Source organism: Enterobacter cloacae complex sp. GF14B (assembly GCF_004136805.1).
In the GTDB taxonomy this organism is placed as follows: domain Bacteria; phylum Pseudomonadota; class Gammaproteobacteria; order Enterobacterales; family Enterobacteriaceae; genus Enterobacter; species Enterobacter hormaechei_C.
Genome location: NZ_QFRV01000018.1, coordinates 1 through 57,159, shown reverse-complemented (window position 1 = coordinate 57,159; position 57,159 = coordinate 1). Strand labels below are relative to the sequence as shown.

Here is a 57,159-nt window from a genome sequence, read left to right as displayed (position 1 = left end):
GCACGCAAAATTTTGCAGGATGACGGGCTGATGATCTCCGCGAATGTCGTGCAGTCTCCGGTCTTTTACGGCCACGCGCAGATGGTCGGGTTTGAAGCCCTGCGTCCGCTGGCGGCTGAAGAAGCCCGCGACGCGTTTGGCCGCGGAGAGGACATTGTCCTGTCCGAAGAGAGCGAATTCCCGACGCAGGTGGGCGACGCCACCGGCAGCGCGCATCTCTCTGTGGGCTGTGTGCGTAACGATTACGGTATGCCTGAGCAGGTGCAGTTCTGGTCTGTTGCCGACAACGTGCGTTTCGGCGGCGCGCTGATGGCGGTCAAAATCGCGGAAAAACTGGTGCAGGAGTATCTGTACTGATGTCAGATGTGGAACAAAAGCCGGTCCACAGAATTGCCCTCGGCATTGAATACGATGGCAGTAAATACTATGGCTGGCAGCGGCAGAATGAGGTGCGCAGCGTCCAGGAGAAGCTGGAGAAAGCGCTCTCTCAGGTAGCGAATGAACCGATAAGCGTCTTCTGCGCGGGCCGCACCGATGCCGGCGTTCACGGCACGGGGCAGGTGGTGCATTTTGACACCACCGCCGTGCGCAAAGACGCGGCCTGGACGCTGGGTGTAAATGCGAATTTGCCTGGTGACATTGCCGTGCGTTGGGTGAAAGCTGTGCCGGATGATTTTCACGCGCGTTTCAGCGCGACGGCGCGGTGCTACCGTTATGTCATCTATAACCAGCGCCTGCGCCCGGCGGTGTTAAGCCAGGGCGTGACGCATTTTTATGAACCGCTGGATGCAGAACGTATGCAGCGTGCGGCGCAGTGTCTGATTGGAGAGAATGATTTTACGTCGTTTCGTGCGGTGCAGTGTCAGTCCCGTACGCCGTGGCGTAACGTCATGCACATTAACGTCAGTCGGTATGGCGCGTATGTGGTGGTGGATATCAAAGCCAATGCCTTTGTACATCATATGGTGCGGAATATTGTGGGCAGCCTGATGGAAGTGGGCGCCGGACACCAGCCGGAGAGCTGGATTGCAGAACTGCTTGCAGCGAAGGACAGAACGCTTGCGGCAGCAACGGCGAAAGCGGAAGGGCTGTATCTGGTTTCGGTGGATTATCCGGACCGGTTCGACCTGCCAAAACCGCCAATGGGCCCGCTGTTTTTAGCGGACTAAACAAAGGTGCAATTAGGGCTTAGACAATATGGACGTAATACGTTTTCTGATTGATTTCATCCTGCATATTGATGTTCACCTGGCGGAGCTGGTCGCGCAGTACGGCGTCTGGGTTTACGCCATTCTGTTCCTCATTCTGTTCTGTGAAACCGGCCTTGTGGTTACGCCGTTCCTGCCTGGAGATTCACTGCTGTTCGTGGCGGGCGCGTTATCCGCACTGCCAACGAATGACCTGAATGTCCATCTGATGGTCGTCCTGATGATCATCGCCGCGATTGTTGGTGATGCGGTCAACTACACCATCGGGCGGGTGTTTGGCGAGCGGTTGTTCAGTAATCCGGACTCGAAGATTTTCCGCCGCAGTTATTTAGATAAGACCCATGCGTTCTATGAGCGCCATGGCGGTAAGACCATTATCCTTGCCCGTTTTGTGCCTATTGTGCGTACATTTGCACCGTTTGTGGCGGGAATGGGTCACATGTCCTATCGTCATTTTGCCATGTACAACGTGGTGGGCGCGCTGCTGTGGGTGCTGCTGTTCACCTATGCAGGCTACCTGTTTGGCGATCTGCCGGTGGTTCAGGAAAACCTTAAGTTACTGATTGTAGCGATTATTGTGCTTTCCGTACTGCCTGGCGTCATCGAAATTATCCGTCACAAACGCGCGGCGGCAAAGCAAGCGAAGTAAATGCACGCTGGCGGTTCGACCACTTTTTTATCCAAAGTTTCGGGCTGTTATGTTTTAATGTGCAACATTCATGGTCTGTTGGAGGCAAAAATGGCATTATTCGCCTCTTACAGCAAAACTGGCATACGACCAGGTTCAGGCAGAAAGGTTATCAATGAGCTGGATTGAACGAATTAAAAGCAACATTACCCCAACGCGTAAAGCGAGCATTCCTGAAGGGGTATGGACGAAGTGTGATAGCTGCGGCCAGGTTCTGTATCGCGCAGAGCTGGAACGCAATCTTGAGGTGTGTCCGAAGTGTGACCACCATATGCGTATGTCGGCGCGCAACCGCCTGCATAGCCTGCTGGACGAAGGTTCTCTGGTAGAACTGGGCAGCGAACTGGAGCCAAAAGATGTGCTCAAGTTCCGCGACTCCAAAAAATACAAAGATCGTCTGGCCTCTGCGCAGAAAGAGACCGGCGAGAAAGACGCGCTAATCGTCATGAAAGGCACCCTGCATGAAATGCCGGTGGTTGCCGCCGCGTTTGAGTTCTCCTTTATGGGCGGCTCAATGGGCTCCGTGGTCGGCGCGCGTTTCGTGCGTGCCGTTGAGCAGGCGCTGGAAGACAACTGCCCGCTGATCTGCTTCTCCGCCTCCGGTGGCGCACGTATGCAGGAAGCGCTGATGTCCCTGATGCAGATGGCGAAAACCTCTGCGGCGCTGGCGAAAATGCAGGAGCGCGGTCTGCCGTACATTTCGGTACTGACCGACCCAACCATGGGCGGCGTTTCTGCAAGCTTCGCCATGCTGGGCGACCTGAACATCGCGGAGCCAAAAGCGCTGATCGGCTTTGCCGGTCCTCGCGTTATCGAGCAGACCGTACGTGAGAAACTGCCGCCGGGCTTCCAGCGCAGTGAGTTCCTCATTGAGAAAGGCGCTATCGATATGATCGTCCGCCGTCCGGAAATGCGCCTGAAACTGGCCAGCATTCTGGCGAAGCTGATGAATCTGCCAGCGCCTAACCCGGACGAGCCGCGCGAAGGCGTGGTGGTACCGGATCAGGAACCCGAGGCCTGATAACTGAAAAGGGCAGGGCCGAATGGCGCTGCCCTTTTGCTTTCTAAACCGTTAATGACAACCGGGCATCATGGAAAATAAAAGCATTCCTCAAGCCACGTCGCCCCTGGCCGCGTGGCTTTCTTATCTGGAAAACCTGCACAGTAAAACTATCGACATGGGCCTTGAGCGCGTAAGCCAGGTTGCCGCGCGTCTTGACGTGCTGGAACCCGCGCCTTTCGTGTTTACCGTCGCCGGCACTAACGGTAAAGGCACCACCTGCCGCACGCTGGAATCTGTCCTGATGGCGGCGGGGTACAAAGTTGGCGTTTACAGCTCGCCGCATCTGGTGCGCTATACCGAGCGCGTGCGGGTGCAAAACACCGAGCTGGCGGAATCGGCCCATACGGCGTCGTTTGCCGCTATCGAAGCGGCGCGCGGCGAAACCTCATTAACCTATTTCGAATATGGCACCCTGTCGGCGCTGTGGCTGTTTAAGCAGGCGCAGCTGGACGTGGTGATCCTGGAAGTGGGGCTGGGCGGGCGTCTGGATGCCACCAATATGGTGGATGCGGATGTCGCCGTCGTCACCAGCATCGCGCTGGATCACACCGACTGGCTGGGCCCGGACCGCGAGAGCATTGGCCGTGAGAAGGCCGGTATTTTCCGGGCCAATAAGCCTGCCGTGGTAGGCGAACCGGACATGCCACATACCATCGCTGAGGTAGCGAAAGAGAAGGGCGCTCGTCTGCTGCGTCGCGGCGTGGACTGGCAGTATGAGGTGCAGGACAACGGCTGGCGCTTCAGCGATGCGCAGGGCGTGCTGGAGAGTCTGCCCCTGCCGCAGGTGCCACAGCCTAACGCGGCGACCGCGCTGGCGGCACTGCGCGCCAGCGGATTAGCGGTAAGCGAGCAGGCAATCCGCGATGGCATTCAGAACGCACTGTTACCAGGACGTTTTCAGATTGTGAGTGAGTCACCGCGTCTGATTCTGGATGTTGCACATAACCCGCATGCGGCGGCGTACCTCGCAGGACGTCTCAAATCGTTACCAAAAACCGGGCGCGTGCTGGCGGTTATCGGTATGCTTCATGATAAAGATATCGGCGGCACGCTGGCCTGCATGGAGAGTGTGGTCGATAGCTGGTATTGTGCTCCTCTGGAAGGGCCGCGCGGCGCGACTGCTGAGCAGTTGATGGAACATCTCGGCAAAGGCGAAATCTACAGCAGTGTGGTTTCGGCCTGGCGTGCCGCGATGGCGGAGGCTAAACCAGAAGATACCGTGCTGGTGTGTGGGTCATTCCACACGGTGGCACATGTCATGGAAGTGATGGACGCGGGGAGAACCGGTGGCGAGTAAGTTTCAGAACCGTTTAACAGGAACCATTGTGCTGGTCGCGCTCGGGGTGATTATTCTCCCGGGATTGCTCGACGGGCAGAAAAAGCATTACCAGGATGAATTTGCGGCCATTCCGCTGGTACCCAAACCGGGCGATCGCGACGAGCCCGATATGTTGCCAGCGGCAACGCAGGCGCTGCCTGCCCAGCCGCCAGAAGGCGCAGCGGAAGAGGTGCGCGCAGGTGATGCAGCCGCGCCGTCGCTCGATCCCTCGCGCCTGGCGACGAACAATAACATCGAGATTGATCCGGTGCCGGTAGAACAGCCTAAGCCTGTTGAGAAGCCGAAACCGGTGGAGAAGCCGCAGCCGAAACCGCAGCGGGATAAAGCGGCCGAGCAACTGGCAGCCGCTTCAGAAACGCCACCGCAGGCAAAACAGGACGCGGCCCCTACCGGCAAAGCCTATGTCGTTCAGCTCGGTGCGTTGAAAAATGCAGATAAGGTCAATGAGATCGTGAGTAAACTGCGCGGCGCGGGATACCGTGTTTATACTTCACCCACCACGCCGGTACAGGGTAAAATTACGCGTATCCTCGTGGGGCCGGATGCGTCGAAAGATAAGCTCAAAGGTTCGCTTGGCGAGCTGAAGCAAATCTCCGGCCTGAGCGGTGTGGTGATGAACTACAGCGCCAACTGATAGAAATTATCCCCTCACCCTGGCCCTCCCCCTAAAGGGGCGAGGGGTCGGTTTACTCCCTCTCCCTTGAGGGAGAGGGCCGAGGTGAGGGGGAGGCAGACGTTCACAGAAACGTCAAAGGTGCGGGGCGTTGAGCATTTTTTCAGCGCCTTTTTTATTTATGCGTGGGAAGGAAATCCCTACGCAAACGTTTTCTTTTTCTGTTAGAATTCGCCCCGAACTGGATGACAGGGCGTTTAATCGTGGGACACATATGGTCTGGATTGATTACGCCATCATTGCGGTGATTGGTTTTTCCTGTCTGGTTAGCCTGATCCGTGGCTTTGTTCGTGAAGCGTTATCGCTGGTAACCTGGGGTTGTGCTTTCTTTGTTGCCAGTCATTACTACACTTACCTGTCTGTCTGGTTCACGGGCTTTGAAGATGAACTGGTCCGAAACGGAATCGCCATCGCGGTGCTGTTTATCGCGACGCTGATTGTCGGCGCTATCGTCAATTACGTGATAGGTCAGCTGGTCGAGAAAACCGGTCTGTCAGGAACGGACAGGGTGCTCGGCATCTGTTTCGGCGCGTTGCGAGGCGTGCTCATTGTGGCCGCGATCCTGTTCTTCCTGGATACCTTTACCGGGTTCTCCAAAAGTGAAGACTGGCAAAAATCGCAGCTCATTCCGGAGTTCAGCTTCATCATCAGATGGTTCTTTGACTATCTGCAAAGCTCGTCGAGTTTCTTGCCCAGGGCATAAACCCTGAGATGTGGCTTAACGAGGAAAAGACGAATGTGCGGTATTGTCGGTATCGCCGGTTTCATGCCGGTAAACCAGTCGATTTATGACGCGTTAACGGTGCTTCAGCACCGTGGGCAGGATGCTGCGGGTATCATCACCATTGATGCAAACAACTGCTTCCGTTTACGCAAGGCGAACGGCCTGGTAAACGATGTATTTGAAGCCCGCCATATGCAGCGTCTGCAAGGTAATATGGGGATCGGTCACGTTCGTTATCCTACTGCTGGCAGTTCCAGCGCCTCTGAGGCTCAGCCTTTTTACGTTAACTCCCCGTATGGCATCACGCTTGCCCACAATGGCAATCTGACCAATGCCCACGAGCTGCGTAAAAAGCTGTTTGAAGAGAAACGTCGCCACATTAACACCACCTCTGATTCTGAAATCCTGCTCAATATCTTTGCCAGCGAGCTGGATAACTTCCGCCATTATCCGCTGGAAGCAGACAACATTTTTGCTGCCGTTGCCGCGACTAATCGCCAGATCCGTGGCGCGTATGCTTGCGTGGCGATGATCATCGGTCATGGCATGGTAGCCTTCCGCGATCCAAACGGCATTCGCCCGCTGGTGCTCGGCAAACGTGATCTCGGCGATGGCCGTTCCGAGTACATGGTTGCCTCCGAAAGCGTGGCGCTGGATACTCTGGGCTTCGAATTCCTGCGTGATGTCGCGCCAGGCGAAGCGGTCTACATCACTGAGAAGGGCCAGCTGTTTACCCGTCAGTGCGCCGACAATCCGGTGAGCAACCCGTGCCTGTTCGAATACGTTTACTTCGCGCGTCCGGACTCGTTCATCGACAAGATTTCCGTTTACAGCGCGCGCGTCAATATGGGGACGAAGCTGGGCGAGAAGATTGCCCGCGAGTGGGACGATCTCGACATCGACGTCGTCATCCCAATCCCTGAAACCTCCTGTGATATCGCGCTGGAGATTGCCCGTATTCTGGACAAGCCGTACCGTCAGGGCTTCGTGAAAAACCGCTACGTGGGCCGCACCTTTATCATGCCGGGCCAGCAGCTGCGTCGTAAGTCAGTACGTCGTAAGCTGAACGCTAACCGCGCCGAGTTCCGCGACAAGAACGTGCTGCTGGTGGACGACTCCATTGTGCGCGGCACGACGTCTGAGCAGATCATCGAGATGGCGCGTGAGGCCGGGGCGAAGAAAGTGTATCTTGCCTCCGCAGCGCCGGAAATTCGCTTCCCGAACGTGTATGGCATTGATATGCCAACCGCTAACGAGCTGATTGCTCACGGTCGTGAAGTAGACGAAATCCGGCAGATCATCGGTGCCGACGGTCTGATTTTCCAGGATCTGAACGATCTGATCGACGCGGTGCGCGCCGAGAACCCGGATATTCAGCAGTTCGAATGCTCGGTATTCAATGGGATCTACGTGACGAAAGACGTTGACCAGCAGTATCTCGACTATCTGGATTCTCTGCGTAACGACGATGCGAAAGCCGTCCAGCTGCAAAACGATCTCGAAAGCTTAGAGATGCACAACGAAGGTTGATGCGTATGCAGGTGAGGGCGCTCGCCCTCACTTGCAACTCCCAGTAAAATCCTGCACAGTCTGCCCTGAAATCAGCAAGGGCGAAAATCATGAAACGACTCATTGTAGGGATCAGCGGTGCCAGCGGCGCGATTTATGGCATCCGGCTGTTACAGGTGCTGCGTGACGTTGCAGGCGTAGAAACCCATCTGGTGATGAGCCAGGCGGCGCGTCAGACCCTCTCTCTTGAAACCGATCTCTCTCTGCGCGACGTTCAGGCCCTGTCTGACGTTGTCCACGATGCCCGCGATATCGCCGCCAGCATCTCTTCGGGCTCGTTTAAAACGGCCGGCATGGTTATTTTGCCCTGTTCGATTAAAACCCTTTCCGGCATTGTAAACAGCTATACCGACACGCTGGTGACGCGTGCAGCGGATGTGGTGCTGAAAGAGCGTCGTCCTCTGGTGCTCTGCGTGCGGGAAACGCCGCTGCACCTGGGACATCTGCGTTTAATGACGCAGGCAGCCGAACTGGGGGCCGTGATTATGCCGCCGGTCCCCGCGTTCTATCATCGTCCGCAAACGCTGGACGATGTCATCAACCAGACCGTTAACCGCGTGCTGGATCAGTTCGATATCGACCTGCCGGAAGATCTCTTTACCCGCTGGCAGGGGGCGTGAAGCTGTGCACAAACAAGGTGCATGGAAAGACAATTTGCCCTGTTTCAGGGCAAAACTGCAACCGCGATCATATCCTCGACATTTAATTCGCTTTTTCCTTTTTTCTCTTTCCGGTTCGTTCGGCAGACCTGCTATCTTTCACCATTAAGGCAGTATCGCAACGTTTTATTAACATATTTAACGTCGTAGTTTTATCCCGACGACAATGTGGCATAAGACCTGCAAGAGCAGCCTGCAACACAACACACAACATAAACCATAATAAAATCACGGTTCTTGAGGGTAAATGTATGAAGAAGACGGTTCTGGCTCTGTCTTTGCTCGTGGGCTTGAGTGCGGCAGCAAGTAGCTATGCAGCGCTTCCACAGACAGTTCGTATCGGTACAGACGCAACCTATGCGCCATTCTCCTCCAAGGATGCGAAAGGCGACTTCGTGGGGTTTGATATCGATCTGGGAAATGAGATGTGCAAACGCATGGAAGTGAAATGCACATGGGTGGGCAGTGACTTTGACGCGCTGATCCCGTCGCTGAAAGCCAAGAAAATTGATGCCATTATCTCTTCTCTCTCCATCACGGAAAAACGTCAGCAGGAGATCGCCTTCTCTGAGAAGCTCTACGCTGCCGACTCACGTCTGATTGCCGCGAAAGGCTCGCCAATCCAGCCGACCATCGACTCGCTGAAAGGCAAACATGTTGGCGTGCTTCAGGGCTCGACCCAGGAAGGTTACGCCAATGCTAACTGGCGCGAGAAGGGCGTCGATGTTGTGGCTTACCAGAACCAGGATCTGATCTACTCTGACCTGGCGGCAGGCCGTCTGGATGCGGCGTTTCAGGATGAAGTCGCCGCGAGCGAAGGCTTCCTGAAACAGCCTGCGGGTAAAGAGTACGCCTTTGCCGGCCCGTCGGTAAAAGACAAAAAATACTTTGGCGACGGTACCGGTATTGGCCTGCGTAAGGATGATACCGAGCTGAAAGCCGCCTTCGACAAAGCGTTTAATGAGCTGCGTAAAGACGGTACCTACGACAAACTGGCGAAGAAATACTTCGATTTCAACGTCTACGGTGATTAATGCCTGAAATAGATGCACTGAAGTGGTGCATCTCTGCGGGGTTATGTTCCAGCATGGTGCAACGCATGCACCATGCTGGATCGCTGTGTGCATAGTTAAGCATTTATAATGCAAAAATTCCCGTACAAAGGCATTAATCTTTGCCTGAATGAGGGGATTAATGGCACATTAACAACACCCCGTCGTCGTAAAAATCTCGTATTAAGACAGTTTGTTGAGGACAGATATGAAAAAACTGGTGTTGTCACTTTCTCTGGTACTGGCTTTTTCCAGCGCCACCGCGGCATTCGCAGCAATTCCGCAGAAAATTCGTATTGGAACTGACCCAACCTATGCACCTTTCGAATCGAAGAATGCGAAGGGAGAACTGGTCGGTTTTGACATCGATCTGGCTAACGAGCTGTGCAAACGCATTAAAGTGCAATGTACCTACGTTGAAAACCCGCTGGATGCGCTGATCCCGTCCCTGAAAGCGAAGAAAATTGACGTGATCATGTCCTCCCTGTCCATCACTGAAAAACGTCAGCAGGAGATTGCCTTCACGGACAAACTCTACGCGGCGGACTCACGTCTGGTGGTGGCGAAATCCTCTGACATTCAGCCAACCCTTGAATCTCTGAAAGGCAAACGCGTGGGCGTGTTGCAGGGTACTACGCAGGAAACCTACGGCAACGAGCACTGGGCGCCAAAGGGGATTGAAATTGTCTCTTACCAGGGTCAGGAAAACATCTACGCAGACCTGACGGCAGGCCGCATTGATGCAGCATTCCAGGATGAAGTGGCGGCAAGCGAAGGCTTCCTGAAACAGCCTGTGGGTAAAGATTACAAGTTCGGCGGTCCGTCCATTAAGGACGAAAAACTCTTTGGCGTTGGCACCGGTATGGGCCTGCGTAAAGAAGACAACGAACTGCGTGAAGCCCTGAACAAAGCGTTCGCCGAGATGCGCGCGGACGGCACCTATGACAAGCTGGCGAAAAAGTACTTCGATTTTAATGTTTACGGCGGCTAATCGCCCCGTCTGATAACGTGCGGCCCCTCCCGTTCCGGGAGGGGAAAAGACACGGTTCCACCACTCACGAGACGACAGGGCACGCGGTATGCTGTACGGATTTTCTGGCGTTATTTTACAGGGCGCGCTTGTCACCCTTGAGCTGGCTATCAGCTCCGTGGTGCTGGCGGTGCTGATAGGCCTGGCGGGCGCGGGGGCAAAATTATCCGCCAACAGACCGCTGGCGCTGATATTTGAAGGCTATACCACGCTGATTCGCGGCGTGCCTGACCTGGTGCTGATGCTGCTGATCTTTTACGGCCTGCAAATCGCACTTAACGGCGTGACGGATGCCATCGGCATGGAGCAGATCGATATCGACCCGATGGTGGCCGGTATTATTACCCTTGGTTTTATCTACGGTGCCTATTTCACTGAGACTTTCCGCGGCGCTTACATGGCCGTGCCGAAAGGGCATATTGAAGCGGCGACCGCCTACGGTTTTACCTCCTCACAAACGTTTCGCCGGATCATGTTCCCGGCCATGATGCGCTACGCGCTGCCGGGCATCGGGAACAACTGGCAGGTTATTCTCAAGGCAACGGCGCTGGTCTCCCTGCTGGGTCTGGAAGATGTGGTGAAGGCCACGCAGCTGGCAGGTAAAAGCACCTGGGAACCGTTCTATTTTGCGGTGGTTTGCGGCGTAATCTATCTGGTCTTTACGACCGTCTCCAATGGTGTGCTGCTTCTGCTCGAACGTCGCTACTCCGTGGGTGTGAAGAGGGCTGACCTGTGATTGAGATTATTCAGGAGTACTGGAAATCCCTGCTTTGGACAGATGGCTACCGCTTTACTGGCGTGGCGATCACGCTGTGGCTGCTGATCTCCTCGGTGGTAATGGGCGGCATTCTGGCGGTGTTTCTCGCCATTGGCCGCGTGTCGAACAATAAATTTATTCAGTTCCCTATCTGGCTGTTCACCTACGTGTTTCGCGGTACGCCGCTGTACGTACAGCTGCTGGTGTTCTATTCCGGGATGTACACGCTGGAGATCGTGAAAGGCACCGAGATGCTGAACGCGTTCTTCCGCAGCGGTCTGAACTGTACGGTGCTGGCACTGACCCTCAATACCTGCGCCTATACCACCGAGATCTTCGCCGGGGCCATCCGTTCTGTGCCGCACGGTGAGATCGAGGCGGCGCGCGCGTACGGCTTCTCGTCCGTGAAGCTCTACCGCTGTATTATTCTGCCTTCGGCGCTGCGTATTGCGCTGCCGGCGTACAGCAACGAAGTGATTTTAATGCTGCATTCGACGGCACTGGCGTTTACCGCCACGGTACCGGATCTGTTAAAGATTGCCCGCGATATTAACTCTGCCACCTACCAGCCGTTTACGGCGTTTGGCATTGCAGCAGTGCTCTATTTGATCATTTCTTACGTCCTGATCAGCCTGTTCCGTAAGGCTGAAAAACGCTGGTTGCAGCATATAAAACCGTCGACGCACTGAGAATTTATGATGGCTGAGAACAAATTAAACGTAATTGATTTGCACAAGCGCTACGGCGAACATGAAGTGCTGAAAGGGGTGTCGCTGGAGGCTAACGCGGGCGACGTGATCAGTATTATCGGCTCATCAGGTTCGGGTAAAAGTACCTTCCTGCGCTGCATCAACTTCCTCGAAAAGCCGAGCGAAGGGTCGATTGTGGTGAGCGGACAGAACATCAACATGGTCCGTGATAAAGACGGCCAGCTTAAAGTGGCGGATAAAAATCAGCTACGCCTGCTGCGTACGCGTCTGACAATGGTGTTTCAGCACTTCAATCTCTGGAGCCACATGACGGTGCTGGAGAACGTGATGGAAGCGCCGGTTCAGGTGCTCGGCTTAAGCAAGCAGGAAGCCCGCGAGCGTGCGGTCAAATACCTGGCGAAAGTGGGTATCGACGAGCGGCAGCAGATCAAATATCCGGTGCACCTGTCAGGGGGGCAGCAGCAGCGTGTTTCTATCGCCCGTGCGCTGGCGATGGAGCCGGAAGTGTTGCTGTTTGACGAACCGACTTCCGCGCTGGATCCTGAACTCGTTGGCGAAGTGCTGCGCATCATGCAGAAGCTGGCGGAAGAGGGCAAAACAATGGTGGTGGTGACGCACGAGATGGGCTTCGCCCGTAACGTTTCTAACCACGTTATCTTCCTGCATCAGGGCAAGATTGAAGAGCAGGGTCATCCGGACGAGGTGCTGGCGAACCCGCAAAGCCCGCGTTTGCAGCAGTTCCTGAAAGGCTCGTTGAAGTAGGTTTGGCCTTTCTCCCTCTCCCTGTGGGAGAGGGCCGGGGTGAGGGCATCAGGCCGCAGAGCCGCCCAATTGCCCGGTGGCGCTTCGATTACCGGGCCTACAAAAACCGTAGGCCGGGCAAACGCAGTGCCGCCCGGCATTCAACACTCGAGCCGATACACCCAGTCGTCATACCGTACGCCGTTAATCTCGTACGCCTTCTCCAGCACCTGCGTGCGCACAAAACCCGCTTTCTCAAGGACCCGCACCGACCCGACGTTATCCGCCAGCACGTACGCGTTTATCGCCTTCACGCCCGTCTGGTTAAATGCATACTCACACACCGCGCGCAGCGCTTCGCTGGCAATGCCTTTTCCCTGCGCGGCAGGCACAACCGTGTAGCCAATATCCGCCTCTTCACGGTTCGCCGCACTGATTTGCAGGCCGATATCCCCGAGCGGCTTCACGTCGTTATGCAGACGGATTACAAAGACATGCTCCGCCATCAGGCGTGCGGCAAATACGCGGCGCGTCTCTTTTTCCGGTGTAATAGCGGCCATATAGCGCATGATGGCGGGGTCTTCGCGCAGAGAGCGGAAGAATGCCCAGTCAGAAGGTTCGAAAGGGGTGAGGTTAAGCCGGGTTGTGGTGATGGTTGCCATAGTTACGCCATATCATCCAGACATGGCGTATAACTCTAACATATTCACTGCACCACATCCCCCAGCGCCTCTTCCAGGTCATACCAGCGGAACGTAAACCCGGCCGCTTCCAGCCGTTTTGGCAGCGCGCGCTGCCCGCCCAGTACCAGCACCGAAGACTCACCCATCAGCAGACGAATCGCCGTCGCAGGCACGCGCAGCACCGCCGGGCGATGCAGGGCATGACCCAGGGCATGAGCAAATTGCTCATTACGTACCGGATACGGAGAGACCATGTTAAACGGCCCACGCAGGTCGTTATCCAGCAGCCAGAGAATACCGTTGACCATATCGTCGATATGGATCCACGCCAGATACTGACGACCGTTTCCGATGGGCCCGCCAAGCCCCATTTTAAACGGCGGCAACATTTTACCGAGAATACCGCCTTTCGGAGCAAGCACCACGCCGGTGCGCAGCAGGCAGACGCGGGTGTTATCGCTCTGCGCCCCGCAGGCGATACGCTCCCATTGGGCGCAGAGTTTATGGGTAAACTCGTTGTGCGGCGGCTCTTCTTCGGTCACCACCACTTCACCAAGATCGCCATAGTAGCCTGTAGCAGAGCCTGAAATCAGCACCGAGGGCGGCGTCTCGCTGTTGCGAATCAGCTCAACCAGCCTTTCGGTCATATTCCAGCGACTGCTGCATAAACGCTGTTTTTGCTCTTCGGTCCAGCGTTTATCGGCGATTGGTTCGCCTGCAAGGTTGATGACGGCGTCAAAGCCGTTCAGATCCTGCCTTTCCGCCAGGCCTTTCCAGATCTCAACGCCGGTGCCCAGCACCTGGCGCGCTTTCTCCGGGCTGCGCGTGACCACGGTAATGTCGTGATGCAACGCCTGCAAACGTGGAATGAGATGGCGACCAATCAGGCCCGTACCGCCGGTGAGCAGGATCTTCATACAACCTCCAGGTTTACGCCTGGCGCTGCCAGCTTAACGTCATGGAGACGGAGTCGGCGTAGCGCAGGGCGTGAAGTTTATCGATCTCCACTTCAGCATAAGTGACCCAGTGGTGTTCGCGTGCGATGTCGAGCACATCCTGAGTTAATTTTTCCAGTAGCGCAAAACGGTTGTTCTCTACGTACTGGATGATGCTTTTGGTGATCGTGCGATAGTTCAACGCGTCATTGATGTCTTCGCTGGCGCGCGCCTTGTCTGCCGGGTAGTGGATCACCACATTCACCACGATATCCTGGCGATTCGCGATCTCCTCCTCTTTGATACCAATGAACGTGCGTAAGCGTAAGTTTTTTATACGAATAATAGCGTCATGCTGGGACATTGCAGGTCTTCTCCGTGTCAGTATTTTCACCTCATCATACATGAGGAGAACACCTGCACCCAACGGGGCGCAGGATCAAATCTGATGGATTTTTTGCATGGCGCGTTCGGTGGCCGGGCGGGTCCGGATGCGCTCAAACCAGTTGTTCACCGCCGGATAAGTGGCCAGGTCGATCCGGTGGCGTTCATGGGTATTGATCCACGGCCAGCAGGCGATATCTGCGATGCTGTAATGCTCACCTCCCAGCCACGGTGATTTTTCCAGCCGACGGTTCAGTACCCCGTACAGGCGCTGGGTTTCGACCTGATATCGCTCAATGGCGTAAGGGATCGTCTGCGGCGCATAGGCCGTAAAGTGGTGATTCTGCCCCAGCATCGGCCCGAGGCCGCTCGACTGCCAGAATAACCATTGCAGCGTGTGATGACGCTCGCGCAACTCACCGCTCAGGAGCTTGCCGGTTTTCTCTGCCAGATAGAGCAAAATCTCTCCGGACTCAAACAGGCTTAACGGTTTGCCGCCGTCAGAGGGCAGGTTATCAATGATGGCCGGAATTTTATTGTTGGGCGAGATGGCCAGAAAAACGGGGCGGAACTGGTCGCCTTTACTGATATCCACGCGAATGATCCGGTAGTCCACTTCGGCTTCTTCAAGAAAGAGTGTGATCTTATGGCCATTAGGGGTGGGGGCATAATAGAGATCTATCATTCTCAACTCCTGTCAGTGCGAATAGTGTTGCCATGAAAAATCAGTATAGGTGCTTGTTGTAAATCGTGAGTTTTCATCAAGTGACAGCGAGGCAAAGAGATTATATGTTGAGTGAAAACCGATCAGCCGAAGAGGATGTTATGAGCCAGCCTGTAATAACGTTGTGGTCCGATGCGAACTTTTTTTCTCCTTATGTCATGAGCGTTTATGTGGCGCTGGCAGAAAAGGGGCTTACTTTTACTCTGAAAACCGTTGACCTGGACAGCGGCGAACACCTGAAGCCTCAGTGGCAGGGCTACGCGCTCACTCGCCGAGTCCCTGTGCTGGAGATCGACGGTTTTGAGTTGAGTGAATCTTCGGCGATTGACGAGTACCTTGAGGACCGCTTTGCCCCGCCTGAATGGGAACGCATCTATCCTCACGATCTGCAAAAGCGCGCCCGTGCCCGCCAGATCCAGGCGTGGCTGCGTAGCGACCTGGTGCCGATTCGCACAGAACGCTCCACGGACGTGGTGTTCGCTGGCGTCAAAAAGCCCGCCCTCAGTGAGGAAGGCTTATCCAGCGCCCGGAAGCTGATTGAAACTGCGTCATCGCTGCTGGCGCAGGGTAACCCCAACCTGTTTGGCGAGTGGTGTATTGCCGACACCGATCTGGCGCTGATGCTCAATCGCCTGATCCTCAACGGGGATGACGTCCCACAACTGCTGGTGGATTACGCCACATTCCAGTGGCAACGCGCGTCGGTACAGCGCTATCTGGCACTCTCTGCTAAGCGCGCGGGCTGATAAGACGGGACGCTTGAGGTATGATAGGGGCAGTCTGTATTCCCGAGGAGTAACTGATGAAACTGATGTTTGCGTCGGATATTCATGGATCGCTGCCCGCCACCGAACGCGTGCTTTCTCTGTTCGCCCAAAGCGGGGCGCAATGGCTGGTGATCCTGGGCGATGTGTTAAATCACGGCCCACGCAATGCGTTGCCGGAAGGCTATGCTCCCGCGCAGGTGGCGGAAAAACTTAATCATTTTGCCTCGCGCATTATCGCCGTTCGCGGCAACTGTGACAGTGAAGTTGACCAGATGCTGCTGCATTTTCCCATTACCGCTCCCTGGCAACAGGTGTTGATGGAAAACAGCCGTTTGTTCCTGACCCACGGGCACCTGTTCGGCCCGGATAACCTGCCGTCACTCGCCGCTGGCGATGTCCTGGTTTATGGTCATACTCATATTCCGGTGGCGGAAAAGCGCGGGGCGTTTTATCACTTTAACCCCGGGTCTGTCAGCATTCCTAAAGGCGGCAACCCGGCAAGCTACGGCATGTATGAAGACGGGACATTAAGCGTTATCGCACTTAATGATCAGCAAGTTATTGCGCAGATAGCGATTAATCCGTAAGTTACACCACAACTGCAAACGCGCCGAAAGAGCGCTTAGACGAGAAGGTTTCCCGATGGTGGAGCAGAATCATTTGGCAAGTACTGAATGGGTTGACATTGTCAGCGAAGAAAATGAAGTGATCGCGCAGGCCAGCCGCGAACAAATGCGTGCGGAGCGTCTGCGTCACCGCGCGACGTACATCGTTGTTCATGACGGCATGGGCAAGATTCTGGTCCAGCGTCGCACCGACACCAAAGATTTTCTTCCTGGTATGCTGGATGCCACAGCGGGTGGCGTCGTGCAGGCCGATGAAGTGCTGCTGGATTCCGCGCGTCGTGAAGCGGAAGAAGAGTTAGGTATCGCTGGCGTGCCGTTTGCCGAGCACGGGCAGTTTTATTTCGAAGATGAGCATTGCCGCGTCTGGGGCGGGCTGTTTAGCTGCGTTTCCCACGGTCCGTTCGCCTTGCAGGAAGAGGAAGTGAGCGAAGTCAGCTGGATGACGCCGGAAGAGATCACCGCGCGTTGCGACGAATTCACTCCGGATTCCCTTAAAGCACTGGCGCTGTGGATGACCCGCAACGCCAAAAACGAATCCGCTAAACCGGAAAATAAGGCGGAAAAAGAGGAAGAGGCTGAGTAAGCCTTAACAGCTTTCCCGCAGACACAGGCTGGACGCGATGGGTTTATGGTCGCGCCAGTCTCCGTCATTAAGACGTTCCAGTAACGCTTTCCCGGCTTCAATCCCAATCTTGCGATGCGGTACTGCCATCGTCGTCAGCGGCGGCTGACAGACGCGGCTGACGTCGCTGTCGCCAAAACCTACGACCGCTAAATCGTCCGGCACCTTGATGCGCCGACGCTGGCACTCATATAGCGCGCCGCAGGCCAGTTCATCTGATACGCACACCAGCGCATCCAGCTCCGGCCACGCCAGCAGGAACTCTGGCAATTGTGCCGCGCCGGTGGAGAAGTTCGGCGGCATGGCGGCATTAATCACTCTGTTCGGCGCCAGGTGGTGGCGCAGCATCGCCTTGTACCAGCCCTGCAAATGCTGCTGAAAAATCCACTGTTCCTGGTTAGCGCACAGCAGGCCGATATTCTGGTAGCCGCGCTGAATCACCATCTCGGTAAGTTCATACATGGCGGCGACGTTATCAATCCCGATATTCATATCAATCGGATCGGCACGCATTGCACCCATTTCCATCACCGGGATAGAGGCGTTTTTTAGCCAGTGTCGCACGGTATCGGAGTGCTCGACGCTGAGCAGTATCGCCGCGGCGATGTTCGAGGCCAACAGCGTTTCAAGCAGTTTCTCTTCCTGTTCAAGACGATGCTGAGATTCCGCCAGCATGATCTGATATCCGGCTGGCTGGAGCACCTGCTGTAGCCCGGCGAACATCTCGGAACAGCCAGCTTCGGAAAGATTGGGTACAACCATCGCAATCGTCCATGACGATGCCGATGCCAGTGCGCTGGCGGCAAGATTGGGCATGTATCCCAGCTCCTGCACCGCGGCTTCAATTTTTTCACGCAGTTTATCGGAAACCTGTTCGGGCGTGCGGAGGGCACGGGAAACAGTCATCGTGCCTACGCCGGCAAGCTGCGCGACATCCGCGAGCGTTACTTTTCCGGTACTGCGCCGTTTTCGGGTTAAAGACATACATCTTCCTGCTGACAGGACGCGATTCAGTTTCATCCTTCATTTTACGTGACAGGCAGTATACGCCTTAAATCCCTTTTTTTGCTGTGATTTCGCACCATGATAGTAATTTGATAGCGCTATCACAGTTCTGCATGTTAGTTGTTGGTAGCGCTATCTTTGTGATCGCGATCGCAGTCATTAATTGATGGGTTGAATAGAGTTTGCCCATGTCTGGTCTTTAGCGGGAGTGAAAAATGCTCAAAAAATGGATATATGATACAACCATCATCCTACAGGATAGCGTTGAAAGCTGGCCCCAGGCGCTGGAACTGTGCGCGAAACCGCTGCTGGATTTGCAGGTCATTGCGCCGGAATATGTCACGGCTATCATCGAGCAGCATCACACGTTAGGTCCCTACTATGTGCTGGCTCCAGGGCTGGCAATGCCCCATGCGCGACCGGAAGAAGGGGCGAAAGGACTTGGCCTGTCATTATTAAAACTGAAACAGGGTGTCTCTTTTGGTGCCGGTGAGTTTGACCCCGTCGATGTGATTGTGATGCTGGCGGCGCCGGACAAGCATAGCCATATCGAAATGATCTCAGCCTTAGCGGAATTATTTTCCAGCGACGAAGATATGGCTGAATTACATCGGGCGAATACGCTGGAGGAGATAAAAACCATCATCGATCGCTTCTGATTTAATTATTTAATCCGATTCATCTCAACATTACGCGTCAGCGTGATGGGGCGTACTCTACTCAAAAAAGGGGATAACAATGAAAATCATGGCTATTTGCGGCTCCGGCCTGGGCAGCAGTTTTATGGTCGAAATGAATATTAAAAAGGTGCTCAAAAAACTGGAAATTGAGGCCGAGGTTGAACACTCCGATCTCTCCTCGGCTACGCCGGGCGCGGCGGACCTGTTTGTAATGGCGAAAGACATTGCCGCAAGCGCCAGCGTGCCGGAAAGCCAGCTGGTGGTGATCAACAATATCATCGATATTAACGAACTCGAAGCGCAGTTGCGCGCCTGGTTCGAAAGACAATAATCCTGATAAGGCGAGGTGGATATGTTTATCCTTGAAACGCTGAACTTCGTTGTTGATATTTTAAAAGTCCCTTCAGTGCTGGTCGGTTTAATTGCCCTGATTGGTCTTGTGGCGCAGAAAAAAGCCTTTTCGGATGTGGTAAAAGGCACAATTAAAACCATTCTCGGCTTTATTGTACTGGGCGGCGGCGCAACCGTGCTGGTGGGCTCATTAAATCCGCTCGGCGGTATGTTTGAGCACGCCTTTAATATTCAGGGCATTATTCCCAACAATGAAGCTATTGTGTCGATTGCCCTGGAAAAATATGGCGCTTCCACCGCGCTCATTATGGCCTTCGGGATGGTGGCGAATATTATTGTTGCGCGCTTTACCCGCCTGAAATACATCTTCCTCACCGGGCATCACACCTTCTACATGGCATGCATGATTGGCGTGATCCTGACGGTTGCAGGCTTCGAGGGGGTCGGGCTGGTCTTTACCGGCTCGTTGATCCTCGGCCTGATTATGGCCTTCTTCCCGGCGATTGCGCAGCGCTATATGAAGCGTATTACCGGCAACGATGAGATCGCCTTCGGTCATTTCGGCACGCTGGGCTACGTGCTGTCCGGCTGGATTGGCATCAAGGTCGGTAAAGGTTCGCGCTCCACCGAAGAGATGAACCTGCCGAAGAACCTTAGCTTCCTGCGTGACAGTTCAATCTCCATCTCCCTGACCATGATGATTATCTACCTGATCATGGCGGTGAGCGCCGGACGTGAGTACGTGGAGGCCACCTTCAGCGGCGGCCAGAACTACCTGGTGTACGCCATCATTATGGCCATCACCTTCGCGGCAGGCGTGTTCATCATCTTGCAGGGCGTGCGCCTGATTCTGGCGGAAATCGTCCCGGCCTTTACTGGCTTCTCGGAAAAACTGGTGCCCAATGCGCGGCCTGCGCTGGACTGTCCGGTAGTCTACCCGTATGCGCCAAACGCGGTGCTGATTGGCTTCCTGTTTAGTTTCGTCGGCGGGATTGTGGGCTTGTTCATCTGCGGTCAGTTTAGCTGGGTGCTGATCCTGCCGGGCGTCGTGCCGCATTTCTTCACCGGTGCAACGGCGGGCGTGTTTGGTAACGCCACCGGTGGACGCCGCGGGGCAATGATTGGCGCCTTTGCTAATGGCCTGCTGATCACCTTCCTCCCGGTCCTGCTGCTGCCTGTTCTGGGCGCAATTGGCTTTGCGAATACGACCTTCTCGGACGCTGATTTTGGTGCGGTCGGGATTGTGCTGGGCAACCTGGCGCGCTTCCTGTCGCCGTTTGCCATCACCGGACTGGTTGTTGTGTTGTTCGCGCTGCTGGTGGCCTACAACGTCTTCGCTAAAAACAAACCTGCCAGCGGTAACGCGCAGGAAAACCCCGGAGCCAAATCATGAATGAGAATGAAATAACCGAACTGGCGCGTCAGATTCGCCTTGAGACGCTGAAATCCCTTACGCAGCTGGGTTTTGGGCACTACGGCGGCAGCATGTCAGTCGTTGAAACGCTGGCGGTGCTGTACGGCGCGGTGATGAAAATTGACCCGGCCGATCCGGACTGGCCAGAGCGCGATTACTTTGTGCTGTCGAAAGGCCATGCGGGCCCGGCGCTGTACAGCACGCTGGCGATTAAGGGCTACTTCCCGATTGACGAGCTGAGCACGCTGAACCAGAACGGGACGCGTCTGCCAAGTCACCCGGATCGCCTGAAAACACGCGGCGTGGATGCCACCACCGGATCACTGGGGCAGGGGATCTCCATCGCTGGCGGCATGGCGCTGTCGCACAAGCTGGCAGGAAGGCCAAACCGGGTGTTCTGCATCGTCGGTGACGGGGAGCTGAACGAAGGACAGTGCTGGGAAGCCTTCCAGTTTATTGCTCACCATCGACTGAACAACCTGACGGTATTCGTGGACTGGAACAAACAGCAGCTCGACGGCGAGCTGGACGAAATCATCAGCGCCTTCGACCTGGAAGGCAAATTCCGCGCCTTTGGTTTTGACGTGGTAACGGTGAAAGGGGATGACATTCCGGCGCTGCTGGAGGTGACCGCGCCGATCGCTGCGGCCGATGCGCGTCCGCGGGTGGTGATCCTCGACAGCATCAAAGGGCAGGGGGTGCCATACCTGGAACAGCTCAGCAACTCGCATCACCTGCGATTAACTGAGGAGAGCAAAGCGGCGCTCAACGAGACGATTCGCCAACTGGAGGCTTCACATGATTAAGGTTGCACCGACAGGACAGAAAGATGCCGTTGAGATGCGTAAGGTCTACGCGGGTTTTGTGGCAAAACAGATTGAGGCCGGGAGCGAGATTATTGCGCTCGAAGCGGATCTGATGAGTTCGATGGCGATGGACGGCGTAGCGCGTGATTATCCACAGCACGTCATCAACTGCGGCATTATGGAGGCTAACGTGATTGGGACGGCCGCCGGGCTGTCGCTCACCGGACGTAAGCCGTTCGTCCATACCTTTACCGCCTTTGCCAGCCGTCGCTGCTTCGACCAGCTGTTTATGTCCCTGGACTACCAGCGCAATAACGTGAAGGTGATTGCCTCGGATGCGGGCGTGACGGCCTGCCACAACGGCGGGACGCATATGTCGTTCGAGGACATGGGCATCGTGCGCGGTCTGGCGCATTCAGTGGTGCTGGAGGTGACCGATGCGGTGATGTTCGAAGATGTGCTGCGTCAGCTTATCGACCTGGAAGGCTTCTACTGGGTGAGGACCATCCGTAAACAGGCCCCGAGCGTGTATGCCCCGGGGTCAACCTTCACCATCGGCAAGGGCAACGTGCTGCGCGAGGGAACCGATATTACCTTGATTGCTAACGGCATTATGGTGGCGGAAGCGCTGGAGGCGGCGCGCCAGCTGGAGCAGGAGGGGGTAAGCGCAGCGGTCATCGACATGTTTACCCTGAAGCCTATCGATCGGATGCTGGTGAAAAACTATGCCGAGAAAACCGGGCGTATTGTGACCTGCGAAAACCACAGCATTCACAACGGGCTGGGGTCGGCGGTGGCGGAAGTGCTGGTGGAAACCTGTCCGGTGCCCCTGCGTCGGGTGGGGGTGAAGGAACGATATGGTCAGGTGGGCACGCAGGACTTCTTGCAAAAGGAGTATGGCCTGACGGCACATGACATTGTGTCGGCGGCGCGGGAGCTGTTGTAATAAAAAAAGGCGACCGTGTGGTCGCCTTTTTGTTGCCCGGTGGCGCTGGCGCTTACCGGGCCTACGGTCCTGTAGGCCGGATAAGCGAAGCGCCATCCGGCAAAACATTACTGCTGCTGCGAAGACTGGATCGCCGTCAGCGCGATGGTGTAGACGATATCGTCAACCAGCGCACCACGGGACAGGTCGTTCACAGGTTTGCGCATGCCTTGCAGCATTGGCCCGATGGAGATCAGGTCTGCTGAACGCTGTACCGCTTTATAGGTGGTGTTACCGGTGTTCAGATCCGGGAAGATGAACACGGTAGCACGACCTGCAACCGGCGAGTTTGGCGCTTTGGATTTCGCCACGTCAGCCATTACCGCGGCATCGTACTGGAGCGGGCCGTCGATCATCAGATCCGGACGTTTTTCCTGCGCAATGCGGGTCGCTTCACGGACTTTCTCTACGTCACTGCCTGCACCAGAGGTACCGGTGGAGTATGAGAGCATCGCGACGCGCGGTTCGATTCCGAAGGCAATCGCGGAGTCCGCAGACTGGATAGCGATTTCTGCCAGCTGCTCTGCGGTTGGATCCGGGTTGATCGCGCAGTCGCCGTAAACATAAACCTGTTCAGGCAGCAGCATGAAGAACACGGAGGAGACCAGAGAGCTGCCTGGTGCGGTTTTGATCAACTGCAACGGTGGACGGATGGTGTTCGCGGTGGTGTGAACCGCACCGGAAACCAGACCGTCAACTTCGTCCTGCTCCAGCATCAGCGTACCCAGCACGACGTTGTCTTCCAGCTGCTCGCGCGCAACGGCTTCGGTCATGCCCTTGTTCTTACGCAGTTCAACCAGGCGAGCAACGTAGCTTTCGCGAACCACTTCCGGGTCAACGATCTCAATGCCAGCGCCCAGCTCAACGCCCTGAGACGCCGCAACGCGGTTGATCTCATCCGGGTTACCCAGCAGCACACAGGTCGCGATACCGCGTTCTGCACAGATGGCTGCCGCTTTAACGGTACGTGGTTCGTCGCCTTCTGGCAGAACCACGCGTTTGCCCGCTTTACGCGCCAGCTCGGTCAGCTGGTAACGGAAGGCTGGAGGAGACAGACGACGGCTGCGCTCGGAGGTCGCCGTCAGGGATTCGATCCAGTCCGCATTGATGTAGCCCGCAACGTATTCCTGAACTTTCTCGATACGCTCGTGGTCATCAACCGGCACTTCGAGGTTGAAGCTTTGCAGGCTCAGGGAGGTCTGCCAGGTGTTGGTGTTCACCATGAAGACTGGCAGGCCAGTGGCGAACGCACGCTCGCACAGCTTGCTGATACGCGCGTCCATTTCATAGCCGCCGGTCAGCAGAATTGCACCGATTTCCACGCCGTTCATTGCAGCCAGGCACGCTGCAACCAGCACGTCTGGACGGTCAGCAGAGGTCACCAGCAGTGAACCTGCGCGGAAGTGTTCCAGCATGTGTGGAATGCTACGTGCGCAGAAGGTTACGGACTTCACGCGGCGGGTGTTGATATCGCCTTCGTTGATCACGGTGGCGTTCAGGTGACGCGCCATATCGATTGCACGGGTGGCAATCAGATCGAAGCTCCATGGCACCGCGCCCAGAACAGGCAGCGGGCTGGAATCCTGCAACTTAGCCGGGTCAACTTTGATGACTTTCGCTTTGGAGGAGTCGTCAAAAATTTCGGACAGGTCAGGACGCGTACGGCCCTGCTCATCTACTGGCGCGTTCAGCTTGTTAACAATCACGCCGGTGATGCTGGTGTTTTTCGCACCGCCGAAGCTGCTGCGCGTCAGTTCGATACGCTCTTTCAGCTGCTCTGGGGTATCCGTGCCCTGAGACATCACAAAAACGATCTCTGCGTTCAGGGTTTTCGCGATTTCAAAGTTCAGAGACTGGGCAAACTGGTGTTTACGGGTCGGGACCAGGCCTTCAACCAGCACCACTTCCGCATCCTGCGCGTTTGCGTGGTAGTTGGCAATGATCTCTTCCATCAGCACGTCTTTCTGGTTGCTGGAGAGCAGAGATTCAACGTGGCTCATCTTCAACGGTTCAGCCGCTGGCAGATTGGAGTTCTTGCGAACGATGGTGGTGGTCTGGTCTGGCGCATCGCCACCGGCACGTGGCTGGGCGATAGGCTTAAAGACGCTCAGACGAACGCCTTTGCGTTCCATAGCGCGGATCACGCCGAGGCTGACGCTGGTCAGGCCGACGCTGGTTCCGGTAGGGATCAGCATAATAGTACGGGACACGGTTTATCCTCTTTCGTTACCGCCGCGTTGGGCGGGTTACAAAACAGCACCGCCAGCATTGCTGGCGGTGTGGAATCAGGCAGTCAGGCGGTGTGCGTCTTGCGCGATGACCAGCTCTTCGTTAGTTGGAATAACGATAGCAGGGCGGGTGCCTTCTTTGTTGATGAAGCCAGACTTGCCGAAGCGGGCAGCCAGGTTACGCTCATGATCAACTTCGAAGCCCAGAACGCCCAGTTTGCCCAGGGACAGTTCACGTACCATTGCCGCGTTCTCACCGATACCACCGGTGAAGATAACAGCATCCAGACGGCCTTCCATCAGCGCGGTGTAAGAACCGATGTACTTCGCCAGGCGGTGGCAATAAACGTCCATTGCACGTTTAGCGTCAGCTTTTTCTGCGTAGTTGTCTTCAACGTAACGGCAGTCGCTGGTGACCTCGGTCAGGCCCAGCAGGCCAGACTCTTTGGTCAGCATTTTGTTGATGTCGTCAACGCTCATGCCCAGGGTGTCGTGCAGGTGGAAGATGATCGCCGGGTCGATATCACCGGAACGGGTACCCATCACCAGACCTTCCAGCGGGGTCAGACCCATAGAGGTGTCAACACACTTACCGTTGCGGATAGCGGAAACAGAACCACCGTTGCCCAGGTGGCAGGTGATAATGTTGACTTCTTCAACCGGCTTGTTCAGCACTTTTGCGGCTTCCTGAGTCACATAGAAGTGGCTGGTACCGTGAGCGCCGTAACGACGGACGCCGTGCTCTTTGTACAGGCTGTATGGCAGGGCATAGAGGTAAGACTCTTCCGGCATGGTCTGATGGAACGCAGTATCAAACACGGCCACGTTTTTGTCTTTCAGACTCGGGAAGGATTTCAGTGCTTCAGCGATACCGATCAGGTGAGCCGGGTTATGCAGCGGTGCGAAAGACGCAGAGTCTTTGATACCCTGAATCACGGAGTCGTCGATTACCACGGAACTGGTGTATTTTTCGCCGCCGTGGACGATACGGTGACCAATTGCGGTCAGCTGAGCAGACAGTTCTGGTTTTTGTGCCAGAATAGTGTTAACGATAAAGTTCAGCGCTTCACTGTGAGCGGCGCCTGCACCTAAAGCCGCTTCTTGTTTGCTGCCGTCCATCTTCCACTTAATACGTGCTTCAGGCAGATGGAAACATTCGGCCAAACCAGAGAGGTACTCGTCACCGTTGAGCGCATCGATGATGGCGAATTTCAGTGAGGAGCTACCGCAGTTCAGAACCAGTACTAACTTACTCGACATGGAAGTACCTATTATTGATACGTGGCTAAAAAAACGTCAGTGAGTCTAAAAGCGTAACGCATGCTGACCCAGACATTTATGATTAACATCATGCCAAACGAACATTCTGGCAGGATGAAAGAAATACCTATGATTTTAAGCCATTTTGAACATTTTTCAGACAATGGCATAATATGCGATAATTTGACGAGTTAACGCTTATCGTCTACGGCCCTATCAGGCTGGCACAGGATACCCGATACGGGGTAGCGATGACAAAATATTTTGAACGTTGTCATAGCCTGTTGTGGTTTTGCACGAAAATTTTAATTTTTATATGTGAAGTTGAGGTACAGCCATGTCGACACCCGAAATCCCGTCCGTGAACTTTTTTAGTCTGTTTCGTCGGGGACAGCATTACGCAAAGACATGGCCGATGGAAAAGCGCCTCGCGCCCATGTTTATTGAAAATCGCACTATTCGCGCCACGCGCTATGCGATTCGCTTTATGCCCCCGATTGCCGTTTTTACCCTGTGCTGGCAGATAGCGTTAGGTGGGCAGCTTGGCCCTGCCGTCGCGACGGCGCTCTTTGCGTTAAGCCTGCCGATGCAGGGGCTATGGTGGTTAGGTAAACGTTCCGTCACGCCACTTCCGCCTTCTATTTTACACTGGTTTTATGAAGTGCGTGGAAAACTGGAAGAGGCTGGCCAGGCGCTGGCACCGGTTGAGGGTAAGCCGGACTATCAGGCGCTGGCGGATACCCTCAAGCGTGCGTTTAAACAGCTTGATAAAACATTCCTCGATGACTTGTGATTGATCATCGAAACGACGACCAAAAGAAGGCACAGTAACAATCAGTTACCGTGTCTTTTTTTTACAGTGCAATGCGCTACAGGAGTCGAAAGATGGAAATGACCCATGCTCAACGTCTGATTTTGTCTAACCAGTACAAGATGATGACTATGCTTGATCCCGATAACGCTGCGCGCTACAGCCGCCTGCAAACCATTGTTGAACGTGGTTTTGGCTTGCAGATGCGCGAACTGGATCGCGAATTTGGCGAACTGAAAGAGGAAACCTGCCGTATCGTTATCGACATCATGGAGATGTACCATGCGCTGCATGTGTCCTGGACCAATCTGAAGGACCAGCAGACTATTGACGAGCGCCGCGTGACGTTCCTGGGCTTTGATGCTGCGACGGAAGCGCGCTATCTGAGCTATGTACGCTTTATGGTGAATACCGAAGGGCGCTACACCCATTTTGATGCGGGTACGCACGGCTTCAACGCCCAGACCCCGATGTGGGATAAGTATCAACGTATGCTGAGCGCGTGGCACGCCTGTCCGCGTCAGTACCATTTAAGCAGCAACGAAATTCAACAAATCATTAATGCCTGACGGAGGTTCGTGTGCAGTGTAAAGGTTTTCTGTTTGATCTGGACGGTACGCTGGTGGATTCGCTGCCGGTGGTGGAGCGCTCGTGGTGCCACTGGGCCGACCGGCACGGCATTGACCATCAGGACGTACTGAATTTCATCCATGGCAAACAGGCCATTACCTCATTGCGGCACTTCCTGGCGGGACGTTCTGAGGAAGAGATTCAGGCGGAGTTCCGCTATCTTGAGCAGATTGAAGCTACCGATACCGAGGGTATCACCGCGCTGCCCGGTGCGCGCGAACTGCTTGAGCACCTGAATGAAGCGCAGATCCCGTGGGCTATCGTCACCTCCGGCTCGGTTCCCGTCGCGCATGCACGCCATAAGGCGGCAGGTTTGCCGACGCCGGACGTCTTCATTACCGCTGAGCGCGTGAAGCGCGGCAAGCCTGAACCGGATGCGTTCCTGCTCGGCGCTGAACTGCTCGGCCTTGCGCCAGCAGAGTGCGTGGTGGTGGAAGACGCGGCGGCAGGCGTGCTGGCCGGGCTGAACGCCGGCAGCCACGTCATTGCCGTTAACGTCCCGGCGGGTTCCCCCCGGCTGGAGGAGGCGGATTTCGTGCTTAACACCCTGACCGCCATCGACGTCTCGAAGGCGTCAGACGGAGTTGTAACCGTCTCGCTAAAAATGTAATCCCATGATATAGCCCCGCATTACCGGGGCTTTTTTATGGCAGAATTGCTTCTCCTCCACTGACAAGGACATGTTGTGAACGGTGAACTGATTTGGGTCCTGAGCCTGCTGTTAATCGCCATCATTCTTTTTGCCACGGGCAAGGTGCGCATGGATGCCGTCGCCCTGTTTGTGATTGTCGCATTCGTTCTGAGCGGTACCCTTTCCCTGCCGGAAGCCTTTTCCGGGTTTAGCGATCCCAACGTTATTTTGATTGCCGCTCTGTTTATTATTGGCGACGGGCTGGTACGCACCGGCGTGGCGACGATGATGGGGTCGTGGCTGGTGAAAGTGGCGGGCAGCAGCGAAACCAAAATGCTGATTTACCTGATGCTGACGGTCGCCGGGCTGGGCGCGTTTATGAGCTCTACGGGCGTCGTGGCCATCTTTATTCCGGTCGTGCTGAGCGTCTGCATGAGGATGCAGATCTCCCCGTCGCGGCTGATGATGCCGTTGAGCTTCGCCGGGCTCATCAGCGGCATGATGACGCTGGTCGCGACGCCGCCGAACCTCGTCGTGAACAGCGAACTGATCCGTGAGGGGCTTGAGGGGTTTAGCTTTTTCAGCGTTACGCCGATCGGGCTGGTGGTACTGGTGATGGGCATTATCTATATGCTATTGACCCGTTTTGCGCTGAAAGGGGAGAAGCAGGATAAAGCCAAAGAGGGCTGGAAGCGGCGCTCTTTCCGCGATCTGATTAAAGAGTATCGTCTGACCGGGCGTGCCCGACGTCTGGCTATCCGCCCGGGGTCGCCTATGGTGGGGCAGCGGCTGGATGACCTTAAGCTACGCGAACGCTATGGCGCGAACGTCATCGGGGTTGAGCGCTGGCGTCGTTTTCGTCGGGTGATCGTTAACGTGAACGGGGTGTCAGAGTTTCGCGCGCGTGACGTCCTGCTGATTGATATGTCCACCGCGGACGTGGATCTGCGGGAGTTTTGTAGCGAGCAGCTGCTGGAGCCGATGGTCCTGCGCGGCGAGTATTTCTCTGACCAGGCGCTGGATGTGGGAATGGCCGAGGTGTCGCTGATCCCGGAATCGGAGTTATTGGGCAAAACCGTGCGTGAAATCGGCTTTCGTACCCGCTATGGCCTCAACGTGGTAGGCCTGAAGCGCGATGGCGTAGCCCTTGAAGGGGCGGTGGTGGATGAGCCGATCCTGCTGGGGGATATCTTCCTCGTGGTCGGCAACTGGAAACTGATTAGTCAGCTCGGGCAGAAAGGCCGCGATTTCGTGGTGCTAAATATGCCGATTGAAGAGAGCGATGCATCACCGGCGCACAGCCAGGCGCCCCATGCGATTTTTTGCCTGGTATTGATGGTTGCCCTGATGCTGACGGACGAGATCCCTAACCCGGTGGCGGCAATAATCGCCTGTCTGTTAATGGGCAAATTCCGCTGTATCGACGCCGAAAGCGCTTACAAAGCGATTCACTGGCCGAGCATCATTCTCATCGTCGGGATGATGCCCTTCGCCCTGGCGCTACAGAAAACCGGCGGGGTGGATTTGATCGTAAAAGGCTTAATGGACGCGGGCGGGGGATATGGTCCGTACCTGATGATGGTTTGCCTGTTCGTCATGTGCGCCACCATTGGTTTGTTCATCTCCAATACCGCAACGGCGGTGCTGATGGCGCCCATTGCGCTGGCGATGGCAAAATCGATGGGCGTTTCGCCGTATCCGTTTGCGATGATGGTTGCGATGGCGGCGTCCGCGGCATTTATGACGCCGGTCTCTTCCCCGGTCAATACGCTGGTGCTGGGGCCCGGGAATTATAGGTTCAGTGATTTCGTGAAGCTGGGTGTGCCGTTCACCGTGCTGGTAATGCTGGTATGCGTGGTGTTAATTCCGGTGTTATTCCCGTTTTAGCGTGAGTGCAGAAACGTAGGCCGGGTAAGGCGGAGCCGCCACCCGGCAAAAAACTACAGCGGCGAATCCTGGCTAATCTCATCCAGTGACAAATGGAAGCTCGGCACAAACACGCGCATAAAGTAGTCCATCTCTTCGCTGCGACGAGATTCCAGCGTTTTTTCCAGACGCGTTTTTGCCAGTAAAAATTCGTTATTCCCGGCGGACAGCTCTTCCAGACACTTCAGGTAGGCGCACAGCGCATCGGCCTGCTTAACCAGAGATTTCTCCTCTTCCGTATACTGATGCTCGTCGATGAGCGGCCCGAAGATATCGCGCAGCTCTTCAGGCACCATGTCGATCAGCTTCTGCTGGGCAATCTTCTCAATAGCTTTATATTCCTGGGCAATCTGCGAGTTGAAATATTTCACCGGCGTAGGCAGATCCCCGGTCAGCACTTCCGATGCATCGTGGTACATCGCCAGCAGGGCGATACGTTCGGCATTCACCTGCCCGTTGAATTTGCGGTTTTTAATCGCGGCCAGCGCGTGCGCGACCATGGCAACCTGTAAACTGTGCTCAGACACATTTTCAGTGCGCACGTTGCGCATCAGCGGCCAGCGGTTGATGAGTTTCAGGCGGGAGAGGTGGGCAAAGAAATGACTCTGACTCATAGGTTACCTTATGTCTTCACTGCGACAGACTTCATTGTGCGGGGAGGGGAGGGAAGATGCAAATTTGCGGATGTTGCAGGCCGGGTAAGCGCAGCGCTACCCGGCGGATAGTCAGCGCTACTGATGGTACCCGGAGAGGAAGCGCCCGAAGCGGCTGATGGCCATTTCGAGATCGTCTTCGCGCGGCAGGGTGACGATACGCACGTGATCCGGCCACGGCCAGTTAAACGCCGTACCCTGAACCAGCAGCACTTTTTCCTGCAACAGGAAGTCAAGCACCATTTTCTGGTCGTCGTGAATATTAAAGCGCTTCGCGTCGATTTTCGGGAACATGTACAGCGCGCCGTTAGGCTTCACGCAGGAGACGCCCGGAATATCATTAATCAATTCCCATGCACGGTTGCGCTGTTCATACAGGCGGCCGCCTGGAACGATAAACTCGCTGATGCTTTGATAGCCGCCGAGTGCTGTCTGGATCGCATGTTGCGCCGGTACGTTGGCGCACAGACGCATGGATGCCAGCATCTCCAGCCCTTCAATGTAGCCTTTCGCATGTTTTTTCGGACCGTTCAGTACCATCCAGCCCTGACGGAAACCGGCAACGCGGTAAGTTTTAGACAGTCCGTTAAAGGTGACCGTTAGCAGATCGGGTGCCAGCGCGGCGATAGAGTGGTGCTGCGCCGCGTCGTACAGGATCTTGTCGTAAATCTCGTCGGCAAAGATGATCAGGTTATGCTGGCGGGCGATCTCGACGATCTCCATCAGCAGCTCTTTTGAATAGACCGCGCCCGTCGGGTTATTCGGGTTAATGATCACGATACCCCGGGTGCGCGGGGTAATTTTGGCGCGAATATCATCCAGATCCGGGAACCAGTCAGAGGATTCGTCGCACAGGTAGTGCACCGCTTTACCGCTGGACAGGGACACCGCAGCCGTCCACAGCGGATAATCTGGGGCAGGAACCAGCATTTCATCGCCGCTGTTCAGGAGCGCCTGCATCGCCTGAACGATCAGTTCCGAGACACCGTTGCCAATGTAGATATCTTCAACGGTGACGTCGCGCATACCGCGAGCCTGATAGTGCTGCATGATGGCTTTACGGGCGGAGTAAAGCCCTTTTGAATCGCAGTAGCCTTGTGCAGTGGGCAGGTTACGGATCACATCCACCAGGATCTCATCCGGCGCTTCAAAACCAAATGGCGCGGGGTTGCCGATGTTGAGTTTCAGAACCTTATTGCCTTCCTCTTCAAGGCGTTTTGCCTCTTTGAGTACCGGGCCACGGATGTCGTAACAGACGTTGTCGAGCTTGCTGGATTTTTCGATAGGGGACATGAACCTTTAACCTTTTCGCTATTATTGCAACTTCCTGCCGTGGAAGTGTGCACGGAACAATGTACTCCCCCCGCGCTTCGTTTTGAAGGGCGCACAGAAGAAGATTTCGTTCCACCGGGGAATGTCGCTGTGATCGCTTACTCTAACGAGGGAGTGATTTTGTGCCTGAATTTATCGTAATAAAGGTTATTAATGGGTTTTTTATGCTAAAAATTGCATGTAACTATGAATTTTATTCTAGTGTAAATAAAAAGACGATTCGGGCTGATGCATTAGTCCCCCTGAGTGATCATTCGTAAAACCTGAATGCTGAGATACCGATTGCCATATTAGCAAAGCCAGGCTAAAAGTTACTCATGTGAAATTAATGTTAAGGGTTATTAATGAATGGCCTGAATCTAAATTAAACTTTATTTATTATTAACGACGAAAATGCAACTTTCGTTAATTTTAATAAAAAGAGTGTAGTTGCTTATCATTGGCGGTAACTCCTTAATATTGCAATAAGACTTATAAATATAGTGGATTTGGGTTAAGATGTGTTTCGGGAATGCAGCATAGCGATAGGCCTGTTACGTATATCGGCTTCTGCTTTTCTGTATTAATCGATTGTTATTGTTAAAGTTATCTCTGGCTGATTGGGTAAGTCACATCTTGCTACGCTGGCAACGCTGCGATATAGATGGCAGAAAACATGTCTTACTCTTTATGGTATTTACATCGACCTGCAAACAACGAAATATCCTGGACGCAAGAGAATAAAAATAACGTCATGAAACGTGATTTCTGACTGGTGATATACCGCAGTACAATAACTATCTGTCAGGCAGTCTGCCGGGCCGGGATGCGAGGGAAACTCTTCAGAAGGAATTGCTTAACTGTTACACACAGCTTCAACCCGGGCAGCTCCGCACGAGCAACCTGAAAGTGAAAAGATATGATAAATGCAAATCGTCCGATAATGAATCTCGACCTCGATCTGCTGAGAACGTTTGTTGCGGTCGCCGATCTCAACACTTTTGCAGCAGCTGCTGCCGCCGTTTGCCGTACCCAGTCCGCCGTGAGTCAGCAAATGCAGCGGCTGGAACAACTGGTTGGTAAAGAGCTTTTTGCGCGTCATGGACGTAATAAGCTTTTAACAGAACATGGTATTCAGCTTCTGGGTTATGCCAGAAAGATACTGCGCTTTAATGATGAAGCCTGTATGTCATTAATGTTTAGCAACCTTCAGGGAGTGTTAACATTAGGGGCGTCAGATGAATCAGCAGATACCATTTTACCCTTCCTTCTCAACCGAATTAGCTCGGTTTATCCGAAGCTTGCCCTGGACGTTAGCGTTAAACGCAATGCCTTCATGGTTGAGATGCTGACAGAAAACGAGGTTGACCTGGTGGTCACCACGCATCGACCTGGCCAGTTTGACAGCCTGACGCTGCGTACTTCTCCAACGCACTGGTACTGTGCCGCGGAGTATGTATTGCAGAAAGGTGAGCCGATACCCCTGGTCCTGCTGGATGATCCCAGTCCGTTCCGCGATATGGTGCTGGCAGCACTCAACGAAGCCAGTATTCCATGGCGCCTGGCGTACGTGGCGTCAACCTTGCCCGCAGTGCGAGCGGCGGTGAAGGCTGGGCTTGGCGTAACGGCCCGTCCGGTGGAAATGATGAGCCCCGATCTGCGTGTGCTGGGTCAATCCGAGGGACTCCCGTCGTTGCCGGATACGGAGTACCTGCTGTGCCATAACGCCGCCAGCAACAACGAGCTGGCAAAAGTGGTATTCGAGGCAATGGAAAACTACCACAATCCATGGCAGTACGCGGCTGTTACTCCCGAAGGAGGGGATGACTCCCTGATCGTGGAAGGGGATTTTGAGTGATCATTCCCTCAAAATTCTCGTAACAAAATGTAAGTGCAAAAAAGAGCCACTCGCATGATTTTTTCCTGCGAGTGGTTTTTTTTGCTATTCATAACCGCGGGCGGAGCAGGGATAAAGCAAATACCGCTTATTTATCAATGCAGAAAATGCTTTTGATTAAGTTGTAAACAAGACCTGTACTAACTTACCTCATACCCCACCGATGTTAAAAAAACAGGAAATATGTTGCTGTTTTTTTGATTGAATTAACAAAAGCGTGTCTCAGATCAAGAAAATACTCCCATTTGGGGGGAGGAATCGTTGGCAAATCCTGTCAAAATAGGAGGGTTATTTTTTTTACTTCCAAAACGGACACGATTCAACAAGATGCATTTGACGGAAAGTCATGTACCCACCAGGGTTAAAGGGCACCAAATGTTAATGAGAATCGCACGTTGTAATTTAATGTGAAGAAACCTTTGTTAAAGTTGACAAAAGGTTATAGAAAGGAGTAAAAAACCCCATCATTTTGCTGTCTATGTCTCATTTCTGACAGTTAGTGTAAGGTTATTTTGTTCCTCCCCATGAATCGATGTGATGCCCATCTGCCAGCAAGAGCAGTGTCGTCGGTATCACTTTTGATGAGTAAGCAATGAGTATGTCAACATCCACAGAAGTCATCGCTCATCACTGGGCATTCGCAATCTTTCTTATTGTAGCCATTGGCCTGTGCTGCCTGATGTTAGTCGGCGGCTGGTTCCTGGGCGGTCGCGCCCGCGCAAGGCACAAAAACACACCTTTCGAATCAGGTATTGATTCAGTAGGTACCGCTCGCTTACGCCTGTCTGCCAAGTTTTACCTGGTAGCCATGTTCTTCGTCATTTTTGACGTGGAAGCGCTTTACCTCTTCGCGTGGTCTACCTCCATTCGCGAAAGTGGTTGGGTGGGCTTTGTCGAGGCCGCAATTTTCATTTTAGTGTTACTGGCCGGTCTGGTTTATCTGGTGCGTATTGGCGCGCTGGACTGGACACCTGTGCGTTCACGCCGTGAACACATCAACCCGGAAAACAGTATCTCTAATCGTCAGCAGTAACAGCGAGGCAATAAGATGGATTATACGCTCACCCGCATAGATCCTAACGGTGAGAATGACCGTTACCCCCTGCAAAAACAGGAGATCGTAACCGACCCCCTGGAGCAAGAAGTCAACAAAAGCGTGTACATGGGCAAGCTCGAACATGCCATGCACGACATGGTCAACTGGGGTCGTAAGAACTCCATCTGGCCATACAACTTTGGCCTTTCTTGCTGCTACGTTGAAATGGTGACGTCATTCACTGCGGTGCATGACGTTGCGCGTTTTGGGGCCGAGGTACTGCGTGCTTCTCCGCGTCAGGCTGACCTGATGGTGGTGGCAGGGACCTGCTTTACCAAGATGGCACCGGTTATTCAGCGTCTTTATGACCAGATGCTGGAGCCAAAATGGGTTATCTCCATGGGCGCATGTGCAAACTCCGGCGGTATGTACGACATTTATTCCGTTGTGCAGGGCGTTGATAAGTTCATTCCGGTGGATGTGTACATCCCGGGTTGCCCGCCGCGTCCAGAGGCCTATATGCAGGCGCTGATGCTGCTCCAGGAGTCAATTGGTAAAGAACGACGCCCGCTTTCATGGGTTGTTGGCGATCAGGGTGTCTATCGCGCGAACATGCAGTCTGAGCGCGAGCGTAAACGTGGTGAACGTATTGCCGTCACCAACCTGCGTACGCCTGACGAAATTTAATTTGCGCCTGTGGGCCTGGAGAACACCTTCGCATATCACTACTCAAATAGCGCGAAGCCAGGCTTAACAGTCACCACGGACCATTTGCAATGGTGAACAATATGACCGACTTAACCGCGCAAGAAGCCGCCTGGCAGACTCGGGATCATCTCGATGACCCGGTCATTGGCGAACTGCGCAACCGTTTTGGGCCGGATGCCTTTACTGTTCAGGCCACCCGCACCGGGGTACCCGTTGTTTGGGTGAAGCGTGAGCAATTACTGGAAGTTGTCGATTTCCTCAAGAAATTGCCAAAACCTTACGTCATGCTGTTTGACTTACACGGCATGGACGAACGTCTGAGAACGCACCGCCAGGGTCTCCCTGCCGCGGATTTTTCCGTTTTCTACCACCTGATCTCAATAGACCGCAACACGGATATCATGCTCAAGGTGGCATTGTCTGAAAACGACATGCATCTGCCGACGATCACCAAACTTTTCCCGAACGCCAACTGGTACGAGCGTGAAACCTGGGAAATGTTCGGCATGACCTTCGACGGCCACCCGCATCTGACGCGCATCATGATGCCGCAGACCTGGACCGGCCACCCGCTGCGTAAAGACTACCCGGCACGCGCCACCGAATTCGACCCGTTTGAGCTAACCAAAGCCAAGCAGGATCTGGAGATGGAAGCGCTGACCTTCAAGCCGGAAGACTGGGGCATGAAGCGCGGCACCGAAAACGAGGACTTCATGTTCCTCAACCTCGGTCCAAACCACCCCTCTGCGCACGGTGCGTTCCGTATCATCCTTCAGCTTGACGGCGAAGAGATTGTCGACTGCGTCCCTGACATCGGCTACCACCATCGTGGTGCCGAGAAGATGGGCGAACGTCAGTCCTGGCACAGCTACATTCCGTATACCGACCGTATCGAATACCTCGGCGGCTGCGTGAACGAAATGCCATACGTGCTGGCCGTTGAGAAACTGGCAGGCATCACCGTCCCGGATCGCGTTAACGTGATTCGCGTAATGCTGTCTGAACTGTTCCGTATTAACAGCCACCTGCTGTACATCTCCACGTTCATTCAGGACGTCGGCGCGATGACGCCGGTCTTCTTCGCCTTTACCGACCGTCAGAAAATCTACGATCTGGTGGAAGCGATTACCGGTTTCCGTATGCACCCAGCCTGGTTCCGTATCGGTGGTGTGGCGCACGATCTGCCGCGCGGTTGGGACCGTCTGCTGCGTGAATTCCTCGACTGGATGCCGAAGCGTCTGGCGTCTTACGAGAAAGCCGCGCTGCGTAACTCCATCCTGAAAGGCCGTTCCCAGGGCGTTGCTGCCTACGGCGCGAAAGAAGCGCTGGAGTGGGGGACTACCGGTGCTGGCCTGCGTGCGACCGGGATTGATTTCGACGTGCGTAAAGCGCGTCCTTACTCTGGTTACGAGAACTTCGACTTTGAAGTCCCGGTTGGCGGCGGTGTTTCCGACTGCTACACCCGCGTGATGTTGAAAGTGGAAGAGCTGCGCCAGAGCCTGCGCATCCTTGAGCAGTGCCTCAACAACATGCCGGAAGGCCCGTTCAAGGCGGATCACCCGCTGACGACGCCGCCACCGAAAGAGCGCACGCTGCAACATATCGAGACCCTGATCACCCACTTCCTGCAAGTTTCCTGGGGACCGGTCATGCCGGCACAGGAATCCTTCCAGATGATTGAAGCGACCAAGGGTATCAACAGCTACTACCTCACCAGCGACGGCAGCACCATGAGCTACCGCACCCGCGTGCGTACGCCAAGCTTCGCGCACTTGCAGCAGATCCCGGCCGCCATTCGCGGCAGTCTGGTCTCCGACCTGATTGTGTATCTGGGTAGTATCGATTTTGTTATGTCAGATGTGGACCGCTAATTATGCACGAGAATCAACAACCACAAACCGAGGCTTTTGAGCTGAGTGAAGCAGAGCGTGCCGCCATTGAGCACGAGATGCACCACTACGAAGACCCGCGTGCGGCGTCCATTGAAGCGCTGAAAATCGTACAGAAACAGCGTGGTTGGGTGCCGGATGGGGCGATCTATGCGATCGCAGAAGTGCTGGGCATTCCGGCAAGTGACGTAGAAGGCGTAGCCACGTTCTACAGCCAGATCTTCCGTCAGCCGGTAGGCCGCCATGTGATCCGCTACTGTGACAGCGTGGTCTGCCACATCACCGGTTATCAGGGCATTCAGGCTGCGATTGAGAAGAAACTCAATATCAAGCCGGGCCAGACCACCTTCGACGGACGCTTTACTCTGCTGCCAACCTGCTGCCTGGGTAACTGCGACAAGGGGCCGACCATGATGATTGATGAGGACACTCACAGCCATCTGACGCCGGAAGCGATTCCTGACCTGCTGGAGCAGTACAAATGAAAACTGTAATTCGTACTGCTGAGACGCATCCGCTGACCTGGCGTCTGCGTGATGACAAACAGCCGGTATGGCTCGACGAATATCAGAGCAAAAACGGCTATGCCGGTGCGCGTAAAGCCCTTGGCGGCATGGCGCCGGACGACATCGTTAACGCGGTGAAAGAGTCTGGCCTGAAAGGCCGCGGTGGTGCGGGCTTCTCCACCGGTCTGAAGTGGAGCCTGATGCCGAAAGATGAATCCATGAACATCCGTTACCTGCTGTGTAACGCCGATGAAATGGAGCCGGGTACCTATAAAGACCGTCTGCTGATGGAACAGCTGCCGCACCTGCTGGTGGAAGGCATGCTGATCTCCGCGTTCGCGCTGAAAGCGTACCGTGGCTACATCTTCCTGCGCGGCGAATACATCGAAGCGGCGGAAAACCTGCGTCGCGCGATTGCCGAAGCCACCGAAGCGGGACTGCTGGGTAAAAACATCCTGGGCACCGGGTTTGACTTCGAGCTGTTCGTGCACACCGGTGCCGGGCGTTATATCTGCGGTGAAGAAACCGCGCTGATTAACTCCCTGGAAGGCCGCCGCGCGAACCCGCGCTCCAAGCCACCGTTCCCGGCAAGCTCCGGCGTGTGGGGTAAACCGACCTGCGTCAACAACGTCGAAACCCTGTGTAACGTCCCGGCGATCCTTGCGAACGGCGTGGAGTGGTATCAGAGCATCTCCTCAAGCAAAGATGCTGGTACCAAGCTGATGGGCTTCTCCGGTCGGGTGAAGAACCCTGGCGTCTGGGAGCTGCCGTTCGGCACCACCGCACGGGAAATTCTTGAAGACTACGCCGGCGGCATGCGCGATGGCCTGAAATTCAAAGCCTGGCAGCCGGGTGGGGCAGGGACGGACTTCCTGACCGAAGCCCACCTTGACCTGCCAATGGAGTTCGAAAGCATTGGTAAAGCAGGTAGCCGTCTGGGTACCGCGCTGGCGATGGCCGTCGACCACGAGATCGGCATGGTATCCCTGGTGCGTAACCTGGAAGAGTTCTTCGCCCGCGAGTCCTGCGGCTGGTGCACACCGTGCCGTGATGGTCTGCCGTGGAGCGTGAAGATCCTGCGTGCTATCGAACGTGGCGAAGGCCAGCCTGGCGATATCGAGACACTTGAGCAACTGTGTCGATTCTTAGGACCGGGTAAAACCTTCTGTGCCCACGCACCGGGCGCCGTCGAGCCGCTGCAAAGCGCGATTAAATATTTCCGCGACGAATTCGAAGCAGGCATCAAGCAGCCGTTCAGCAATACCCATTCGATCAATGGTATTCAGCCGAACCTGCTGAAAGCGCGCTGGTAAAAACAGAATTTTGATTAACGCTCGGTTTCGGCCGAGCCAACTGGAAGCATGCTAATGGCTACGATTCATGTAGACGGCAAAGAATACGAAGTCAACGGGGCGGACAACCTGCTGGAAGCTTGTCTGTCTCTTGGCCTCGATATTCCGTACTTTTGCTGGCATCCGGCGCTGGGCAGCGTCGGTGCTTGCCGCCAGTGTGCGGTGAAGCAATATCAAAACGCGGAAGACACGCGTGGTCGCCTGGTGATGTCCTGTATGACGCCAGCCGCCGAAGGCACCTTTATTTCGATTGATGACGAAGAAGCCAAACAGTTCCGTGAAAGCGTGGTGGAGTGGTTGATGACCAACCACCCGCACGACTGTCCGGTGTGTGAGGAGGGCGGTAACTGCCACCTTCAGGATATGACCGTCATGACCGGTCACAGCTTCCGTCGCTATCGCTTTACCAAACGTACCCACCGTAACCAGGATCTGGGGCCGTTCATCTCTCACGAAATGAACCGCTGCATCGCCTGCTACCGCTGCGTGCGTTACTACAAAGATTATGCAGACGGTCAGGATCTGGGCGTGTATGGCGCGCATGACAACGTCTACTTCGGTCGTCCGGAAGACGGTACGCTTGAAAGTGAATTCTCCGGTAACCTGGTAGAAATCTGTCCGACCGGCGTATTCACGGATAAAACCCACTCTGAACGTTACAACCGTAAATGGGACATGCAGTTTGCGCCAAGCATCTGCCAGCAGTGCTCCCTTGGCTGTAACACCAGCCCGGGTGAACGTTACGGCGAACTGCGTCGTATCGAAAACCGTTACAACGGTACCGTTAACCACTACTTCCTCTGCGACCGCGGTCGTTTCGGCTATGGCTATGTGAACCTGAAAGACCGTCCGCGTCAGCCGGTTCAGCGCCGTGGCGATGACGTCATTACCCTCAACGCTGAGCAGGCGATGCAGGGCGCGGCAGATATTCTGCGTCAGTCGAAGAAAGTGATCGGCATTGGCTCCCCGCGCGCCAGCATCGAAAGCAACTTCGCGCTGCGCGAGCTGGTTGGGGCGGAAAACTTCTACACCGGTATCGCCCAGGGCGAGCAGGAACGTCTCCAGCTGGTGCTGAAAGTGCTGCGTGAAGGCGGCATTCACACGCCTGCGCTGCGCGAAATCGAATCTTATGATGCGGTTCTGGTGCTGGGTGAAGATCTGACGCAGACTGGCGCACGCGCGGCCCTGGCGGTTCGTCAGGCGGTGAAAGGCAAAGCACGTGAAATGGCAGCGGCGCAGAAAGTGGCTGACTGGCAGATTGCGGCCATCCTCAACATCGGTCAGCGCGCGAAGCATCCTCTGTTTGTGACTAACGTCGACAACACCCGTCTGGACGATATCGCGGCGTGGACCTACTGCGCGCCGGTTGAAGATCAGGCGCGCCTCGGATTTGCCATTGCCCACGCGCTGGACAGCAACTCGCCGGCCGTTGAACTGGATCGCGACCTGCAAAACAAGGTCGACGTGATTGTTCAGGCGCTGGCGGGGGCGAAGAAACCGCTGATTATTTCCGGTACCAACGCCGGTAGCGCTGAAATCATTCAGGCCGCAGCGAACGTTGCCAAAGCCCTGAAGGGACGCGGCGCTGACGTTGGTGTGACCATGATTGCCCGTGCGGTGAACAGCATCGGTCTGGGTATGATTGGCGGCGGCTCGCTGGAAGACGCGTTAAGCGAACTGGAATCCGGTGCCGCTGACGCCGTTGTGGTGCTGGAAAATGACCTGCATCGCCATGCTTCTGCCGCTCGCGTTGACGCCGCGCTCTCCAGAGCGCCGCTGGTGATGGTTATCGACCATCAGCGCACCGCGATCATGGACAAAGCGCATCTCGTTCTCTCTGCGGCAAGCTTCGCAGAAAGCGACGGGACGGTGATCAACAACGAAGGTCGCGCCCAGCGTTTCTTCCAGGTTTATGACCCGGCCTACTACGACAGCAACACCGTGATGCTGGAAAGCTGGCGCTGGCTGCACTCTCTGCACAGCACCGTGCAGAGCCGTGAAGTTGACTGGACGCAGCTCGACCACGTTATCGACGCGGTTGTTGAGAAACTGCCTCAGCTGGCGGGTATTAAAGATGCCGCGCCGGATGCAAGCTTCCGCATTCGCGGCCAGAAACTGGCGCGTGAGCCGCACCGCTACAGCGGTCGTACCGCGATGCGCGCCAACATCAGCGTGCACGAACCGCGTCAGCCGCAGGATAAAGACACCATGTTCGCCTTCTCGATGGAAGGGAACAACCAGCCGTCTGCGCCGCGTTCGCAAATCCCGTTTGCATGGGCACCGGGCTGGAACTCCCCGCAGGCATGGAACAAATTCCAGGCTGAAGTGGGCGGTCACCTGCGCCACGGCGATCCGGGCGTGCGTCTGATTGAAGCCTCCGAAACCGGTCTGGACTTCTTCACCACCGTTCCGGCGAGCTTCCAGGCGCAGGAAGGTCACTGGCGTATTGCACCGTACTACCATCTGTTCGGTAGCGACGAAATGTCCCAGCGTTCTCCGGTATTCCAGCAGCGTATGCCGCAGCCGTACATCAAGCTCAACCCGGCGGATGCCGCGAAGCTTGGCGTTAACGCGGGTGCGAACATTGCCTTTAGCTACGACGGCCAGACAATCAGCCTGCCGCTGATTATTTCTGAACGCCTGTCAGCAGGGCAGGTGGGTCTGCCGATGGGTATGCCTGGCATCGCGCCGGTCCTGGCGGGTGCGCATCTTGATAACCTTCAGGAGGCAAAAGCATGAGTTGGTTAACGCCGGATCTTATCGACATCCTGCTGAGCATTCTGAAAGCGGTTGTGATTCTGCTGGTGGTGGTCACCTGCGGCGCGTTCATGAGCTTTGGTGAACGTCGTCTGCTCGGTCTGTTCCAGAACCGTTACGGACCGAACCGCGTGGGCTGGGGTGGTTCACTCCAGCTGGTCGCGGACATGATCAAGATGTTCTTTAAAGAGGACTGGGTTCCGCGCTTCTCGGACCGCGTGATCTTTACGCTGGCGCCGATGATCGCCTTCACCTCGCTGCTGCTGGCGTTTGCTATCGTTCCGGTCAGCCCGACCTGGGTGGTCGCTGACCTGAACATCGGCATTCTGTTCTTCCTGATGATGGCAGGCCTCGCGGTTTACGCGGTGCTGTTCGCAGGCTGGTCCAGTAACAACAAATACTCGCTGCTGGGTGCGATGCGTGCTTCCGCGCAGACGCTGAGCTACGAAGTGTTCCTGGGTCTCTCCCTGATGGGCGTGGTGGCGCAGGCCGGTTCATTTAACATGACCGACATCGTCAACAACCAGGCCGACATCTGGAACGTTATCCCGCAGTTCTTTGGGTTTATTACCTTTGCCATCGCGGGCGTGGCGGTGTGTCACCGTCACCCGTTTGACCAGCCAGAAGCCGAACAGGAACTGGCCGACGGTTACCACATTGAATATTCCGGTATGAAGTTCGGTCTGTTCTTCGTGGGCGAGTACATCGGTATCGTCACCATTTCGGCGTTGATGGTAACGCTGTTCTTTGGTGGCTGGCATGGCCCGTTCTTACCGCCGTTCATCTGGTTCGCGCTGAAAACCGCGTTCTTCATGATGATGTTCATTTTGATTCGCGCAGCGTTACCGCGTCCGCGTTATGACCAGGTAATGTCCTTCGGCTGGAAAGTGTGCCTGCCGCTGACGCTCGTCAACTTGTTGGTAACGGCGGCTGTCATTCTCTGGCAGCAGCCATAAGGGGCTTTGAGATCATGACCTTAAAAGAATTATTGGTAGGTTTCGGCACCCAGGTACGCAGTATCTGGATGATCGGCCTGCATGCGTTTGCCAAACGCGAAACCCGGATGTACCCGGAAGAGCCGGTATATCTGCCGCCGCGCTACCGTGGACGTATCGTGCTGACGCGCGACCCGGACGGTTCCGAGCGTTGCGTTGCCTGTAACCTGTGTGCGGTAGCGTGTCCGGTGGGCTGTATCTCTCTGCAAAAAGCAGAGACGGTAGACGGCCGCTGGTATCCTGAGTTCTTCCGCATCAACTTCTCACGCTGCATTTTCTGCGGTCTGTGTGAAGAAGCGTGCCCAACCACGGCGATTCAGCTGACTCCAGACTTTGAGCTGGGTGAGTACAAGCGTCAGGATCTGGTGTACGAGAAAGAGGATCTGCTGATTTCCGGTCCGGGCAAATACCCGGAATATAACTTCTACCGGATGGCGGGTATGGCAATCGACGGCAAAGATAAGGGCGAAGCAGAGAACGAAGCTAAGCCTATCGACGTCAAGAGCCTGTTACCGTAAGGAGAGGGCAATGGAATTCGCTTTTTATATCTGTGGCCTTATCGCCATCCTGGCTACGCTGCGAGTGATCACGCACACCAATCCGGTGCATGCGCTGCTGTATTTAATCATCTCGCTGCTGGCTATTTCCGGGGTGTTCTTTGCGCTGGGCGCGCACTTCGCCGGTGCGCTGGAAATCATCGTCTACGCCGGGGCCATCATGGTGCTGTTCGTGTTCGTGGTGATGATGCTCAACCTGGGCGGCTCTGAAATTGAGCAGGAACGTCAGTGGTTAAAACCGCAGGTGTGGATTGGCCCGGCGATTCTGTCGGCCATCATGCTGGCGGTGATTGTTTACGCCATTCTGGGCGTCAACGACCAGGGTATCGACGGGACGCCAATCAGCGCGAAAGCCGTGGGTATCACCCTGTTTGGTCCGTACGTTCTGGCGGTTGAGCTGGCCTCGATGCTGCTGCTGGCGGGTCTGGTTGTGGCCTTCCACGTTGGCCGCGAAGAGCGTGTCGGCGAGGTGCTGAGCAACCGCACTGACGACCGCGCGAAAAGAAAAACGGAGGAACGCGCATGATCCCCTTAACACATGGACTGATCCTCGCTGCGATTTTATTCGTTCTGGGCTTAACCGGTCTGGTTATCCGCCGCAATCTGCTGTTTATGCTGATCGGTCTGGAAATCATGATCAACGCTTCCGCGCTGGCCTTTGTGGTCGCCGGCAGCTACTGGGGCCAGACCGATGGTCAGGTGATGTACATTCTCGCCATCAGCCTCGCGGCTGCTGAAGCGAGTATTGGCCTGGCGCTGTTGCTACAGCTCCATCGTCGCCGCCAGAACCTGAACATCGATTCAGTAAGTGAGTTGCGTGGATGAACATGCTTGCCTTAACCATTATTTTTCCGCTGATTGGCTTCGTGCTGCTGGCGTTTTCTCGCGGCCGCTGGTCTGAGAATCTGTCTGCCACCGTGGGCATTGGCTCTATCGGCCTGGCTGCGCTGGTCACAGCGTATGCGGGTATCGACTTCTTTAACAATGGACGTCAGGCCTACAGCGTACCGCTGTGGAACTGGATGTCGGTCGGTAACTTCAACATCGGTTTCAACCTGGTGCTGGATGGTCTGTCTCTGACCATGCTCTCCGTGGTCACCGGCGTCGGCTTCCTGATCCACATGTTCGCCTCCTGGTACATGCGCGGTGAAGAGGGATACTCCCGCTTCTTCGCCTACACCAACCTGTTTATCGCCAGCATGGTGGTTCTGGTGCTGGCCGATAACCTGCTGCTGATGTATCTGGGCTGGGAAGGCGTGGGTCTGTGCTCTTACCTGCTGATCGGTTTCTACTACACCGATCCGAAGAATGGCGCAGCGGCCATGAAAGCGTTCGTCGTGACCCGCGTGGGTGACGTCTTCCTCGCTTTCGCGCTGTTCATTCTCTACAACGAACTGGGCACGCTGAACTTCCGCGAAATGGTGGAACTGGCGCCGGCGCACTTCGAAGCAGGCAACAACATGCTGTGGTGGGCAACGCTGATGCTGCTGGGTGGCGCCGTGGGTAAATCCGCGCAGCTGCCGTTGCAGACATGGCTGGCCGACGCGATGGCGGGTCCAACCCCTGTCTCCGCGCTGATCCACGCCGCGACCATGGTTACCGCCGGTGTCTACCTGATTGCGCGTACCCATGGCCTGTTCCTGATGACCCCGGAAATTCTGCATCTGGTGGGTATTGTCGGTGCGGTTACGCTGGTGCTGGCAGGCTTTGCCGCGCTGGTGCAGACCGACATCAAACGCGTTCTCGCGTACTCCACCATGAGCCAGATTGGTTACATGTTCCTGGCGCTGGGCGTTCAGGCGTGGGACGCAGCCATTTTCCACCTGATGACGCACGCGTTCTTTAAAGCGCTGCTGTTCCTCTCATCCGGTTCGGTGATCCTGGCCTGCCACCACGAGCAGAACATCTTCAAAATGGGCGGACTGCGTAAGTCCATCCCGCTGGTCTATGTCTGCTTCCTGGTGGGCGGCGCGGCGCTGGCGGCACTGCCGCTGATTACCGCGGGCTTCTTCAGTAAGGACGAAATCCTTGCGGGCGCCATGGCGAATGGTCATATCAATCTGATGGTTGCGGGTCTGGTCGGTGCGTTCATGACCTCCCTGTACACCTTCCGTATGATTTTCATCGTCTTCCACGGTAAAGAACAAATTCACGCTCACGCAGGGAAGGGGATTACCCACCACCTGCCGCTGATTGTGCTGCTGGTCCTGTCCACCTTCGTTGGCGCGATGATTGTGCCACCGTTGCAGGGTGTACTGCCGGCAACAACCGAGCTTGAGCACGGTCGCGTTCTGACGCTTGAAATCACCTCCGGCGTAGTGGCTATAGCGGGCATCCTGATTGCCGCATGGCTGTGGCTGGGCAAACGCACGCTGGTAACTGCCGTTGCCAACAGCGCGCCGGGCCGTCTGCTGGGCACCTGGTGGTACAACGCGTGGGGCTTCGACTGGCTGTACGACATGATCTTCGTGAAGCCGTTCCTGGGCATTGCGTGGCTGCTGAAGCGCGATCCACTGAACAGCCTGATGAATATCCCGGCGATCCTCTCTCGCTTTGCAGGTAAAGGCCTGCTGTTTAGCGAGAACGGTTATCTGCGCTGGTATGTGGCGTCCATGAGCATCGGTGCGGTTGTCGTGCTGGCGCTGCTGATGGTGTTGCGTTGATCGTAAAGTGAATTTTATTCGAATTCGTTGAAAATCAGGCCCCTGCTGGGGGCCTTAAAAAGGAATGTAAATCGCCATGTTACTACCCTGGCTAATATTAATTCCCTTCATCGGCGGCTTCCTGTGCTGGCAGACCGAACGCTTTGGCGTGAAGATGCCGCGCTGGATCGCGCTGATCACCATGGGATTGACGCTCGCGCTTGGCCTGCAACTGTGGTTGCAGGGTGGCTACTCACTGACCCAGTCTGCGGGCCTTCCGCAGTGGCAGTCTGAGTTCATTCTGCCTTGGATCCCACGTTTCGGTATCACGATCCACCTGGCGATTGACGGTCTGTCGCTGCTGATGGTCGTGCTGACCGGTCTGCTCGGCGTTCTGGCGGTACTTTGCTCCTGGCGAGAAATCGAAAAATACCAGGGCTTCTTCCACCTGAACCTGATGTGGATCCTGGGCGGCGTGATCGGCGTGTTCCTGGCCATCGACATGTTCCTGTTCTTCTTCTTCTGGGAGATGATGCTGGTGCCGATGTACTTCCTGATCGCGCTGTGGGGCCATAAGGCGTCCGATGGTAAAACGCGTATCACGGCGGCCACCAAGTTCTTCATCTATACCCAGGCGAGTGGTCTGGTGATGTTGATTGCCATCCTGGCGCTGGTGTTTGTGCATTACAACGCGACCGGTGTCTGGACCTTCAACTACGAAGACCTGCTGAAGACCCCGATGTCCCACGGCGTGGAATACCTGCTGATGCTGGGCTTCTTTATCGCCTTCGCGGTTAAAATGCCGGTGGTTCCGCTGCATGGCTGGCTGCCAGACGCGCACTCTCAGGCGCCAACGGCAGGTTCCGTTGACCTGGCGGGCATCTTGCTGAAAACCGCGGCTTACGGTCTGCTGCGTTTCTCCCTGCCGCTGTTCCCGAACGCCTCCGCAGAGTTCGCGCCGATTGCCATGTGGCTGGGCGTGATCGGTATCTTCTACGGTGCATGGATGGCCTTCACGCAGTACGACATCAAACGTCTGATTGCTTACACCTCCGTTTCCCACATGGGCTTCGTGCTGATTGCCATCTACACCGGCAGCCAGCTGGCGTACCAGGGCGCGGTGATCCAGATGATTGCGCACGGCCTGTCCGCTGCCGGTCTCTTCATCCTGTGTGGTCAGCTGTACGAACGTCTGCATACCCGCGACATGCGTATGATGGGCGGTCTGTGGGGCAAAATGAAATGGCTGCCGGCGCTCTCCATGTTCTTTGCGGTGGCGACTCTGGGTATGCCGGGTACCGGTAACTTCGTCGGCGAGTTTATGATCCTGTTCGGCAGCTTCAACGTGGTACCGACGATCACCGTCATCTCCACCTTTGGTCTGGTGTTTGCCTCCGTGTACTCGCTGGCGATGCTGCACCGCGCTTACTTCGGTAAAGCGAAGAGTGAAATTGCTGCACAAGAATTGCCGGGGATGTCGCTGCGAGAGCTGTTCATCATCCTGCTGCTGGTCGTACTGCTGGTGCTGTTGGGCTTCTATCCGCAGCCGATTCTGGATACCTCGCACTCCGCGATGGGTAACATCCAGCAGTGGTTTGTTAATTCTGCTTCTACTACAAGGCCGTAATTCGCCATGACAATAACTCCACAACAACTGATCGCGCTGCTACCGCTGCTGATCGTCGGATTGACGGTGGTGGTTGTGATGCTCTCCATTGCGTGGCGACGCAATCACTTCCTGAATGCGACCCTGTCCGTTCTGGGTCTGAACGCTGCGTTAGTCTCCCTCTGGTTTGTTGGCCAGGCGGGAGCGATGGACGTCACGCCGCTGATGCGCGTTGACGGCTACGCCATGCTCTACACCGGTCTGGTGCTGCTGGCGAGCCTGGCAACCTGTACCTTTGCGTACCCGTGGCTCGAAGGGTACAACGACAACAAAGAAGAGTTTTACCTGCTGGTACTGATTGCTGCACTGGGCGGCATTCTGCTGGCGAACGCGAACCACATGGCCGCGCTGTTCCTTGGTATTGAGTTGATCTCACTGCCGCTGTTCGGCCTGATTGGTTACGCCTTCCGTCAGAAGCGCTCTCTGGAAGCGGCTATCAAGTACACCATTCTGTCTGCTGCCGCGTCGTCGTTCCTGCTGTTCGGTATCGCGCTGCTGTATGCACAGACGGGTAACCTCTCCTTCCTGGCCATCGGTAAGAGCCTCGGCGACGGCATGATGCATGAGCCGCTGCTGCTGGCGGGTCTGGGCATGATGATTGTTGGCCTTGGCTTTAAACTCTCTCTGGTTCCGTTCCACCTGTGGACGCCAGACGTCTACCAGGGTGCGCCTGCACCGGTCTCTACCTTCCTGGCGACGGCGAGTAAAATCGCTATCTTCGGCGTGGTTATGCGTCTGTTCCTGTACGCCCCGGTGGGTGATAGCGAAGCGGTTCGCGTGGTGCTGGGCATTATCGCGTTCGTTTCTATCATCTTCGGTAACCTGATGGCGCTGAGCCAGACCAACATCAAGCGTCTGCTGGGCTACTCCTCTATCTCCCATCTGGGTTACCTGCTGGTGGCGCTGATTGCGCTGCAAAGCGGTGAGATGTCGATGGAAACCGTGGGTGTGTATCTGGCCGGTTACCTGTTCAGCAGCCTCGGCGCGTTCGGCGTGGTGAGCCTGATGTCCAGTCCGTACCGTGGTCCGGATGCAGATTCCCTGTTCTCCTACCGTGGACTGTTCTGGCACCGTCCGATTCTGTCTGCGGTAATGACCGTGATGATGCTCTCTCTGGCGGGTATCCCGATGACGCTGGGCTTTATCGGTAAGTTCTACGTGCTGGCCGTCGGTGTGCAGGCGGGTCTGTGGTGGCTGACGGCGGGTGTCGTTATCGGCTCCGCGATTGGTCTCTACTACTACCTGCGCGTTGCCGTGAGCCTGTACCTGAGCGCGCCTCAGCAGCTCAACCGCGATGCGCCGTCCAACTGGCAGTACAGCGCCGGCGGTATCGTGGTGCTAATCTCCGCGCTGCTGGTGCTGATCTTCGGTATCTATCCGCAGCCGCTGATTGATATCGTGCAGCGAGCGATGCCGCTGATGTAAAAACAAAAAACCCGCCTCGGCGGGTTTTTTGTTGTTTTCTCCCTCTCCCCGTGGGAGAGGGCCGGGGTGAGGGCACCAGCCCGCACAGAGTAAAACATGCCCAGGGCGCTACGCTTGCAGGGCATACGGGTCTTGTAGGTCGGGTAAGCGAAGCGTCACCCGACTAAGCTAACTGCTTCCTGCTTATAAGCGGCCCTTCAATCTTCTTCATCGAGCGGTCCAGCACCTCTTCAATCACCGACGATAGCTCATTTAGCTCAAACTTCGCCACATAGCCGTCCGCCTTCACTTTGCGAATATGATCTTCGTTCGCGTTGCCGGAAAGAGACGAGTGGATCACCACCGGAATATCTTTCAGTACCGGGTCGGTTTTGATTTTGCGCGTCAGCGTAAAGCCGTCCATCTCCGGCATTTCGAGGTCGGTCAATACCAGGGCAATCTTATCGGTAACGGGGACGCCCTCAGCCTGAGCCTGCGCGGCCAACTGAGTGATTTTCTCCCACGCGTCTTTGCCGGTGATATGCAGCTGGGCCGGGATCTCCATCGCCTGCAATCCCTTCTCCAGCATTGAGCGCGCCACTTTCGAATCTTCTGCAACAATCGCGACAGAGCCAGGCTTGATGTTGAATTTGGTGGTTTCCAGATGGGTGGCGTGCAGATCGTGGTTCGCCGGGGTGATGTCGTACAGGATCTGCTCCACGTCCAGCACCATCGCCAGATCGTTGGTATCCGTCTTCTCGTCCAGGCAGGCAATGCTGGTAATGTAGCGACCGCTGACGGCAGTTTCCGCAGCATGCACCTGCTTCCAGTCCAGACGCATGATGTTTTCCACCGATTCCACAGCAAACGCCTGCACGCTGCGGGCATATTCGGTGATCAGAAGGATGTTCAGCCCGGTGGCTGGCTTGCAGCCGGCGACGGCGGCCAGATCGATCACCGGGATCACCTGGTCGCGAATGTTCACCATCCCCATCAGCGGAGACTTCATTCCCGCCGGTTTGGTGAAGGTCGGCATCGGCACAATTTCGCGCAATTTGAACACGTTGATGCCGAACAGCTCGGATTTATTTTCGTTCAGAGAGGTGCCAAGACGGAACAGCAACAGTTCAAAACGGTTGGACAGGGTCAGGTTCGCCCTGTCATCAATATCTTTCTGGAAATTATCCATTCTACCCTCAAGAGAAATGCTGGCCTTTTAATCGTTATCGGCACGCTGAGGGAAAAATGAAGGACTAAACGCTGACCTGAGCAAAATCTTCCGCCAGCTCGCATGCCGGAAATACTTCCCGACACTCTGCCAGCAGGCTTTCAGCGCCGCGGACGTCATAGCGTGAGCTGACGTGAGTAACAATCAGTTTCCGGACGCCAGCCTCACGCGCCAGCTGCGCCGCCTGACGCGTTGAGCTGTGCCCCCGGCTGTTGGCTTTTTCTTCCATCGCCGCTTCCAGCGTCGCCTCATGCACCATCACATCCACACCCCCGGCAAGCCTGAGCGCCGAAGGGCAGGGGGCGGTATCCCCAAAAATAGCCAGTTTTTTGCCTGGCTGCGGCGGCGCGAGGTAATCCTGACCGTTGATGACGCGCCCGTCTTCCAGCGTGACGGTCTCGCCGTGCTTCAGACGCTGGAACAGCGGGCCAGGTTTCACCCCATCGGCCTGCAACGCGGCGGCGTTCAGCGCACCGGGCTTGTCATGCTCCTCAACGCGGTAGCCGTAACATTCCACCGGATGGTTAAGCGGGTAAGCGCGCACCTGATAATCTCCGTCGTCGAACACCAGACCTTCGCCGATCTCCACCACCTCCAGCGGATAATCGGTCCACGAGCCGCTCAGGCGCAGCGTGGTTTCAACAAATTCCTGAATACCCGCAGGGCCATAAATGGTCAGCGGGTTAGCGTTACCGGCCATCGAACGGCTGCACAGCAGGCCCGGCAGGCCAAACAGATGGTCGCCGTGCAGATGGGTGATAAATATTTTATCCACTTTCCCCGGGTGGTATGAAGTATGCAGCATCTGATGCTGCGTACCCTCGCCGCAGTCAAACAGCCACAGCCCACCGCGGGTAGGATGCTTAAGATCCAGCAGAATCGCCGTCACGTTTCGTGAGCGGGTTGGCACCCCGGCGGACGTACCCAGAAAAATCAGTTCCATAACGCAATCAGCCCTTTGCCGAATGGGAAGGGGTTTAGTATAACGTGATGAACCCCAGGAAGGAGAAACACATGATCCAGTGGCAAGATCTACACCACAGCGAACTGACCGTGCAGTCACTCTACGCCCTGCTCAAACTGCGCTGTGAAGTCTTCGTGGTTGAACAAACCTGCCCGTATCAGGATATCGACGGCGATGACCTGGTCGGCGAGAACCGGCACATCCTCGGCTGGCGCGATAACGAGCTGGTGGCGTATGCGAGGATTCTGAAAAGCGAAGAGGAATTTGACCCTGTCGTCATTGGGCGCGTCATTATCAGTGGCCGCGCGCGCGGTGAAAAGCTGGGCTATCAGCTGATGGAAAAAACGCTGGACGCATGCCAGAAACAGTGGCCGGACAAGGCGTTATACCTGGGCGCGCAGGCGCATTTGCAATCATTCTATGGCCATTTTGGTTTTACCCCGGTCACGGACATTTACGACGAAGACGGCATCCCACACATCGGCATGGCACGCGAAGCGAAACAGGCGCAATAGCAATACGTTGTCTATAGTTACCGGACTGGTGTACTAACATGGAGAAAAATATGTCATTTCAATCCTGGGATACCCGAGTCGACGACGACCTGACGCTGCTAAGCGAAACGCTGGAAGAAGTGCTGCGCTCTTCAGGCGATCCTGCCGATCAGAAGTACATTGAGCTCAAAGCCCGCGCCGAGCAGGCGCTGCATGACGTGAAAAACCGCGTCAGTAACGCCTCCGACAATTATTACTACCGCGCCAAACAGGCGGTTTATCGTGCCGACGATTATGTGCATGAAAAACCGTGGCAGGGCATTGGGGTCGGTGCGGCCGTAGGGCTGGTGCTGGGTCTGCTGTTAGCCCGTCGTTAAGCCGGTAAACCACTCCCTACACGTGGGTACTGCTATTTATCGTCAGTACCCCGTATAATATAAGGCTTTAACAGGGAGAGGTTCGCGTGCACTCGATTTTCCTCGCGCTGCAAAGCCTGCGCACTCAGCTTGCGCAAGCTTTGCCTGCTATACCCGGTTTACGCCATTTCGATGTCTCTTTCCCGTTAAACGACGCCTTCGATCCGCTGGCCTGGCTGGGTGTGCAGCGATGCTATCCTCAGTTTTACTGGCAACAGCGCAGCGGCGATGAAGAACTTGCCGCGCTCGGAAGCCTCGCCCAGTTTGATTCTCTGGCTTCGGCCTCGCGGTTTTTGCATGCCCATGACGTAGCCAATGACACCCGTATCTGCGGCCTGAACGCCTTCAACCCGGCGCAGGGCAAGCTGTTTTTACCGCGCCTTCTCTGGCGACGGTCTGGCGGGGTCGCCACGCTGCGTCTGCAACTGTGGAGCGAAACGTCGCTGCGGGAAGATGCCCGTGAGGCGCTGAATTTTGTCGATAACCTGCGCGACGCCGCGCCGATCCGCCCGTTGTCCGTGCAGATTGTGCAGGAAACCCATCATCCGGAAAAACCGGACTGGCTGGCGTTGATTCGTCAGGCGACGGATACCCTTGCTCGCGGTGATTTTGAGAAAGTGGTGCTCGCACGTGCTACAGACGTTCAGTGCCAGCAGCCCGTGAACGCCATCGCGCTGATGGCTGCAAGCCGCGCGCTAAACCTCAACTGCTATCATTTTTGTATGGTCTTTGACGCCAGCAATGCCTTCCTCGGCTCGACGCCCGAGCGCCTGTGGCGGCGACGCGGCACGCTGCTGCGCACTGAAGCGCTGGCAGGCACCGTCGCCAGCCATTCTGACGATAAGCAGGCCCAGCGTCTGGGCGACTGGCTGATGAACGACGATAAAAATCAGCGGGAAAATATGCTGGTGGTGGAAGATATCTGCCAGCGTCTTCAGCACCATACCCGGACGCTGGAGATCCTGCCTGCGCAGGTGCTGCGTCTGCGCAAGGTGCAGCATTTACGCCGCTGTATCTGGACCGAACTTAAACAGCCTGACGACGAACAGTGTCTGCATATTTTGCAACCGACGGCGGCGGTGGCCGGGCTGCCGCGACAGGCGGCCCGAGAATTTATTGCGAAAGTCGAGCCGTTTGACCGGGAGTGGTACGCCGGTTCGGCGGGCTATTTATCGCGCGATCAGAGCGAATTCTGTGTGGCATTACGCTCCGCCCGCGTTCACAACGCTGCGCTGCGTCTTTATGCGGGGGCGGGCATCGTCAGCGGCTCCGATCCTGAGCAGGAGTGGCAGGAGATCGAAAACAAGGCCGCCGGGCTGCGTTCCCTTCTCCTAAGGGATTAATACTGATTCGTGCAATCCCGATTCATATCAAAATTCTGACTTTTTCTATTATTTATACTGTGTCGCATTCTTGATACTGGACAATCTCATGTCAGTAAGTTCTTTTAACCGACGCTGGGCGGCGGTGATCCTTGAAGCCCTGACCCGTCATGGTGTCAGGCATGTGTGTATTGCCCCGGGCTCTCGCTCCACGCCGCTCACCCTTGCTGCCGCGGAAAACCGGGCTTTTATTCACCACACCCATTTTGATGAGCGTGGTCTGGGCCATCTGGCGCTCGGGCTGGCGAAAGTCAGTAAAGCGCCCGTGGCGGTGATCGTCACCTCCGGCACGGCGGTGGCGAACCTCTATCCGGCGCTGATAGAAGCGGGATTAACCGGCGAAAAGCTGATTTTACTCACCGCCGACCGTCCCCCGGAACTTATCGACTGCGGCGCTAACCAGGCGATTCGTCAGCCTGGCATTTTTGCCTCGCATCCTTCACAGACGGTCTCGTTGCCGCGCCCCACCCAGGACATTCCCGCCAGCTGGCTGGTCTCAACCCTCGACCACGCCATGAACGCACTGCGCAGCGGCGGGCTACACATTAACTGCCCGTTTGCCGAGCCGCTGTACGGTGAAATGAACGATACTGGCCTCGTCTGGCAACAGCAGCTGGGAGACTGGTGGGAGAGCGAAAAAACCTGGCTGCGCGAGCAGACGCATCTGGAAAGCGCTAAACAGCGCGACTGGTTCTTCTGGCGTCAGAAGCGCGGCGTGGTGATAGCCGGGCGGATGAGTGCGGCGGAAGGTAAGCTTGCGGCGGAGTGGGCACAAACGCTTGGCTGGCCGCTGATTGGTGACGTGCTTTCCCAGACGGGCCAGCCGCTGCCCTGCGCCGACCTCTGGCTGGGGAACGCGAAAGCGGTCACCGAGCTGGCGCAGGCGCAGATTGTCGTCCAGCTGGGATCGAGCCTGACGGGGAAGCGTCTGCTCCAGTGGCAGGCCACCTGTACGCCTGAAGAGTACTGGCTGGTGGACCCGCTCGAAGGACGCCTTGACCCGGCGCACCATCGTGGCCGCCGCCTGGTGAGCGATATTAACAGCTGGCTGGAATTGCATCCGGCGGAAAAACGCAAACCCTGGGCGGTGGAGATCCCGGCGCTGTCACGTCAGGCGTGGGAACTCACCAAAGCGCAGTGCGAGGCGTTCAGTGAAGCCGGGCTGGCGCACCGTATCCGCAAATATCTTCCCGAGCAGGGACAACTTTTTGTCGGTAACAGCCTGGTGGTGCGCCTGATTGACGCCTTTTCGCAGCTGCCGGCGGGTTATCCGGTGTACAGCAACCGGGGCGCGAGCGGCATTGACGGCCTGATCTCCACCGCCGCTGGCGTACAAAGGGCCAGCGCGAAATCCACGCTGGCGATTGTGGGGGATCTCTCAGCCCTCTACGATCTCAACGCGCTGGCGCTCCTGCGTCAGGCGTCGGCCCCGTTCGTGCTGATTGTTGTGAACAATAACGGCGGGCAGATTTTCTCGTTGCTGCCGACGCCGCAAAGCGAACGTGAGCGCTTCTATCTGATGCCGCAAAACGTGCAGTTCGAACACGCCGCCGCCATGTTCAGCCTTAAATACCATTGCCCGGAAAACTGGGACGCGCTGGAGACGGCGCTGAACACCGCCTGGCGGCAGCCTGGCGCGACGCTCATTGAGCTGGTGGTAAACGATGCTGACGGCGCGCAGAAGCTGCAACATCTGCTGGCGCAGGTGAGTCACCTGTGATCCTCGCAGGCGTCACCCAGCCAGGAAATCCAGGCTACCCCTGGCTGGTTTTCCTGCATGGTTTTTCCGGCGACTGTCGCGAGTGGCAGGCTGTCGGGGCGTCGCTGCATGACTACCCCCGGCTCTACCTTGACCTGCCCGGGCACGGTGGTTCAGCGGATACGGACGTGACGGGGTTTGCAGAGGTGAGCGATTTGCTCTCGCATACCCTTTTTAGTTACAACATACTAAAGTACTGGCTGATAGGGTACTCCCTCGGCGGCCGCATTGCGATGTTCCATGCCTGCCAGCATCCAGCGGGGTTAGACGGGGTTATTGTGGAAGGTGGACACCCGGGCCTGCAAGACCCCGATGCGCGCCAGGCGCGGCTGACCTCTGACCGCCGCTGGGCATCACGTTTACGCAGTGAGCCGCTGGAGGCCGTCTTTGCCGACTGGTATCAACAGCCGGTCTTTGCCTCACTTACGGATGAACAGCGCAAGGCGCTGATCGCGCTGCGCAGCCGGAACAACGGCCCGAGGCTGGCAGAGATGCTGGAAGCCACCTCGCTTGCCGTTCAGCCTGATTTACGTCCCGCGCTCACCGCGCGTGATTTTTCTTTTGACTATCTCTATGGCGAACGTGACGGGAAGTTTGCAGCTATCGCCGCTGAACTTAACGCCACGCGTCATGCTATCCCTCACGCCGGACACAACGCCCACCGGGACAACCCGGAAGCGGTTGCCGCGAGTCTGGCTCAGATACTGCGTTATCGAACAAAGGACACGCTATGATCTATCCTGATGAACACATGCTTTACGCGCCGGTTGAATGGCAGGACTGCTCCGAAGGCTATACCGACATTCGTTACCACAAATCCGCCGATGGTATCGCCAAAATCACCATCAACCGTCCACAGGTGCGCAACGCGTTTCGTCCGTTGACCGTAAAAGAGATGATCCAGGCGCTGGCGGATGCCCGCTATGACGACACTGTCGGCGTCATCATCCTCACCGGGGAAGGGGAGAAAGCCTTCTGCTCCGGCGGCGATCAGAAAGTCCGCGGTGACTACGGCGGATACCAGGATGATGCGGGCACGCACCACCTGAACGTGCTGGATTTCCAGCGCCAGATCCGCACCTGTCCAAAACCGGTGGTCGCGATGGTGGCAGGGTATTCCATCGGCGGCGGTCACGTGCTGCACATGATGTGTGACCTGACGATCGCGGCGGAAAATGCCATTTTCGGTCAGACTGGCCCGAAAGTCGGCTCTTTCGACGGCGGCTGGGGCGCGTCCTATATGGCGCGCATTGTCGGCCAGAAAAAAGCCCGCGAAATCTGGTTCCTGTGCCGCCAGTACAACGCGCAGGAAGCGCTGGATATGGGGCTGGTCAACACCGTGGTGCCGATCGCCGATCTGGAAAAAGAGACCGTGCGCTGGTGTCGCGAAATGCTGCAAAACAGCCCAATGGCGCTGCGCTGCCTGAAAGCGGCCCTCAACGCCGACTGTGACGGTCAGGCGGGCCTTCAGGAGCTGGCAGGTAACGCCACCATGCTGTTCTATATGACCGAAGAGGGTCAGGAAGGGCGCAACGCGTTCAACGAAAAACGCCAGCCAGACTTCAGCAAATACAAACGGAACCCGTAATGCGTCGCGCGCAGGTTTACCGCTGGCAGATACCGATGGACGCGGGCGTGGTGCTGCGTGAACGGCGGTTAAAAACCCGTGACGGCTTTTTCATGCATCTCCGGCAGGGCGAGCGGGAAGGGTGGGGCGAAATCGCCCCGCTTCCGGGCTTTAGCCTGGAAACGCTCGACGAGGCGCAGGCCGCGCTGATGGCCTGGACGCACGCCTGGCGCGAGGGAGAAGATCCGGCGCTGCCGGACGTTCCTTCCGTCGCGTTCGGCATCAGCTGCGCGCT

57 protein-coding genes and 1 pseudogene (1 of these 58 only partly in view) are annotated in these 57,159 nt (G+C 56.0%); 47 read left to right on the top strand and 11 right to left on the bottom strand.

Going from position 1 to position 57,159, the window contains the following annotated elements:
* The 14 genes from DD606_RS08815 to hisP form a co-directional block, all read left to right on the top strand.
* Window positions 1–357, top strand: the final stretch of a protein-coding gene (locus tag DD606_RS08815; RefSeq protein ID WP_003861403.1) for an aspartate-semialdehyde dehydrogenase. Its footprint begins 657 nt before the window's first position; only the last 357 of its 1,014 coding nucleotides appear in the window; the start codon falls outside the window, past its left edge; the stop codon is at window positions 355–357.
* A complete protein-coding gene (gene truA / locus DD606_RS08810; RefSeq protein WP_129258528.1) occupies window positions 357–1,169 on the top strand; it encodes a tRNA pseudouridine(38-40) synthase TruA in 813 nt (270 codons plus the stop codon). Before DD606_RS08815 ends, truA begins: the two co-directional genes overlap by 1 nt.
* A gap of 28 nt (window positions 1,170–1,197) precedes the next feature.
* Window positions 1,198–1,857, top strand: coding sequence for a DedA family protein (locus DD606_RS08805; protein ID WP_003861406.1), 660 nt, complete (start codon window positions 1,198–1,200; stop codon window positions 1,855–1,857).
* A gap of 154 nt (window positions 1,858–2,011) precedes the next feature.
* Window positions 2,012–2,917 (top strand): acetyl-CoA carboxylase, carboxyltransferase subunit beta, encoded by a 906-nt coding sequence (accD, locus tag DD606_RS08800; protein WP_003861408.1) that lies wholly within the window; start codon window positions 2,012–2,014, stop codon window positions 2,915–2,917.
* A 70-nt stretch (window positions 2,918–2,987) separates the two neighbouring features.
* Window positions 2,988–4,256 (top strand): bifunctional tetrahydrofolate synthase/dihydrofolate synthase, encoded by a 1,269-nt coding sequence (folC, locus tag DD606_RS08795; RefSeq protein WP_129256086.1) that lies wholly within the window; start codon window positions 2,988–2,990, stop codon window positions 4,254–4,256.
* Window positions 4,246–4,932 carry a cell division protein DedD gene (gene dedD, locus DD606_RS08790; RefSeq protein ID WP_003861412.1) on the top strand — a complete coding sequence of 229 codons (687 nt, stop codon included), beginning with the start codon at window positions 4,246–4,248 and terminating at the stop codon, window positions 4,930–4,932. The genes folC and dedD overlap by 11 nt, the downstream gene beginning before the upstream one ends.
* A 253-nt stretch (window positions 4,933–5,185) precedes the next feature.
* Window positions 5,186–5,674 (top strand): colicin V production protein, encoded by a 489-nt coding sequence (gene cvpA / locus DD606_RS08785; protein WP_000262116.1) that lies wholly within the window; start codon window positions 5,186–5,188, stop codon window positions 5,672–5,674.
* Window positions 5,675–5,707: 33 nt separating this feature from the next.
* Window positions 5,708–7,225: an amidophosphoribosyltransferase gene (gene purF / locus DD606_RS08780; protein ID WP_008502595.1), complete on the top strand. Its 1,518-nt coding sequence runs from the start codon at window positions 5,708–5,710 to the stop codon at window positions 7,223–7,225.
* Window positions 7,226–7,314: 89 nt separating this feature from the next.
* A complete protein-coding gene (locus DD606_RS08775) occupies window positions 7,315–7,884 on the top strand; it encodes a UbiX family flavin prenyltransferase (protein ID WP_032659653.1) in 570 nt (189 codons plus the stop codon).
* 290 nt (window positions 7,885–8,174) lie between these two features.
* Complete coding sequence (gene argT / locus DD606_RS08770) at window positions 8,175–8,957, top strand: lysine/arginine/ornithine ABC transporter substrate-binding protein ArgT (RefSeq protein ID WP_015572255.1); 783 nt, start codon at window positions 8,175–8,177, stop codon at window positions 8,955–8,957.
* A gap of 226 nt (window positions 8,958–9,183) precedes the next feature.
* Window positions 9,184–9,966, top strand: a complete 783-nt coding sequence (hisJ, locus tag DD606_RS08765) for a histidine ABC transporter substrate-binding protein HisJ (protein ID WP_023295090.1) — start codon at window positions 9,184–9,186, stop codon at window positions 9,964–9,966.
* 88 nt (window positions 9,967–10,054) lie between these two features.
* Window positions 10,055–10,741, top strand: a complete 687-nt coding sequence (locus DD606_RS08760; RefSeq protein ID WP_015572256.1) for a histidine ABC transporter permease HisQ — start codon at window positions 10,055–10,057, stop codon at window positions 10,739–10,741.
* Window positions 10,738–11,451, top strand: a complete 714-nt coding sequence (locus tag DD606_RS08755) for an ABC transporter permease (protein ID WP_003861424.1) — start codon at window positions 10,738–10,740, stop codon at window positions 11,449–11,451. Before DD606_RS08760 ends, DD606_RS08755 begins: the two co-directional genes overlap by 4 nt.
* Before the next feature lie 9 nt (window positions 11,452–11,460).
* Window positions 11,461–12,234, top strand: coding sequence for a histidine ABC transporter ATP-binding protein HisP (gene hisP, locus DD606_RS08750; protein WP_003861426.1), 774 nt, complete (start codon window positions 11,461–11,463; stop codon window positions 12,232–12,234).
* Between the two features lie 140 nt (window positions 12,235–12,374).
* On the opposite strand, the gene DD606_RS08745 is transcribed toward hisP, so the two are convergent.
* From DD606_RS08745 to yfcG, 4 genes are all read right to left on the bottom strand, one after another.
* Complete coding sequence (locus tag DD606_RS08745) at window positions 12,375–12,875, bottom strand: GNAT family N-acetyltransferase (RefSeq protein WP_022651543.1); 501 nt, start codon at window positions 12,873–12,875, stop codon at window positions 12,375–12,377.
* A 44-nt stretch (window positions 12,876–12,919) separates the two neighbouring features.
* Complete coding sequence (locus tag DD606_RS08740) at window positions 12,920–13,813, bottom strand: TIGR01777 family oxidoreductase (protein WP_003861430.1); 894 nt, start codon at window positions 13,811–13,813, stop codon at window positions 12,920–12,922.
* 13 nt (window positions 13,814–13,826) lie between these two features.
* Complete coding sequence (gene folX, locus DD606_RS08735) at window positions 13,827–14,195, bottom strand: dihydroneopterin triphosphate 2'-epimerase (protein WP_003861432.1); 369 nt, start codon at window positions 14,193–14,195, stop codon at window positions 13,827–13,829.
* A 75-nt stretch (window positions 14,196–14,270) separates the two neighbouring features.
* Entirely contained in the window at window positions 14,271–14,900 is a 630-nt protein-coding gene (gene yfcG, locus DD606_RS08730) for a GSH-dependent disulfide bond oxidoreductase (RefSeq protein WP_003861434.1), read from the bottom strand.
* A gap of 140 nt (window positions 14,901–15,040) precedes the next feature.
* Between yfcG and yfcF the strand changes: the two genes are divergently transcribed.
* The 3 genes from yfcF to yfcD are packed head-to-tail and all read left to right on the top strand — an operon-like array spanning window position 15,041 to window position 16,915.
* Window positions 15,041–15,685: a glutathione transferase gene (gene yfcF, locus DD606_RS08725; RefSeq protein ID WP_003861435.1), complete on the top strand. Its 645-nt coding sequence runs from the start codon at window positions 15,041–15,043 to the stop codon at window positions 15,683–15,685.
* A gap of 56 nt (window positions 15,686–15,741) precedes the next feature.
* The gene (gene yfcE, locus DD606_RS08720) at window positions 15,742–16,293 is read left to right on the top strand and encodes a phosphodiesterase (protein ID WP_017692997.1); all 552 of its coding nucleotides are present in this window, start codon (window positions 15,742–15,744) and stop codon (window positions 16,291–16,293) included.
* Window positions 16,294–16,348: 55 nt separating this feature from the next.
* On the top strand, window positions 16,349–16,915 hold the full coding sequence (gene yfcD / locus DD606_RS08715; protein ID WP_003861439.1) for an NUDIX hydrolase YfcD: 567 nt from the start codon (window positions 16,349–16,351) through the stop codon (window positions 16,913–16,915).
* Window positions 16,916–16,918: 3 nt separating this feature from the next.
* On the opposite strand, the gene DD606_RS08710 is transcribed toward yfcD, so the two are convergent.
* On the bottom strand, window positions 16,919–17,938 hold the full coding sequence (locus tag DD606_RS08710; protein WP_003861441.1) for a LacI family DNA-binding transcriptional regulator: 1,020 nt from the start codon (window positions 17,936–17,938) through the stop codon (window positions 16,919–16,921).
* Between the two features lie 236 nt (window positions 17,939–18,174).
* On the opposite strand from DD606_RS08710, the gene DD606_RS08705 reads away from it, so the two are divergent.
* The 5 genes from DD606_RS08705 to DD606_RS08685 all read left to right on the top strand — a co-directional run bounded on the left by DD606_RS08705 (window position 18,175) and on the right by DD606_RS08685 (window position 22,156).
* A complete protein-coding gene (locus DD606_RS08705; protein ID WP_022651541.1) occupies window positions 18,175–18,618 on the top strand; it encodes a PTS sugar transporter subunit IIA in 444 nt (147 codons plus the stop codon).
* A 79-nt stretch (window positions 18,619–18,697) separates the two neighbouring features.
* Entirely contained in the window at window positions 18,698–18,970 is a 273-nt protein-coding gene (locus DD606_RS08700) for a PTS sugar transporter subunit IIB (RefSeq protein ID WP_003861447.1), read from the top strand.
* A 21-nt stretch (window positions 18,971–18,991) separates the two neighbouring features.
* Window positions 18,992–20,383 carry a PTS ascorbate transporter subunit IIC gene (locus DD606_RS08695; protein WP_129258526.1) on the top strand — a complete coding sequence of 464 codons (1,392 nt, stop codon included), beginning with the start codon at window positions 18,992–18,994 and terminating at the stop codon, window positions 20,381–20,383.
* Window positions 20,380–21,210, top strand: coding sequence for a transketolase (locus DD606_RS08690; protein WP_045350216.1), 831 nt, complete (start codon window positions 20,380–20,382; stop codon window positions 21,208–21,210). The genes DD606_RS08695 and DD606_RS08690 overlap by 4 nt, the downstream gene beginning before the upstream one ends.
* Window positions 21,203–22,156 carry a transketolase family protein gene (locus DD606_RS08685; RefSeq protein ID WP_003861452.1) on the top strand — a complete coding sequence of 318 codons (954 nt, stop codon included), beginning with the start codon at window positions 21,203–21,205 and terminating at the stop codon, window positions 22,154–22,156. Before DD606_RS08690 ends, DD606_RS08685 begins: the two co-directional genes overlap by 8 nt.
* A gap of 107 nt (window positions 22,157–22,263) precedes the next feature.
* Here the strand turns inward: DD606_RS08685 and pta are convergent, their stop codons facing one another.
* Together pta and ackA are read right to left on the bottom strand one after the other, a co-directional pair.
* Entirely contained in the window at window positions 22,264–24,405 is a 2,142-nt protein-coding gene (gene pta / locus DD606_RS08680; protein ID WP_022651538.1) for a phosphate acetyltransferase, read from the bottom strand.
* A gap of 75 nt (window positions 24,406–24,480) precedes the next feature.
* Window positions 24,481–25,683: an acetate kinase gene (gene ackA / locus DD606_RS08675; RefSeq protein ID WP_015572267.1), complete on the bottom strand. Its 1,203-nt coding sequence runs from the start codon at window positions 25,681–25,683 to the stop codon at window positions 24,481–24,483.
* 337 nt (window positions 25,684–26,020) lie between these two features.
* Between ackA and yfbV the strand changes: the two genes are divergently transcribed.
* The 4 genes from yfbV to DD606_RS08655 all read left to right on the top strand — a co-directional run bounded on the left by yfbV (window position 26,021) and on the right by DD606_RS08655 (window position 29,642).
* On the top strand, window positions 26,021–26,476 hold the full coding sequence (gene yfbV / locus DD606_RS08670; protein WP_003861459.1) for a terminus macrodomain insulation protein YfbV: 456 nt from the start codon (window positions 26,021–26,023) through the stop codon (window positions 26,474–26,476).
* Between the two features lie 92 nt (window positions 26,477–26,568).
* Entirely contained in the window at window positions 26,569–27,063 is a 495-nt protein-coding gene (locus tag DD606_RS08665; protein ID WP_003861461.1) for a YfbU family protein, read from the top strand.
* A gap of 11 nt (window positions 27,064–27,074) precedes the next feature.
* The gene (locus DD606_RS08660) at window positions 27,075–27,734 is read left to right on the top strand and encodes a sugar phosphatase (protein ID WP_003861463.1); all 660 of its coding nucleotides are present in this window, start codon (window positions 27,075–27,077) and stop codon (window positions 27,732–27,734) included.
* 75 nt (window positions 27,735–27,809) lie between these two features.
* On the top strand, window positions 27,810–29,642 hold the full coding sequence (locus tag DD606_RS08655; RefSeq protein WP_023314585.1) for an SLC13 family permease: 1,833 nt from the start codon (window positions 27,810–27,812) through the stop codon (window positions 29,640–29,642).
* Window positions 29,643–29,695: 53 nt separating this feature from the next.
* Here the strand turns inward: DD606_RS08655 and yfbR are convergent, their stop codons facing one another.
* Both yfbR and alaA read right to left on the bottom strand, forming a co-directional pair.
* Window positions 29,696–30,295, bottom strand: coding sequence for a 5'-deoxynucleotidase (gene yfbR, locus DD606_RS08650; RefSeq protein ID WP_003861468.1), 600 nt, complete (start codon window positions 30,293–30,295; stop codon window positions 29,696–29,698).
* A 117-nt stretch (window positions 30,296–30,412) separates the two neighbouring features.
* Window positions 30,413–31,627, bottom strand: coding sequence for an alanine transaminase AlaA (gene alaA, locus DD606_RS08645; RefSeq protein ID WP_003861471.1), 1,215 nt, complete (start codon window positions 31,625–31,627; stop codon window positions 30,413–30,415).
* Window positions 31,628–32,564: 937 nt separating this feature from the next.
* Between alaA and lrhA the strand changes: the two genes are divergently transcribed.
* The 14 genes from lrhA (at window position 32,565) to nuoN (ending at window position 49,075) form a co-directional block, all read left to right on the top strand.
* Window positions 32,565–33,503, top strand: coding sequence for a transcriptional regulator LrhA (gene lrhA / locus DD606_RS08640; RefSeq protein WP_003861473.1), 939 nt, complete (start codon window positions 32,565–32,567; stop codon window positions 33,501–33,503).
* Between the two features lie 631 nt (window positions 33,504–34,134).
* A complete protein-coding gene (gene nuoA, locus DD606_RS08635) occupies window positions 34,135–34,575 on the top strand; it encodes an NADH-quinone oxidoreductase subunit NuoA (protein WP_003861475.1) in 441 nt (146 codons plus the stop codon).
* A gap of 15 nt (window positions 34,576–34,590) precedes the next feature.
* A complete protein-coding gene (nuoB, locus tag DD606_RS08630) occupies window positions 34,591–35,265 on the top strand; it encodes an NADH-quinone oxidoreductase subunit NuoB (RefSeq protein ID WP_003861482.1) in 675 nt (224 codons plus the stop codon).
* A gap of 89 nt (window positions 35,266–35,354) precedes the next feature.
* Complete coding sequence (gene nuoC, locus DD606_RS08625) at window positions 35,355–37,157, top strand: NADH-quinone oxidoreductase subunit C/D (protein WP_003861484.1); 1,803 nt, start codon at window positions 35,355–35,357, stop codon at window positions 37,155–37,157.
* A 2-nt stretch (window positions 37,158–37,159) separates the two neighbouring features.
* Window positions 37,160–37,660, top strand: coding sequence for an NADH-quinone oxidoreductase subunit NuoE (gene nuoE / locus DD606_RS08620; protein ID WP_003861486.1), 501 nt, complete (start codon window positions 37,160–37,162; stop codon window positions 37,658–37,660).
* Window positions 37,657–38,994 (top strand): NADH-quinone oxidoreductase subunit NuoF, encoded by a 1,338-nt coding sequence (nuoF, locus tag DD606_RS08615; RefSeq protein ID WP_129258525.1) that lies wholly within the window; start codon window positions 37,657–37,659, stop codon window positions 38,992–38,994. The genes nuoE and nuoF overlap by 4 nt, the downstream gene beginning before the upstream one ends.
* A 54-nt stretch (window positions 38,995–39,048) precedes the next feature.
* Complete coding sequence (gene nuoG, locus DD606_RS08610; RefSeq protein ID WP_003861488.1) at window positions 39,049–41,772, top strand: NADH-quinone oxidoreductase subunit NuoG; 2,724 nt, start codon at window positions 39,049–39,051, stop codon at window positions 41,770–41,772.
* On the top strand, window positions 41,769–42,746 hold the full coding sequence (nuoH, locus tag DD606_RS08605; RefSeq protein WP_003861490.1) for an NADH-quinone oxidoreductase subunit NuoH: 978 nt from the start codon (window positions 41,769–41,771) through the stop codon (window positions 42,744–42,746). Before nuoG ends, nuoH begins: the two co-directional genes overlap by 4 nt.
* 14 nt (window positions 42,747–42,760) lie before the next feature.
* Window positions 42,761–43,303, top strand: a complete 543-nt coding sequence (nuoI, locus tag DD606_RS08600; RefSeq protein WP_003861491.1) for an NADH-quinone oxidoreductase subunit NuoI — start codon at window positions 42,761–42,763, stop codon at window positions 43,301–43,303.
* 10 nt (window positions 43,304–43,313) lie between these two features.
* Entirely contained in the window at window positions 43,314–43,868 is a 555-nt protein-coding gene (gene nuoJ / locus DD606_RS08595) for an NADH-quinone oxidoreductase subunit J (RefSeq protein WP_003861493.1), read from the top strand.
* On the top strand, window positions 43,865–44,167 hold the full coding sequence (gene nuoK, locus DD606_RS08590) for an NADH-quinone oxidoreductase subunit NuoK (protein WP_003861496.1): 303 nt from the start codon (window positions 43,865–43,867) through the stop codon (window positions 44,165–44,167). The genes nuoJ and nuoK overlap by 4 nt, the downstream gene beginning before the upstream one ends.
* Window positions 44,164–46,005 (top strand): NADH-quinone oxidoreductase subunit L, encoded by a 1,842-nt coding sequence (gene nuoL, locus DD606_RS08585; protein WP_003861497.1) that lies wholly within the window; start codon window positions 44,164–44,166, stop codon window positions 46,003–46,005. Before nuoK ends, nuoL begins: the two co-directional genes overlap by 4 nt.
* Before the next feature lie 76 nt (window positions 46,006–46,081).
* Complete coding sequence (gene nuoM, locus DD606_RS08580) at window positions 46,082–47,611, top strand: NADH-quinone oxidoreductase subunit M (RefSeq protein ID WP_003861498.1); 1,530 nt, start codon at window positions 46,082–46,084, stop codon at window positions 47,609–47,611.
* Between the two features lie 6 nt (window positions 47,612–47,617).
* Entirely contained in the window at window positions 47,618–49,075 is a 1,458-nt protein-coding gene (gene nuoN / locus DD606_RS08575; protein ID WP_003861500.1) for an NADH-quinone oxidoreductase subunit NuoN, read from the top strand.
* Between the two features lie 163 nt (window positions 49,076–49,238).
* Here the strand turns inward: nuoN and DD606_RS08570 are convergent, their stop codons facing one another.
* Window positions 49,239–50,243, bottom strand: a complete 1,005-nt coding sequence (locus DD606_RS08570; protein ID WP_003859465.1) for a chemotaxis protein — start codon at window positions 50,241–50,243, stop codon at window positions 49,239–49,241.
* Window positions 50,244–50,307: 64 nt separating this feature from the next.
* Window positions 50,308–51,225 carry a ribonuclease BN gene (rbn, locus tag DD606_RS08565; RefSeq protein WP_050871398.1) on the bottom strand — a complete coding sequence of 306 codons (918 nt, stop codon included), beginning with the start codon at window positions 51,223–51,225 and terminating at the stop codon, window positions 50,308–50,310.
* A 71-nt stretch (window positions 51,226–51,296) separates the two neighbouring features.
* Here rbn and DD606_RS08560 point away from each other — a divergent pair, with 71 nt between their 5' ends.
* The 7 genes and pseudogenes from DD606_RS08560 to DD606_RS08530 all read left to right on the top strand — a co-directional run.
* Entirely contained in the window at window positions 51,297–51,761 is a 465-nt protein-coding gene (locus DD606_RS08560; RefSeq protein ID WP_023314583.1) for a GNAT family N-acetyltransferase, read from the top strand.
* A gap of 50 nt (window positions 51,762–51,811) precedes the next feature.
* Window positions 51,812–52,117: a stress response protein ElaB gene (gene elaB, locus DD606_RS08555; protein ID WP_017693006.1), complete on the top strand. Its 306-nt coding sequence runs from the start codon at window positions 51,812–51,814 to the stop codon at window positions 52,115–52,117.
* An 86-nt stretch (window positions 52,118–52,203) separates the two neighbouring features.
* Window positions 52,204–53,499 (top strand): isochorismate synthase MenF, encoded by a 1,296-nt coding sequence (gene menF, locus DD606_RS08550; RefSeq protein WP_003859458.1) that lies wholly within the window; start codon window positions 52,204–52,206, stop codon window positions 53,497–53,499.
* Between the two features lie 88 nt (window positions 53,500–53,587).
* Window positions 53,588–55,258, top strand: a complete 1,671-nt coding sequence (gene menD, locus DD606_RS08545; protein WP_129258523.1) for a 2-succinyl-5-enolpyruvyl-6-hydroxy-3-cyclohexene-1-carboxylic-acid synthase — start codon at window positions 53,588–53,590, stop codon at window positions 55,256–55,258.
* On the top strand, window positions 55,255–56,031 hold the full coding sequence (menH, locus tag DD606_RS08540; RefSeq protein ID WP_045894503.1) for a 2-succinyl-6-hydroxy-2,4-cyclohexadiene-1-carboxylate synthase: 777 nt from the start codon (window positions 55,255–55,257) through the stop codon (window positions 56,029–56,031). The genes menD and menH overlap by 4 nt, the downstream gene beginning before the upstream one ends.
* A complete protein-coding gene (menB, locus tag DD606_RS08535) occupies window positions 56,028–56,885 on the top strand; it encodes a 1,4-dihydroxy-2-naphthoyl-CoA synthase (protein ID WP_023314580.1) in 858 nt (285 codons plus the stop codon). Before menH ends, menB begins: the two co-directional genes overlap by 4 nt.
* Window positions 56,885–57,159, top strand: a pseudogene (locus DD606_RS08530) (o-succinylbenzoate synthase); the annotation flags it as partial. The gene menB and the pseudogene DD606_RS08530, both read left to right, overlap by 1 nt.

Bases quoted from the DNA above. Each gene is read 5' to 3' on its own strand.
- truA (WP_129258528.1), top strand. From the start codon at position 357: ATGTCAGATGTGGAACAAAAGCCGGTCCACAGAATTGCCCTCGGCATT.
- DD606_RS08805 (WP_003861406.1), top strand. From the start codon at position 1,198: ATGGACGTAATACGTTTTCTGATTGATTTCATCCTGCATATTGATGTT.
- accD (WP_003861408.1), top strand. From the start codon at position 2,012: ATGAGCTGGATTGAACGAATTAAAAGCAACATTACCCCAACGCGTAAA.
- folC (WP_129256086.1), top strand. From the start codon at position 2,988: ATGGAAAATAAAAGCATTCCTCAAGCCACGTCGCCCCTGGCCGCGTGG.
- cvpA (WP_000262116.1), top strand. From the start codon at position 5,186: ATGGTCTGGATTGATTACGCCATCATTGCGGTGATTGGTTTTTCCTGT.
- purF (WP_008502595.1), top strand. From the start codon at position 5,708: ATGTGCGGTATTGTCGGTATCGCCGGTTTCATGCCGGTAAACCAGTCG.
- DD606_RS08775 (WP_032659653.1), top strand. From the start codon at position 7,315: ATGAAACGACTCATTGTAGGGATCAGCGGTGCCAGCGGCGCGATTTAT.
- argT (WP_015572255.1), top strand. From the start codon at position 8,175: ATGAAGAAGACGGTTCTGGCTCTGTCTTTGCTCGTGGGCTTGAGTGCG.
- hisJ (WP_023295090.1), top strand. From the start codon at position 9,184: ATGAAAAAACTGGTGTTGTCACTTTCTCTGGTACTGGCTTTTTCCAGC.
- DD606_RS08760 (WP_015572256.1), top strand. From the start codon at position 10,055: ATGCTGTACGGATTTTCTGGCGTTATTTTACAGGGCGCGCTTGTCACC.
- hisP (WP_003861426.1), top strand. From the start codon at position 11,461: ATGGCTGAGAACAAATTAAACGTAATTGATTTGCACAAGCGCTACGGC.
- DD606_RS08745 (WP_022651543.1), bottom strand. From the start codon at position 12,875: ATGGCAACCATCACCACAACCCGGCTTAACCTCACCCCTTTCGAACCT.
- DD606_RS08740 (WP_003861430.1), bottom strand. From the start codon at position 13,813: ATGAAGATCCTGCTCACCGGCGGTACGGGCCTGATTGGTCGCCATCTC.
- folX (WP_003861432.1), bottom strand. From the start codon at position 14,195: ATGTCCCAGCATGACGCTATTATTCGTATAAAAAACTTACGCTTACGC.
- yfcG (WP_003861434.1), bottom strand. From the start codon at position 14,900: ATGATAGATCTCTATTATGCCCCCACCCCTAATGGCCATAAGATCACA.
- yfcF (WP_003861435.1), top strand. From the start codon at position 15,041: ATGAGCCAGCCTGTAATAACGTTGTGGTCCGATGCGAACTTTTTTTCT.
- yfcE (WP_017692997.1), top strand. From the start codon at position 15,742: ATGAAACTGATGTTTGCGTCGGATATTCATGGATCGCTGCCCGCCACC.
- yfcD (WP_003861439.1), top strand. From the start codon at position 16,349: ATGGTGGAGCAGAATCATTTGGCAAGTACTGAATGGGTTGACATTGTC.
- DD606_RS08710 (WP_003861441.1), bottom strand. From the start codon at position 17,938: ATGTCTTTAACCCGAAAACGGCGCAGTACCGGAAAAGTAACGCTCGCG.
- DD606_RS08705 (WP_022651541.1), top strand. From the start codon at position 18,175: ATGCTCAAAAAATGGATATATGATACAACCATCATCCTACAGGATAGC.
- DD606_RS08700 (WP_003861447.1), top strand. From the start codon at position 18,698: ATGAAAATCATGGCTATTTGCGGCTCCGGCCTGGGCAGCAGTTTTATG.
- DD606_RS08695 (WP_129258526.1), top strand. From the start codon at position 18,992: ATGTTTATCCTTGAAACGCTGAACTTCGTTGTTGATATTTTAAAAGTC.
- DD606_RS08690 (WP_045350216.1), top strand. From the start codon at position 20,380: ATGAATGAGAATGAAATAACCGAACTGGCGCGTCAGATTCGCCTTGAG.
- DD606_RS08685 (WP_003861452.1), top strand. From the start codon at position 21,203: ATGATTAAGGTTGCACCGACAGGACAGAAAGATGCCGTTGAGATGCGT.
- ackA (WP_015572267.1), bottom strand. From the start codon at position 25,683: ATGTCGAGTAAGTTAGTACTGGTTCTGAACTGCGGTAGCTCCTCACTG.
- yfbV (WP_003861459.1), top strand. From the start codon at position 26,021: ATGTCGACACCCGAAATCCCGTCCGTGAACTTTTTTAGTCTGTTTCGT.
- DD606_RS08665 (WP_003861461.1), top strand. From the start codon at position 26,569: ATGGAAATGACCCATGCTCAACGTCTGATTTTGTCTAACCAGTACAAG.
- yfbR (WP_003861468.1), bottom strand. From the start codon at position 30,295: ATGAGTCAGAGTCATTTCTTTGCCCACCTCTCCCGCCTGAAACTCATC.
- alaA (WP_003861471.1), bottom strand. From the start codon at position 31,627: ATGTCCCCTATCGAAAAATCCAGCAAGCTCGACAACGTCTGTTACGAC.
- lrhA (WP_003861473.1), top strand. From the start codon at position 32,565: ATGATAAATGCAAATCGTCCGATAATGAATCTCGACCTCGATCTGCTG.
- nuoA (WP_003861475.1), top strand. From the start codon at position 34,135: ATGAGTATGTCAACATCCACAGAAGTCATCGCTCATCACTGGGCATTC.
- nuoB (WP_003861482.1), top strand. From the start codon at position 34,591: ATGGATTATACGCTCACCCGCATAGATCCTAACGGTGAGAATGACCGT.
- nuoC (WP_003861484.1), top strand. From the start codon at position 35,355: ATGGTGAACAATATGACCGACTTAACCGCGCAAGAAGCCGCCTGGCAG.
- nuoE (WP_003861486.1), top strand. From the start codon at position 37,160: ATGCACGAGAATCAACAACCACAAACCGAGGCTTTTGAGCTGAGTGAA.
- nuoF (WP_129258525.1), top strand. From the start codon at position 37,657: ATGAAAACTGTAATTCGTACTGCTGAGACGCATCCGCTGACCTGGCGT.
- nuoG (WP_003861488.1), top strand. From the start codon at position 39,049: ATGGCTACGATTCATGTAGACGGCAAAGAATACGAAGTCAACGGGGCG.
- nuoH (WP_003861490.1), top strand. From the start codon at position 41,769: ATGAGTTGGTTAACGCCGGATCTTATCGACATCCTGCTGAGCATTCTG.
- nuoI (WP_003861491.1), top strand. From the start codon at position 42,761: ATGACCTTAAAAGAATTATTGGTAGGTTTCGGCACCCAGGTACGCAGT.
- nuoJ (WP_003861493.1), top strand. From the start codon at position 43,314: ATGGAATTCGCTTTTTATATCTGTGGCCTTATCGCCATCCTGGCTACG.
- nuoK (WP_003861496.1), top strand. From the start codon at position 43,865: ATGATCCCCTTAACACATGGACTGATCCTCGCTGCGATTTTATTCGTT.
- nuoL (WP_003861497.1), top strand. From the start codon at position 44,164: ATGAACATGCTTGCCTTAACCATTATTTTTCCGCTGATTGGCTTCGTG.
- nuoM (WP_003861498.1), top strand. From the start codon at position 46,082: ATGTTACTACCCTGGCTAATATTAATTCCCTTCATCGGCGGCTTCCTG.
- nuoN (WP_003861500.1), top strand. From the start codon at position 47,618: ATGACAATAACTCCACAACAACTGATCGCGCTGCTACCGCTGCTGATC.
- DD606_RS08570 (WP_003859465.1), bottom strand. From the start codon at position 50,243: ATGGATAATTTCCAGAAAGATATTGATGACAGGGCGAACCTGACCCTG.
- rbn (WP_050871398.1), bottom strand. From the start codon at position 51,225: ATGGAACTGATTTTTCTGGGTACGTCCGCCGGGGTGCCAACCCGCTCA.
- DD606_RS08560 (WP_023314583.1), top strand. From the start codon at position 51,297: ATGATCCAGTGGCAAGATCTACACCACAGCGAACTGACCGTGCAGTCA.
- elaB (WP_017693006.1), top strand. From the start codon at position 51,812: ATGTCATTTCAATCCTGGGATACCCGAGTCGACGACGACCTGACGCTG.
- menD (WP_129258523.1), top strand. From the start codon at position 53,588: ATGTCAGTAAGTTCTTTTAACCGACGCTGGGCGGCGGTGATCCTTGAA.
- menB (WP_023314580.1), top strand. From the start codon at position 56,028: ATGATCTATCCTGATGAACACATGCTTTACGCGCCGGTTGAATGGCAG.